We start from the raw sequence: 56,623 nt of genomic DNA, 5'->3' as shown, positions 1-56,623 counted from the left end.
GTCCTGTCACCGTCTCCCACGGTATGTTCGGAACGAGTGGAATCAGAGGTCCGGTTGGCCGAACCGTGACCGCCGAACTCGCCCTTCGAATCGGCCGCGCGGTCGGCTGCGACGCCTGCACCGTCGTCGTCGGCCAGGACGCTCGGCTCAGCGGCGATGTCCTCGCTGACGCCGTGAGCGCCGGGGTCCGCGAGTGCGGCGCGAACGTGGTCCGACTCGGCGTCGCCTCGACTCCGACGGTCGCCCGCGCGGTCGGCTGGGCCGGCGCGGACGCCGGCATCGGAATCACCGCGTCCCACAACCCCGCCGCCGACAACGGCCTGAAGCTCTGGACGCCCAGCGGCCGCGCCTTCGACAAGGCCCAGACGCGCGATATCGTCCATCGACTCAACCGCGACGAGGTGTCGCTCGCCGCGTGGGACGAACACGGCGAAGAGCGCGCGTGGCCCGACGCCGCGACCCGCCACGTGAGCCACCTCGTCTCGTCGTTCGACGACCTCGACGACGTGTCCGTCGCGTTCGACCTCGGCAACGGCACGGGCCGCGTCTCGGTCGACGCGCTCTACGAACTCGGCGCGACGGTCAACACCATCGACGCTCAGCAGGACGGTCGGTTCCCCGCCCGAAAGAGCGAGCCGAACGCCGAGACGCTCACGGCGCTCCGCCGAACCGTCCCCGCGCTCGGCGCGGATGTTGGCCTCGCTCACGACGGCGACGCCGACCGACTCGTCGCGGTCGACGAGACCGGCGCGTACGTCCCCGGCGACGCGTTGCTCGCGCTGTTCGCGCGCGACGCCGTTTCCCCGGGCGACGCCGTCGCCGTCCCCGTCGATACGAGCCTCCTCGTGCAGGACGTGGTCGAGGCCGCCGGCGGGCGCGTCACCTACACCCCGGTCGGTGACGTCCACGTCGCCGAGGCGGTCGCCGAACCCGGCTACGTCTTCGGCGGCGAGCCCTCCGGCGCGTGGATTTGGCCCGACGAGACGCTCGCCCCCGACGGCCACTACGCGGCGCTCACACTCGCTGACCTCGTGGCCCGGGGCGCGCCGCTGTCCGAACAGGTCGCCGACCTCGGCGGCGCGGGGTACGCCACCCGTCGCGCGAGCCTCTCGTTCGACGACAAACACCAGGCGATGGACCGTATCGCTCGCGACATCCACGCGACCTACGACGAGGTCGACACCATCGACGGCATCCGCGTCGACACCGACGACGGCTGGTTCCTCGTCCGCGCCAGCGGGACCGAACCGCTGGTCCGCATCACGGCGGAGGCCCGCGACGAGGACGACGCCGACCGCCTGTTCGAGGACGTTCGCTCGCTCGTCGAGGGCGCGCGCATCGTCGCCTGAAGCCCTCGATTTTGTGACCCGTCCGCCTCCTCGCCCGAGGGTAGTTCAGTTCGCGCACGCGAGCGACCGTTCTCACGGTTTATGTACCGTGACGCCCGACCTCCGCGCAAGCGACGATGCATCACGACTCTCCGCCGCGCGACGGTTCGACGGGTTCGCTCACGCGCCGCGCCGCGACGAAAGCCGTCTCTCTCGGCGCGCTCGCGGCCCTCGCGGGCTGTCTCGGCGGCGGTTCGAACGCGGGGCCGACGCCCGAACCGGTCGACCTCTCGGGCGGGAAGGAAGACGACCAAGGCGGGATGGTCATCGGCCTCCACGCCGGCCCGAACGGACAGATTTTCTACCGCGACAATGCGCCCGAGGGCCACGACGACCCGGCGTGGTTCCACACCCTCAGCATGGGGCTGTTCCCGTACTACTTCGAACACCGGGAGCGGGGTTGGGAGGCGACGGCGGTGTACGTCACGGACTACTCGACGGTCGACTACGAACTCTCGACCGAGGGCGGCGACACGTTCATCTCGACGCCCACCGGCGCGGATACGTTCGGTGACGCCACCGAGATGACCTACGCCGTCGAAAGCGAGGTGCTCGGAGGAATGGGTAAAGACCTGATTCCCTTTTCGTCGGAGTCCGACGCCGACGGGTTCGTCGCCGAACACGGCGGGAAGACCGTGGTGTTCGACGACGTGACGCCCGAGTGGCTCCGCGGCTACATGCGGTCGTAGCGCCTCGCGCCGCCGCTGTCGTCGGGTGAAAACAACGAGCAAGCTCGGCGGCGCTCAGAAGGAGTTGTCGGGGACGCGGACGCCGTCGACGTAGACCGACACCGCGTCGGTCGACCGGAAGTCGGTGATGTCGCCCGCGAACTGGTAGCGCCGCGAGTCGTCGCTGACGGTCCCCTCGGCGGCGGGCCCGACCGTTCCGGTCGTGCTGAGCGCGCCGTTCGACTGGAGCGGTGAGATGGACCCGCTGACCGTCACTTCGAACGACGAGACGGAGCCGGTGCCGGCGACGACGAGCGTGTGCCCGTCGCCGTCGGCGGACTCGCCTGTCTGTTCCGTCGCCGAGCCGAGCCCAGAGAAGCCCGCGAGCGCGCCGGCGGCCGATACCGACCCGCACAGCGCGAGGTATTTGCGTCTACCGACGTCGTCGTCAGTCGTCGTCTCTGGGTCCTGCCCGGTGGACCGTTTTCTTACCATGTCTCAGGGGTTGCGGATTACACCCATAAATGTTGCGATAATTACATTAGTAGGAATACATGAATGTCTATCGATGATATTATTGGCGGTGTTACTGTTCGATTTGACGACAAGTCCTGTCGATTCGTTCGAGGGACGAAAACGCTTGACTGCGCTCTTTTATTCTCGAATTAATCCGTTTCTTATGGCTGCATTAATCCCGGATTCGGGACGCCGATTCGACTATCCGAGTTCTGATATTTTTGGCGCTCCCTGAGTGTACTAACTTCTGATACGAACACTCGGCGCGGTGCGCCGCAGTCCGCTGCCCGCGGATATCACGCCGCGCCACGCCTCGTTCTCCGCTCAGACTCCGGCCGGGTCGGCCGGGGCGGTTCGGCGTCGAGCGTCGTCGGATGCGGTCGCGCTCGGTGTGGGTTCGGTGCGGTCGGACGGAGTCAGCGCTCGGTGCGGTCGCTCGGGTCGAACCGGCGGCGAAAGGAGGAGGGGGCCAAACGAGACCTCGGGGACCGGTGCGGCCACCAGCGACGAGTCGTTCTCGTCTTCGGTTTCTTCCGGGGCGAGCGTCCCACTCGCGCCCGCGGGCGTTCGAACGGACGGTTCTTCTGTCTACGAGCGTGCGCTATCCGAGGAACCCGACGCGTCGGTTTTCCCAGTCTCGGCGTTGGACGATGGACTCGCGTCCTTTCTCGGACATCTCGTAGAAGTTCGTCCGACGGTCGTGTTGTCCCTTGTTGACGTACCCCTGTTCGACGAGGGCGTCGAGGTTCGGGTAGAGCCGACCGTGATTCACCTCCCCGACGTCCTTGCTGATCATCTCTTTAATCTCCTGCCCGGACGGGCGCTCTGCGCCGGCGATCACGTACAGCAGGTCGCGCTGGAAGCCAGTCAGTTCGAACATGTAGTCTCGAATCTAAGTATCGCCGCCATCGGGTATTGTTAGCCACCTCTATACTGGACAATTGGGTTCCTTACCGCCGTTGTCGCGAGTTTGCTCCCGTTTCGGCGCGAGGTTTTTTCTCTGAATCCGCGAGGTGTGTACTCGTCTCTGAGACCGCAATTACTCCCTCTCGCTGACGGTCTGCGCCCCGATAACAATCGCGTGAAGATGAGCTTAATACGCGGGAGGGACCGACTCGGTGCCTCCCGGAAACGTCACGATAACAAAGGTTGGGTGTGGTGTAGTACGACCCAACCGGGTCGGGTCCCCCTTTCGCACCGCGTGCGGGACCACCCCCGCACACGACGATGACAACACTATCAAAAGACGAGCTATTCCGCATCCTCAGCAACTCCCGGCGGAGGCAGATTCTCTACTTCCTCCATCGGGGGGGCGAGGCGATTTCGCTGAAGGAACTCGCAGCGATGGTCGCTGCTCGAGAGAACGGAACGGCGGTCGAAGACGTGACCGACGAAGAGCGACAGCGCGTGTATATCTCGCTGTACCAGACGCATCTCCCGAAACTCGAGAGCGCCGGTCTGGTCGATTACGACGAGGAGGAGCGCTCTGTCGAACTCGTTCCGAACGTCGCCAAGCGGGGGTTCTTCTGGATGCAGCCCGGCGCGAGCGAGTCGTGGAGTCGGTACTACGCGCTGCTCGGCGCGCTCAGCTGGGCGCTCATTCTCGGTCTGTGGGCGGGGCTCCCCGGATTCGCGCTCGTCTCGTGGAGCGCCGTCGCGGTGTTCGTCTCCGCGGCGCTCCTCGTGTTGGTGCTCGCGCAGTATCTCTCGGAACGGAACGGGGGAACTTCGGCCGACGCCTTCGAGGCGCTCGTGGAATAACCGCCGAATAAACCTGTCTTGTCGCGGCTCCCGAGAGGGCCGTCGCCAACCGCACACGTATTCTCAGTCGATGCTACTGCCGAACCGTCGTGCTCGTGTGACTAACTGACAGTACGAATTTATTTCCTCATCTAGAAACGACGCTCGCCAGCCAAAAACGGGATACGCGGTCGTCTTCTGGTCGGATTCTATTACTGTTGGATGTATTGAAAGTCTGAGTTGGTATAGATTGTTACAACCACTTTACTTGCAGATTTTGAGACCCTAACAGTCGGAGAAATCAGAGTGTGGGATTGTCAGACAAGTATATATCCTCGTTTAACCTATTAGTTCACTGACCCTCTGTATCTGGGGCGCGCTTGGTGGGGCGCATCCAAAGGTTGTGGTCTGTGCTAACGTCTCGTGGTCACCCCTCTCGACCGACCACGACACACGGTAGCACCCGACTACACAGTGGGGGAGGAAGGAACAATGGTTACCGATTCACTGCAAGCCGACACCGACGTTGTTGACCAGACGGCGAACGAACGACTCGCGGAGACGACTGGTGGGTCTCACGCGGCCGCAGCACAGCAGCAACAACCCGAAATCGAAGCGCTCTCGAAGGACATCGTCTTCGAGATTCTGAAGAACCAGCGCCGGCGCGACGCGCTCCGGTTCCTCAAGGAGAACGACGGCGAAGCGAAGCTCGGCGACATGGCCGAGTTCATCGCCGCGAAGGAAAACGGCATCGAGATAAAGGCGCTGTCGTCGAGCCAACGCAAGCGCGTGTACATCGGTCTGTACCAGTGCCACCTGCCGAAGATGGACTCGGCGGGCATCGTCGACTTCGAGAAGAACCGCGGTGACATCACGCTTCTCGACACCGCGAAACAGCTCGACCAGTATCTCGACGGCGACATCGTCAGCACCGACGCCGACGACGAGCAGTCGGCGTCGCTCGCCGCGTCGCCCAAGCGGAACCTCGTTATCGCCGCCGGCGTGGCCGCGACCGTCTCCGGCGGACTGCTCGGCGTCCCCGGACTCGAACAGGTCCCGGCCGCCGGCTGGGCCGTGTTGAGCACCGCGACGCTCATGGCCGTCACCGCGATGGAGTCGTACAAGGACCGCCTCGACCTCTGAGTGGGTCAGTCCTCATCGCGTCCGCGACGATACCGATTTCGAACGACTGCACCCGGATTTTACTTCGCTCCGCTTTCGAACAGCCGCGGCGCTCGGCCCGCCTCTTTCCGTTTCCCTCCCCGCTGTCTGCTCTCCTTTTTCCTCCTCCCGCCGAATCAGCTCTCCCCGGCTCCCCCACCGCTGTCAGCTCTCACCCCGCGGGTGTGATTCGCAGTCCATACCACCGACGCGGCGGCTTCGTCGCGCCGCGACACTGTCGGTGGGACACCATCCGATTAGGCGCGTCCGAACCGTCCGCCCTGCCGATTTCGGACTGTGGCCTCCGCTTGCAACAGTCTCACACGCGACCCTAACGCGAGACCGGTTCGGGGAACTCGCTGTATAACAATCCCCGTCGCGGTCCCTGTTGCTTTCATGACTCGCACACCGTCACGGTCACGTTCTGAACGCCCGTCGCTCGCGGGAGGTCACGCATGAACGGCCGTCTCACCGAGGCGGTCGTCCTCGCGGCCGGCGAGGGGCGGCGGCTCCGTCCGCTCACCACCTTCCAGCCGAAGCCGATGCTCCCGGTCGCAAACCGGCCGGTCGTCGAGTACGTCCTCGACGCGCTGTTCGAGTCGGGCATCGAGCGCGTCGTCGTCGTCGTCGGCCACCGCGCCGACCGCATCCAGTCGCACCTCTCTGCGACGTACCCCGACGCGGACATCGAGTTCGTCCACCAGGACACCCGGCTCGGAAGCGGGCATGCGCTCCTCCTCACCGAGGAGCTCGTCACCGGCCCGTTCGTCGTCTGCAACGGCGACAACGTCGTCGACGCCGACATCGTCTTGAAGGCGCTCGAACGCTTCTCGACGACCGACTCGGTGGCGACCATCGCGGTCGCCGAGTCCGACACGCCCGAGGAGTACGGCGTCGTCGTCGAGGACAACGGTCGCATCGCCGACATCGACGAACACGCCGTCGACAGCGAGGGCTATCTCGTCAACGCGGGCGTCTACGTCTTCGACGACGCCGTCTTCGAGGCGCTCCGGCGCACCCCGCCGCACGACGGCGAGACGCGGCTTCCCGACGTGATTCACTACCTCGACGGGCACGTCACGTCCGTCCTCGTCAACGGCGGCTGGCTCGACCCCTCCCACCCGTGGGGGCTCCTCTCCGTGACCGAGACGCTCCTCGCGCGCAGACACGACGACGCGGTCGCCGCGTCGGCGCGGGTCCACGAGCGCGCGCTCCTCGGCGACCACGTCGTCGTCGGCGACGACTGCGACGTGGGGCCGGGCGCGGTCGTCAGCGGTGGCTCGTGCCTCCAGAACAACGTCTCCGTCGGCGCGAACAGCGTCATCGAGCGCTCCATTCTCTCGACCGACGCGCGGGTCGGCGCGGGCGTCGTCCTCCGCGACTCCGTCGTCGGCCCCGGCGCGACCGTCGGCGACGGCGTCGTCTCGCCCGGCGGCCGCGCCGATGTCATCCTCGAAGGCCGGCTCTACACCGACCGCCGCCTCGGGAGTATCATCGGTGACCGCGCCGAGGTCGGCGCGAACGTGACGCTCACGCCCGGGAGTCGCGTCGGTGCTGAGGCCGTCGTCGGCCCCGGCACGGTCTTACACGGCGACGTTCGCGAGCGCGTGGAGGTGACCCACTGATGTGCGGCATCACCGCCTGCATCGGCGCGGACGACTCCGTGGACTCGCTCGTCGACGGCCTCCAGCGACTGGAGTACCGCGGCTACGACTCGGCCGGTATCGCCGTCAAAAACGGCTCGGGCATCTCGCTGACGAAGCGCGTCGGCGAGGTCTCCGAACTCGTCGCGGCCGTCGAGCAGAACCCCATCGCCGGCGACTACGGCATCGGTCACACCCGCTGGGCGACCCACGGCGGCGTCACCGACGGCAACGCCCACCCGCACACCGACGAGTCGGGCCGCATCGCCGTCGTCCACAACGGCATCATCTCGAACTTCCAATCGCTCCGGAGCGACCTCGAAGCCCGCGGCCACGTCTTCAGCAGCGAGACCGACACCGAGGTCGTCCCGCACCTCATCGAGGAGAACCTCCGCGACGGCGCGACTCCCGAGGAGGCCTTCCGCGCCGCGGTCGGCAGCCTCTCGGGAAGCTACGCCCTCGCGGCCATCATCGGCGACGAGGAGGCCATCTTCGCCACTCGCTCGGGGTCGCCGCTCGTCCTCGGCGTCGGCGACGGCGAGTACTACCTCGCCAGCGACGTGCCCGCGTTCATCCAGCACACGGCGCGCGTCATCTACCTCCACGACGGCGACTTCGTCGTCACTCGCTCGGGCGGCTACGAAATCACGGACTCGGCCGGCCGGGCGGTCGACCGCCCCGTCGAACACGTCGAGTGGGACCCCGAGACGGCGACGAAGGGCGGCTACGAGCACTACATGTACAAGGAGATTCACGAACAACCCGGCGCGCTCCGGCGGACCACCCAGAGCCGGCTGAACACCCACGCCGGCGGCGTCGAACTAGAGGAGTTCCCGCCGGAGTCGTTCGCCGACGTGTCGCAGGTCCACCTCCTCGCGATGGGGACCTCGCACCACGCCGGAATGTACGCGGCGTCGCTGCTCAACTCCCGGGGCATCCCCGCCTACGCGTTCATGGCCGGCGAGTACTCGGTCATCAAGCCGCCGGTGACGACAGACACGCTCGTCGTCGCGGTCAGCCAGTCGGGGGAGACCGCAGACACCCTCGACGCCGTGCGCCGCGCCCGCGCGGCCGGCGCGCGGACCCTCGCGGTCACGAACGTCGTCGGCTCGTCGATAACCCGCGAGTGCGACGACGAACTGCTCATCCGCGCCGGCCCGGAAATCGGCGTCGCGGCCACCAAGACGTTCTCGTCGCAGGTGACGGCGCTGACGCTCCTCACCGAGCGCATCGTCGAAGACGTGACCGGCGCGAAGTCGCCCGAAGCGCGCGACCTGATGGAGGCGCTGTCGCGGCTCCCGGGCGACGTACAGGAGGTGCTCGACACCTCGATGGCCCGCGAAATCGCCATCGAGTACGAGGGCAGCGACGCGTACTTCTTCATCGGCCGCGGGGTCGCCCACCCCGTCGCCCTCGAAGGCGCGCTGAAGTTCAAGGAGATATCCTACGAGCACGCCGAGGGGTTCGCCGCCTCCGAACTCAAACACGGCCCGCTGGCGCTCGTCACGCCGCTGTCGCCGGTGTTCGCTATCTTCACGGGCCACGAGGACGAGGCGACGCTGAGCAACGTCAAGGAGGTCCAAGCTCGCGGCGCGCCCGTCATCGCCATCACGAGCGACCGCTCGGGCGAAGTGACCGAGTTCGCGGACCACGTACTCAGAATCCCGGACACGCATCCCGACATCGCCGGCGTCCTCGCCAACGTCCAGCTCCAGCTCGTCGCGTACCACGCCGCTGACCTGCTCGAACGACCCATCGACAAGCCGCGCAACCTCGCCAAGTGCGTCACCGTCGAGTGAGCCGTGAGCGAGCGGTGAGCAGGTGGTGCGGTCGTGGCGGGTCTCACCGCCGCGTTCCGACGTTTCGCACCCATTAATTCGCCGCAGTCGTTCGGTTTCGGTCCCCGACCGCTGTTTTCAGAGATTCGAGACTGTTCGTGGATAAGCGAAGCTTATCTCGATTGTAGGCACCGATTACATATTACCCGCCCGCGTCAGGTAACATGCGATGACCCGACGCGACCTCGTCGACGACGTTCTGTCGGCTTCTGACGAGCCTCCCGGCCCACTGACTGACGAGAGCGACGCCGCGGCGGCGGCCGACGAGACCGATATCACTCCGGAGTCGTCCGACGACGACCTCCTCGACGCGCTCGGAGACGACGTTTCCCGGAGCGTGCTGTTGGCGTGCAACCGCGCGCCGATGACCGCCGAGGAGCTGGCCGAGAGCTGCGAGGTCTCCGAATCGACAATCTACCGCCGGCTGGAGACGCTTTCGAGCCTCGGCTTGGTCGAACGGACTCAGCGAGTCGACGCGCCGAGCAAGACGTGTTACGAGACGGCCGTCGACGGCCTCTCGATTCACCTCGGCGACGGTCTCCGCGTCGAGGCGGGGTCGAGCAACTACGTCGTCGACGCGATGCGCACGCTTCTGGCCGCCATCGACGTCCAGCAGCTCGCGTACGACCGCGAGCAAAACAGCGTTGACGTTCGGTTTCGACTGGCTCCGACCCTGCTCGACTCGCTGGTCGAACTGTACGTCAGAGACACGAATTCGCGCGAGAAGTAGTCCGCCGGCCGCCGAGTCCGCGTCGCTCGCCGCGACGAGCGACCTATCGCCGCCACGACCCGTCGACCTCGCCGAGGACGAGCGCGAGCGCGTCCCTCGCGCGGCCGACCGCGATGAGTTGGCGGGCGGCCGCCGCGGTGACCGGACCGATGGACTGCGAGGCTTCGAGTCCGGCGACGATGTCGGGGACCTCGGCGGCGAACCACGGGCCGTCGCCCGTCCCGCGTTCGTCGTCGACTTCCGCGGGGGTCCGAGAACGGGGCGCGTCGGAAATCATACTGAACGTACACGCTTGTGGGGCATAGTTAGGACGCTGTTCTCTCCCGGTAACGACTTCCTTCCGGGCGAGTCGACCGGTTTCGCGTCCCGACTCGCCGGTCTCGCATACCATATTATTGCAAAGAATGATAACCCGTTGTAGCGTTCTCCCGGTAATGTCTCTCAGCGAACTCATCTCCGGCGTCGCCGCCTCGGAACGAACGCTGACGGTGTTCAATCCGACGCCAGGCGTCGTCGGGCGACTCGCCGAGCATTTCGCGGATCGAAACGTCTCGGTGGTGTCTGCGAGTTCCGACGAGGGTCCGTCGAACTACGCGGTGCTGGGTACCGGCGACGAGTTCCACACGGCCGTCTCGGTCGACGACCTCCTCGCGCACCCCGAGGACGTCGAACCGGGGTTCGAACGCGACTCGTACGCGCCGATTCTCGACCACCTCGACGAGACGCTGTTTACCTCCTACGACCGGCAGCAGATGCTCAACGCCACCCGCGAAATCGAGGACCGCGCGTGGCGCGTCGGCGCGGGCGAACTCCACTCGGGCTTCCAGTCGGGCGGGAACCTCCGCCCGCAACTCGAAACCTACCGCCGCCTCGGCGGCCGCGACGACCTCTCGGTCCACGCGTACATCTACCCGAACGGCGAGGTCCCGCAGGCCGACCAGTTCCAACTCCATCTCGCGCGCTCCGACGAAATTCGGCGCTCCTGGTTCGTCGCCTACGACGGCAACGGCGTCGGTGACTACAAATGCGCGCTCGTCGCCGAGGAGACCGAACCGGGGTTCAGCTTCACCGGCTTCTGGACGTACGACCCCTCGACGGTCGACTACATCGTCAACCACCTCGTCTCGTCGTACTCGATTATCGAATCCGATGGCTCTGGCGACGACGCGGACGACGGCTGCCAGCTGACTGCTTGACTGAGCTCCCGTCGGTAGCCGAGTGCTCCACGGAACCTCGAAAATCAATTCGGAGAACTGGACGCGAATACTTAGGAGCGCCCGCTCGGAATCGGGCGTATGGTTGACGGAATTCTCCTCGACGCCTCGCACCTGAAAGGCAAAGTCAAGGGCGGTCGCGCCGGGGCCGAAATCGCCGGGATGAGCTACGTCGGCTACGAACTCGCGGTCACGGAGCGGAGCATCCACGTCTACGGCGACCACTGTAACGCCGACATCCAAGACGAGGAGTACCGCTACCTCGTCATCCCGCTCGATTCGGTCCGGGGAATCGAGTTGAAGGACCTGTCGGACCGGGGCCGCTGCGTACAGATTCACGGGCCGGACGACGGCGTGACGCTCTACTCGGAGAATCAATCGAGCCTCTCGAAGAACCTCAAGCGCGTGTTTCTCCTCCTCTCGCGGCTGCTCGCCTGAGCGACCCGGTCGGCTGGTCGGCAGCCAGCCGGTCGTCGGTCGGTGATGGGTCAGTCGGAAGCCAGCCGGCCGGTCTGTCGGTCCGGAGCCGAATCAGGTAACGTTTCGAAAGCAGGTGTACTAACCGAACTGCTAAAGAGGGTCGAAGTCGATGTGGGGATATGGCCACGGATATGACCCTCGACGACGCCCCCTGCCCCATCATCGACTCGCTGAAACAAATCGGGTCGCAGTGGCGTCTCATCGTCCTCCACGACCTCCAAGACGGTGAAAAGCGGTTCAACGAGCTGAAGCGTTCGACCGGCGCGAGCTCGCGGACGCTCTCTCGCGTCCTCGACGACTTGCAGGAACACGGCTTCGTCGACCGCCGGATGGAAGAGGACGCGCCGGTGGCGACGTACTACTCGCTGACCGACAAGGGCGTCTCGCTGTGCCCGGTGTTCGACGAGATACAGGAGTGGGCCACCGAGTGGCTCGACGCCGAGCGCGAGGAGTCGGCCGAGGGTGAGACGGTGCAGTCGACGGCCTGAACCGCGCTCCACGCCGCGCTACGCTTCGAGCGGGTCGCCGTCCGCCGTCTCGACGATTTCCGCGTGGACGTCCGCGACGGTGACCGAGTCGAGTTCGTCGAGCATCGCCTGAATCGCCGGTTCGAGCAGTTCCCCGAGCACCGGCTGGATGTGTTCGCCGACGGTGCACTCGTCGTTCGGTTCGTTCGTGTGGAAACAGAACGGCTCGGCGTCCTCCACCGCCTCGTAGATGTCGCGAAGCGTGATGGCGTCCGGCTCGTGGGCCAGCGTGAAGCCGCCGGTCGGGCCGCGCTTGGAATCGACGAGGTCCGCCTCCCGAAGCGAACACAGGAGCTGCCGGATGACCACCGGATTCGTGTTGACGCTCCACGCGAGACGGTCGGAAGACAGCCGCTCGTCGCTCCGCACCGCCAAGTTAGTCAGCACGTGCGTCGCGACGACGAATCGGCTGCTGTTCGACATACACGTTCTTTGGAGCTACGGGCATTTTAGATTTCACGGTGCTGCGCCGATTTCGCCGGATTCGTCGCGGAATCGACGTTTTTCAACCCTCATCTCGACTCGGGGACCCGATATTCGACTTCGACGACGAGAACTGACCGAATGGAGGCTTCGAATCGTCGAAGCGGAGACTCGTGGTGGTGCCGTCGGCCGGTCGCTCGGCGCGACGGCCGATTCAGCCCTCGTCTCGTCCCGGTCGCGTCTCGTCTGTGCCGTCCTCGTCGGCGCTCGTCGGGAGCGCGTCGACGTCGGTCGCTCGCATGAGCGCGATGACCACGTTGTCAGCGACCTCAGCGGCGAACCGCCGCTCGTCGCTCCGCCACCGTCGCGGCTCGCCGACGTGTTCGTGACAGACGACGCCGACGACTTCGCCGCCCGACCTGACCGTCGCGTCGAGCAGCGACGCGATGCCCTTCTGTTCGAGGTAGCCGCCCCGAAGCTCTGCGGTCGCGGGGTCGGTCCGAACGTCGTCGACGCCGAGCGACCGATTCGTCTCCAGCGCCGCGAAGTACGACGGGTAGTTCGAGGCTGTCAGCGTCGTCCCGGCGTTGTGCTCGCCCGACGACCGGTCGTACTGGTCGACACAGCGGAGCGTCTCGGCGTCGTCGAACAGCCAGACGCTCGCGCGCTCGACGTCCAACACCGTCGCCATCGTCTCGGTGATTCGCGGCAGCGCGTCCTCGAACGAGCCCGCGATGACCGTCTCGTCGGTCGCGAGGTCGATGAGCGCCCGCTGTTGGCGCTCCCGTCGCTCCCGCTCGCGGTAGGCCTCGGTCACGTCGCGGAACACGGCGACGACGCCCTCGACCGACCCGTCGTCGGTCCTGATGGGCGACATGCTGTCTTCGATGTAGCGCTCGTCGCCGTCGCTCGTCACGAGTTTCGTCCCCGCGGCGAGTTCGACCGCCCCGTCCGCGTCGGCGACGCGTCGCACCGGGTCGATGCGCTCGCCGGTCGCGCCGTCGACGAGGTGGAGCACGTCCGAAAGCTGCTCGCCGACGGCGGCCTCGGCGTCGTAGCCGGTTATCTCCTCGGCGGTCCGGTTCAGTTGGACGACCGTCCCGTCGGCGTCGGTGGCGACGACGCCCTCGGCGATGGAGTCGAGGGTGACGCGGAGATACGCCTCGCGCTCGCGGAGTCGCCGTTCCGCGCGCCGGTGTTCCGTGATGCGGACGAGCGTCTGCCGGAGGACGCCGTACTGCGCCGTCGGGTCGCCGCCCTTCTGGAGGTAGCTGTCCGCCCCGAGGTTCAGCGCCTCGATGGCGACCTCCTCGCGGCTCCGTCCGGTGAAGATGACGAAGGGAATGCCGGAGTCGCGCCCGTCGCGGAGCTCCGACAGCAGTTCGAGCCCAGACATCTCGGGCATCTGATAGTCGGAGACGACCGCGTCGAACGATTCCGATTCGAGGAGTCGCAGCGCCCGCCGCGGCGAGTCGGTCGTCTCGACCTCGATACCGTCGTCCGACGATTCGAGAAACCGCTTCGTCAGCGCCAACAGCCCCTCGTCGTCATCGACGTAGAGCACGCGTATCGCCGACGACTCCCCCTCGATTACGTCCATGCGCTGTGGCTGTTGTTCGACGGTCTGTCTGATAACTGTTTGGCAGATTAACTGTTATACGATTGTCAAGACGTATCCGACGCGTGTTCGTTCACGCCTCGCTCACTCGTCTCTTCCGTCCGTCTCGTCCGCAGCCTCTCGCTCGTCGATGCGGTCGTAGAGGACGGACTCGCCGGGTTTGACCGTGCCGCCGGTCGGGATTCTGACGCCCGCGTTCAGCGAGGCGTTGATGCCGGTTTTCACCTCGTCGCCGAGGACGACGCCGTACTTCCGGCGACCCGAGGAGACGAGTTCGCCCTTGAGCATCTGCCGGACGGCTTCGCCGTCGTGGCGGAGGTTCGCCACCTTCGTCCCCGCGCCGAAGTTCACGTCGCGGCCGAGGAGGCTGTCACCGACGTATGAGAGGTGGCCGACCGTCGCACCCTCCATCAGAACGCTGTTTTTCACCTCGACCGCGTGGCCGACCTTGGCGCGCTCGCCGACGAGCGTGCGCCCGCGGACGTAGGCGTTCGGCCCGACCGTGGCCCCGCTGCGGACGAGGACGGGTCCCTCGATGACCACGCCCGAGCGGACCGTCGCGCCTGCCTCGACGACGACCGGCCCGTCGAGTTCGGCGCGCTCGGACACGTCGCCGTCGATTCGCGGGTCGAGTTCGTCGAGTTTCCACTCGTTGGCTTCGAGGAGTTCCCACGGCCGCCCCACGTCGAGCCAGCGGTCGAAGGCGACGCCGCGCACGTCGTAGGCCTCGCAGGTCGCCGCGAGCACGTCGGTCAGTTCGAGTTCGCCCCGGTCGCTCTCGGCCACGTCGAGCCAGTCGTGGGCCTCGGCGGGGAAGACGTACGCGCCGGCGTTGACGAGGTCCGACGGCGGGTCGGCGGGCTTCTCGACGACGCCGGTGACGAAGCCCTCGTCGTCGGTGTCGAGGACGCCGTAGGAACTCGGGTCGTCGACGCGGAACGACCCGACCGCGGGCGTCCCCTCGTACAGCGTCGACAGCGACGGCACGTCGTACAGCGCGTCGCCGTTGAGCACGACGAACGGCTCGTCGGGGTCGAGATGGGGGGCCGCGGCGCGGACCGCGTCGGCCGTCCCGCGCTGTTCCGACTGGACGGCGAACTCGACGGGGACGCCCCCGCGCTCGTCACCGAAGTAGTCGCGCACGTCAGCGGCCTCGTAGCCGACGACGAGCGTGATGTCCGTCGCGCCGGCCGCGACGGCGGCGTCGGCGGTGTGCGCGACCAGCGGCCGGTCGGCCACGGGGAGCATGGGCTTGGGTCGGCGGTCCGTGAGCGGACGCATCCGAGTGCCGCGGCCGGCGGCGAGAATGACTGTCTGCATACCCTCCTAAGGGACTGCGCGGAAGAAATGTCTTCGGTCGGAGATGTACTGAGGCGGGGACCAATCGCGACGTTGTGGGTTGCCTCTGATCCACCTACCGATACCGACTCGAGGTGGCACGGCCGGTACGGCAACTATCCGTCAATATCAGCCTACCAAAACGCTTGCGAACTCCGCGCCGGATTCGAGTCCGGTAGCTCGCTCTCGCGCGGTGCGGTCGCTCGCGGACGGTTCGAACCACACGGCCCGCGAACGGCGACTGTGTTGGGGTTACGATGGGTCGGAGATTCGCACGAGCGCGGCGCCGTGTGTTAGTGAACGGACGAACGCCAGCGTGTAATAGTTTCGTTCCGCGGCGACGCGAACCGCGTTCGTCGGCGTTATGACCCTCGCACCCTTCGGCTGTGGAGGGTTACGATGGAGATTCGCACAGGACTCTCTTACGGAGACGTATTGCTGGTTCCGCAGCGCTCCCCGGTCGACAGCCGGAGCGACGTGGACCTCTCGACCAACGTGACGCCCGACTTGCGCCTCGACACGCCGCTCGTTAGCGCGGCCATGGACACCGTCACCGAAGCTGAACTCGCGGGGACGCTCTCGGGCCTCGGCGGCCTCGGCGTCGTCCACCGCTTCCTCGACGTGGACGAGCAGGCCGAACAGGTCCGCCGCGTCGCCGAGGCGGGCGGGACCGTCGCGGGCGCGGTCGGCATCAACGAGGACTACCTCGACCGGACCGAGGCGCTCCTCGACGCCGGCGCGGACGCGATTGTGATGGATATCGCCCACGGCCACATGGAGCGGTGTCTCGACGCCGTCGAACGGATTCGCGACGAGTTCGACCCCGAAATCGTCGCGGGCAACGTCGTCACGCCGGCGGCGGTCGAGGACCTCTGGGAGGCCGGCGCGGGCTGCGTGAAAGTCGGGGTCGGACCGGGGTCGCACTGCACGACCCGCGAGGTCGCGGGCGCGGGCTACCCGCAGCTCACGGCCGTCTCGGAGTGCGCCGAGCGGGCGCACGACCTCGGTATCCACGTCATGGCAGACGGGGGGATTCGGACCTCCGGCGACGCCGCGAAGGCGCTCATGGCCGGCGCGGACACCGTCATGATGGGCAGTTTCTTCGCCGGGACCGACGAGGCACCGGGCCGGGTCGTCGAGGTCGACGGCGAGACGTACAAGCGCTCCCGCGGGATGGCCTCCACGGAGGCCGCCGACGACCGCGAGGACAAACAGAGCGACGTGGACGCCGGCGAGGGCGTCGAGGCGCTCACGCCCTACAAGGGACCGGTCGAACCGCTCGTCGAGGAGTTCCTCGGCGGGATTCGCTCCGGCGTGAGCTACTGCGGCGGTCACACGCTCGCGGACGCTCGCGAGAAGGCCTCCTTCGTCCGCGTCGCGGCGAGCGCGAAGGAGCGCGAGGGCGCACACGGCGTCGTCTTCGCCGAGGGTCCCGTCGAGGTCGACGAGGAGGCCGAACGCGAGTTGCAGGCCCCGATGGCCGACTGACTCCGGCGTCGTCGCGGCCGACCCGCGACGCGATACGACGCGATAGAGCGAGGGTGAAACCGCCACGCCGGCGACCGCGCCCTCGCAGAGCGACGGCGCTCGCCTCGACACGTCGGTCGCGCCGCGCTCGTCCGATTGTCAGATTAACCGCTGTTCCCACGTTCATTTTTGAAAACTGCCACGTACTTCGAGTCGATATATACTCCCGGACCGACTCGAAGCGCTCGACACTCGAACCGAAAACGGGCCGCCCCCACCGAATCACTCGTCACGACGACAACCGACTTTTCGCTCGAATACACCGCGTATAGCATCAAAAACGCATCGTTCGTCCTGTTTGCGTCGCCGCGAGTGGAACTCGCTCCCGGCCGTCGAAACGCTGACCCCGAATCGAGTTTCCTCTCCCCGCGAGAGTCGGTGACGAAAACATATCATACTCGTGTGTGTTCCAATCTTAGTGATATGTCCGCCGACGTGCTCGCTCGATTCCGGCCGTGGCGCGTGACGCCCGTATCCGTGTCACGGGTCGTGCCGAGTCGATTCGTTCACCATTACAGAGCTAACTTTGTAATTCAAATCGGACTTCGTCGGTTCGGTCCGAGCGACGCTGAGTCCGACGCGTCCGTCGTCGACTATCGCTCGCGATACGGCACAGCCGAACAGTTGTTCCTCACGGTAAGACGCTACGAGTACGTCGCGCGGATGCCGATGACGCGGGCGGCCTGCGTCACCATCTCCGGGACCTCCGTGTGGTACCACTCGCCTTTCATCCGGGTGGTCGGGCCGGAGACGCTAATCGCGCCGAGGATGGTTTCGTCGTCGGAGAGAATCGGCGCGCCGACCGCCCGCATGCCGGTGATGCGCTCTTCGTCGTTGAAGGCGTAGCCGCGCTCGCGAATCGTCGCCAACTCGGCTTCGAGGGCGTCGCGGTCGTCTATCGTCTTCGTCGTCAGGCGCGTCAGTTCGCCGTCGAGTATCTCGTTTCGACGCTCCTCGTCGCAGAACGCGAGGTAGGACTTGCCGACCGACGTGGTGTGGAGGTCGACGGTCGTGCCGATGTGCGAGTCGGTCTGGAGGCCCTGTTCGGACTTCACCTGATAGATGTAGACGCCGCGGCCGTTCTCCTCGACCATCACCTGTCCGCGCTCGCCGACGGCCTCGACGAGGTCGTCCATCTCGCCGATAGAGGCGTGGTACAGCGCGTGTCGCGTCCGGGCGTGGTCACCGAGGTCGAGGAACTTCAGGCCCAGCGCGTACTCGTCGCCCTGCCTGACGACGTACCCGAGTTCCGCGAGCGTCTTGAGGTGGTTGTGAGCCGTGCTCTTCGAGATTCCGAGGCCGTTTGCAATCTCCGACACCCCGCTCGCGTCGTGGTCTCTGATGTGTTCGACGATGCCGAACGAGGTTTTCGTAGCGCCGATTGTTCCCGCCGCGTCGTTTCCGTCCGTGTTCATAGTTATCACTAATCGAGTGCGGTAATAATTGTTACCGTCTCGTTCGGACTGAACGAACGAGTGTTCGGTTTATCGCCGCGTCAGCGCGGCGACGGTCTCGCGGACCGGGTTCGCCCCGACCGACGAGAGCGCGTCGAGCGCCGCATCCGCGGCGTCCTCACCGAGACCGAACGCGAGCAACGCGCGGTTGCGCGCGGTGAGGTCGGACTCCGACAGCGGGTCGCGGAAGTCGCCGCGGGGGTACTCGCGCTCGCCGACGTAGCGGCTCCCGTCGCGGGCGGTCACTTCGACGCGCGCGCCCCAGTCGTCGGGGAAGGCCCGCTCGAACGCCTCGTCGGCGTGGAGGTGGACGCGCTCCGAGAGCGCCTGCACGGCCTCGTCGTCGAGCGCGTCGTCGAGGAAGTCGTCGAGTTCGACGCGCCCGTCCGCGACCCAGCGGGCGAGGACGTACGGCGTCGAGAACTTCGCCGCGGTGAGCGTCTCGGGCCGGACGTGGCTCATATCGACGCCGTTGCGGTAGGTGTACACGTCGATTCGGTCCACGTCGTCGGGCGCGAGGTCGTCCGCGCCAGCGTCCCGAAGCGCGTCGAGCGGGGCGTGGGTGTAGCGACACGACGGATACGGCTTCTGGTAGGCCTCGGTGAGCCACCAGTCGTCGCCGAGCGAGTCGAACAGCGCGGCGAACTCGCCGTCCGCGAGGAGCGTCTCGAACGGGTCGTAGACGGCCTCCATCGCCGCGGGCGACCCGCGGAGGCCGACGGCGGTCAGCGTCGCGGCGCTCACGCCGGCCTGCGCGGAGAAGCCGGCGGTGACGTTCCGCGACGGCGCGCCCTCCGCGAAGGGGTCGTGCATGGAGACGACCGCGAGGTTCAGCGCGGTGCGAACCGTCTCGCGCACCTCGTCGGGCGACTGCCCCGCGCAGACGGCGGCGGTCAGCGCCGGGCCGAGCGTCGTCCACGTCGAGTGCGGGTCGCGGACGAGCCACGGTATCGCCTCGTTCATCCGCGCCTTCATGGCGAAGATGGCGTACTCGAAGCGCGCGCAGAGCTCGTACGAGCGGACGCAGGCCTCGACGAACGTCTCGCCGTCGACGTCGTTGGCCTCGGCGACGCCGACCGCGCCCGCGACGATGCTCGCGCCCACGTGGCCGCCGCGGTTGTGGCCCTCCTCTATCTCCTGTGTTATCGCCGCCGTCGCGTTCAACAGCGCCGCCTGCGACGGGTCGACCCGGCGGTCGGTCCCGAGGACGGACGCCGGGCCGTCGGCCAGTTTCGCGTCGCGGAAGACGCCCGCGTGTTGGGGCGCGGCCGCTCCCGCGACGGTCGCCGCGAGTACGTCCGCGACGATTCGCTCGCCGTCCGCGCGCACGTCGTCGGGGAGTTCGTCGGTCAGAAAGCCGTACACCTGTCGTTCCCAGTCTCTGACTGGCTCGTGTGAAATCATGGTCTCAGTGGTCTCAGTGAGTGTCGGGGTGCTCAGGCCCGAGTGAGTGCGCAGAGCACGCGGGGGGCGGCGGGCTCGGTCGCCGCGGTCCAGAGGCCGTCGACGCCGCCGTCACCGATGACGGGCGCGACGAGTCGGTCGAACTTCGCTCGGAGTTCCGATTCGGTGACGGGGTCGTGTTCGCCGCCGCGGGCGGCGCGCACCTCGCGGGCGTACCGCTCGCCATCGGCCGTCTCGACGGTGACGCGCGCGCCGCGCTCGTCTGGTGCGCGGGCCGCGAACTCCTCGGTGGCGACCACGTCCACGCGCCGGGCGAATCCGAGGGCGGTCTTCGTCAGCGCCTCGTCGGTGAACGCCTCCTTGCCGGTCTCGCCGGTCGTCAGCGCCGAGGCGACGGCGAAGGGAACCGAGAACTTCGCCTGCAAGGCGTTCTGTGGTGCCGGCTCCGACAGTGCCGCCGCGGCGGGGTACGTCTCGACGGTGACGGCGTCGATGTCGGCCGCGCCGACGCCCGTCTCCTCGACGAGGAGCGCCACGGCGTCGAGGGCGGCGTGGGTGTAGCGGCAGGCCGCGTGGACCTTGAAGTAGCCGCGCTCGATTTCCCAGCGCTCGCCGAGGCCGTCCGCGAGGGCGCTCCGGTCGGGGCCGTCCGCGGCGACGGGTTCGAGGTGTCGGGCCACGCCGTCGTCGAGGCCGGTGAACCCCGATTCGGCTTGGTCGACCGCGAGCAGCCCCGAGAGGTTGCTCATCCCGACGTAGCCGTTTCTGACGGTCGCGCCCTCGGTGGCCGCCTCGAACCGGGTGTGCTGGGCGTAGTTCGCCGCGATTCGCATCGCGTCGAGCGTCGTCTCGGCGTCGAGGCCGCGGAGTCGGGCGACGGCCGCGGCGGTCCCGACGCCGCCCCACACGCCGTGGGGGTGGAGACCGTCCGCGAGCGGGACCACCGTCTCGGCGGCGCGGACCGCCGCCTCGTAGCCGGCCACGAACGCCGTCAGGAACTCGTCGCCGCTGCGGTAGGCCGATTCGCCGTCCGCGAGGAGCGCGGGCAGGACGTGAATCGCCGGGTGACCGGCCGCGAAGCGGTGGCCCTCGTCGAGTTCGAGGACGCTCCCGGCGGCCGCGTTGACGAACGCGGCGCGGTACGCGGTGGTCCGCTCGCCCGCGGTTCCCATGACGGTCGATTCGCCGCCGTTCTCGTCGGCCCAGCGGCGCGCTAACGCGGCGACCGCGGGGTCCGACGCGCCGCCCAGCACCGCGCCGATGGTGTCGGCGACGACGAGGGACGCGCGCTCGACGACCGACTCGGGAAGGTCGGCCCGGTCGAGGTCGGAGACGAACGACGCGAGCGCTTCGTCGGCCATCTCAGACCCCGAGGTACGCCTCGACGACGCCCTCGTCTTCGAGGAGTTGGTCGCCGTCGGCGGTCATGCTGATACGGCCGTTCTCCATGACGTAGCCGCGGTCGGCCAGCTTGAGCGTCTGCTGGACGTTCTGTTCGACCATGAGCACCGTCATGCCCTGCGCGTGGATGTCCTCGATGACGTCGAACACCTCTTGGACGAGGTGCGGCGCGAGACCGATGGAGGGCTCGTCGAGGATGAGCAGGTCGGGTTCGCCCATGAGCGCGCGAGCGAGGGTCAGCATCTGCTGTTCCCCGCCGGACATGGTGCCGGCGCGCTGGTTTTTGCGCTCCGCGAGCCGGGGGAACAGCTCCAGCATCTCGTCGAGGTTCTCCTCGCGGTGCGCCTTCGCCTCCTCGGTCTGCGCGCCGAGAAGCAGGTTGTCGATGACGGTCATGTTGGTGAACAGGTCGCGATTCTCCGGGACCTGCACGATGCCGCGCTCGACGATTTCGTGGGACGCCTTCGAGTGAATCGCCTCGTCGCGGTAGGTTATCTCGCCGTGACTCGGCGAGAGGATGCCGCAGATGGTGCGCATCGTTGTGGTCTTGCCCGCGCCGTTCGAGCCGATGAGCGCGACGATTTCGCCCTCGTCGACGTGCATGTCGACGCCGTGGAGCACCTCGATGTCGTCGTAGCCGGCGCGGACGCCGCGCAGTTCAAGCATCGACGTCGAACCCCCCGATGTAGGCCTCGATGACGCGGTCGTCTTCGACCACCGTCTCCGGCGCGCCGAAGGCGATGCCCTTCCCTTGGTCAAGCACTTTCACGTAGTCCGAGATGTTCATGATGGCTTTCATGTCGTGTTCGATGACGAGCAGGCTCGTCCCGCGCTCGCGCAGTTGGCGGAACAGGTCGAGCATCTGCTGCGACTCCGACGGGGTGAGCCCCGCCATAATCTCGTCGAGAAGCAGGATTTCCGGCCGCGTCGAGACGGCGCGGGCGAGTTCGAGGCGCTTCTGTGCGCCCACGGTGAGTTCGCCCGCCTCCTCGTCGGCCTTGTCCGCGAGCCCGACGAATTCGAGGTTCTCCATGGCGATTTCGCGCGCCTCGCTCCGGCGGCGCGTGTGGATGTGCGCGCCGACCATCGCGTTTTCGACGACGGTCAGCTCCTCCAGCGGGCGCGTGATTTGGAACGTCCGCGCCAGCCCCGCCCGCGCGATTTTGTGCGCCGGGAGGCCGGAGATGACCTCGCCGTCGAGTCTGACGGTCCCGCTCGTCGGCGGGAACGCCCCGCTGATGCAGTTGAACAGCGTGGTCTTGCCCGCGCCGTTCGGCCCGATGAGGCCGATAATCTCGCCGCGGTTGACGGTCATGTCCACGTCGTCGAGCGCTTGCAGGCCGGAGAAGCGCTTGCCGACGCCCTCGACCGACAGAATCCGCTCGCCGTCGCGGTCGATGTCGGCGTCCGGGTCGTCGACGCTCTGCGCGTTCGTCTCGTCTGCCGACATCACTCGCTCACCTCCTCGTCGCCGCGGACGCGGGTCCAGAGGGCGCGCGCCTGATTCGGCCAGCTCACGACGCCGCGCGGCGAGTAGATGACGATAGCCACGAGGAACGCGCCGTAGATGATGCGGTCGAGGCCGTTGATGTCGGAGAACGTCGTCCGCGCCACCTCGCTGACGGGGGTGACGATGAACGAGCCGACGATGGGGCCCAAAAGCGTTCCCGGGCCGCCGACGACGGCGGGGAGGAGCAGTTCGACGTTCTTGAACAGCGCGAACACGGTGTCGGGGCGGATGGTGTTGAAGTACATCGACCAGTAGGCACCGCCGAGGGCGGTGAAGAAGGCGCTGACGGCGACGCCGATGAGCTTGTACCGGAAGCTCGGCACGCCGACGCTGGCGGCGGCCCGCTCGTCCTCGCGGATGGCGAAGAAGTACAGCCCGACCCACGAGTTCTTGATGACCCACGAGACGAGCGTCACGACGAGCAGGAAGCCGACGATGAGGTAGTAGTACGGCAGGTCGTTCTGGAACTGGAAGGCGACGAGGCCGTACTCCGCGCCGTAGTCACGCGGGAACGGCTTGAAGTAGCCGTTGGCCCCGCGGAGCTCCGACATGTTGGTGACGACGAAGCGGAGCAGTTCCGCGAACGCCAGCGTCGCCAGCGCGAAGTAGTGGCCTTGTAGGTTGAAGCGGAACGACAGCGCGCCGATGACGAGGCCGTACCCCGCCGCGAGCACGCCGCCGACGAGCATGCCGACCCACGGGTTCACCGCGAAATCGACGACGAGCGCCTGCGTGGCGTACGCGCCGACGCCGAAGAACGCCGCGTGCCCGAACGAGAACTGCCCGGTGTAGCCGGACATGATGTTCCACGCCTGCGCCGTGTAGGCGTAGATGACCGTGAGGATGAGCACTTTCAGGCTCAACAGCGCCGCGATTTCCATCCCGGCGACGTCGATTTCGATGAGCGTCGGGAGCGCCGCGAGCAGGCCGAACAGCGCGACGCCCTTGACGAGCGGGGCGTACCGCCGGTCGTCGAACGTCCGGTAGCGGTCGCGGACGGACTCGATTGCGCTCACGCCTCAGCACCTCCGAAGAGTCCCTCGGGCTTGACGAGGAGCGTCCCGATGAAAAGCAGGAAGATGAGCACCTGCGCGGTGGTTCCGGGGAGGTAGTAGCCGCCGAACACCTGAATCAGCCCGACGATGAGGCCGCCCACGAACGCGCCGGGGAACGAGCCGAGGCCGCCGAGGATGACGATGACGAAGGCGTTGATGAGGTACGTCTCGCCCGTGAAGGGGTCGAATCGCTGGAACAGCGCGATAGAGCCGCCGGCGACGCCGGCCAGCGCCGCGCCGATACCGAAGGTGAGGTAGTTGATGCGGCGGACGTTGATGCCGACGTAGCGCGCGCCGTCGCGGTTGTCGGCCGTGCCGCGGATTTTCCGGCCGAGGTCGGTCCGGTTCAGGAACGCCCGCACGGCGAGCATCGTTCCGAGCGCGATGACGAGCGCGTAGAACTGTCCGAGCGGGATGAACACGTCGCCGACCTGCACCGACCCGAGCGACAGTTCGACCTGCTGGGGGTCGGGCGTGAACACGATTTCGATGGCCGACTGGATGATAAAGAGGACGCCCAGCGTGGCGATGAGCTGGTTCTGCTGGGGGGCCTCGATGATGGGTTCGACCGTGAGTATGTGGACGACCACCCCGAGGGCGAACAGCACCGCGGCGGCGATGGGTATGCCGAGAAACGGGCTGATGCCGGCCGTCTCGGAGACCAACCACACCGAGTACATCCCGACGACGAGGAAGATGCCGTGGGCGAAGTTGATGACGTCCATCACGCCGAATATCATCGTCAGCCCCAGCGCCGTCAGCGCGTAGACGCCCCCGAGCAGGAGGCCGAACGCGAGCAGCTGCAGGAGGACGGGCTCCAGATTGGTGATGTCGGTCAGGAACTGTGCGAACGGGTCGATGAATCGGCCGAGGCCACCGCCCTGGAGCGGCAGCGGCGCGACCGATGTGACTAGGTGTCCCATGCGGTTTCTACGCTCGGGAATTGTTGGCAACCCCCATAAAAGGTGGCTATCTTTCGAGACGGTTCGTTGACGTGACGGCGGTCGCGGGTAGCGGTTAGACCTGCGGTTCGGCCTCCGCGTACTCCTCGGGGTAGACCACTCTGACCGAGAGGTCCTGGACCTGGTTCACCGGGCCGAGCGCGTTGACGTTCTCGCCTTGGTCGTCGAACTCGATTGCGCCCATCGCGGAGATGTGGTCCTCGTAGCTGAGCCCCATGAGCGCCTCGTTGATGTCGTCGGGGTCGACGCTGCCGGCTTCTTCGACCGCCTGGATGATGACCTCCGCCGCGGTGTAGGCCATCCCGACCGACGCCGAGAACTCTTGGTCGTAGTTGTCGCGGAACTGCGAGCGCACCTCGGCGGTCTTGTCGACCGTCGGGTTCAGCGCGTAGTTGTTGTCCAGCACGCCGTTCGCGAACTCACCGATGTCGCTGACGGCGTCGTCGTCGGTGAACGTCGCGGACGCCGAGGCGGTCAGGTACGGCGGCCGGTAGTCCTGGTCCTGCAACGCCTGTGCGAGCAGGACGCCGCCGGCGACGTAGGTCGTGGCGATGATGGTGTCGGGGTCGGCGCTCCGGAGCCGCGACACCTGCGTGTTGGCGTTCGACGCGCCGAACTCGATGGCCGTCTCCTCGACGATTTCGACGTTCTGTTCGGGGAGGAACTCGCGGAGGCTGTCCCGAATCGCCTGCCCGTAGCTGTTGTTGATGTAGAACAGCCCCGCCGTGTCGATGGTGCCGCCGCCGTCGCGGATGACCGACGGCACGAGGTCCGCGTAGTCGCTCGCCAATCGGCGCGCCGGGGGTTGGGGCCGGTAGACGTAGTTGAAGTCGCGGCCTTGCAGGATGTTGTCCGCCGCCGCGATTGAGATGACGAAGGGGACGCCCTGTCGCTCCGCGACCTGCGTCGCCGCCGTCGTCACCGGCGAGGAGTAACAGCCGGTGAGGACGTCCGCGCCCTCGCTGAGCAGTTCCTCGCTGACCTGTCCGCCGAGCTCCTGTGCGCCCTGGTTGTCGCCCTCGATGACGGTCACTTCCGCGCCGTCGAGCGACTCGATGCCGCCCTCCTCGTTTTTCCGCATCGCGGCGAGTTTGATGGCGTTGCTCATCCCGACGCCCGTCGCGGCGAGACTGCCCGAAAGCGGGTGGTTCGACCCGATGACGACCTCGTCGACGGACTGTTCGGGCGTCCCCGTCGCGGTGCCCGTCTCGCCGCCGGACCCGCCCGAGTCACCGCCGGAGTCGCCGCCGGACCCGCCGCCGTTTCCGGCGTCGTCGCTCGCACAGCCGGCCAGTGTCAGTGCCGCGACGCTCGCGCCCGTTGCTTTGAGGAAGCGTCGCCTGTTGCTCGTCGAAGACTTGAGAGTCTTACCCATGGCAATCGGTATCGAGGTTAGTGCCTACTGTAATAAATCCTCCCGTACTCGTGTTGTCACGTTCTGTGGATATTCCTGCAACGAATCGAGTACGGGTCGGCAAATTGAGTCGAAAACGAGTCGTTTCGATTGTTCTACTCCGGGGCCGTGACCCCGCCGCGGCGTCAGTCGAGCGATTCGCGGGCGTGAATGCCAGCGAGGCGGCCGTAGCCGAGCGCGGTCGTCAGCCCGTTGCCGGAGAGATAGCCGCCCGCGCCGTGACCGCTGATGCCGCAGGCGGTGCCGCCCCCGGCGTAGAGGTTCTCCACCGTGCTCCCGTCGGTTCGGAGGACGCGCCCGTGTTCGTCGACGACGAGGCCGCCCTGCGTGTGGAAGAGCGCGCCGGTGACTTTGGCCCCGTAGAAGGGCGCTTCCAGCGGGCTCGCGCCGTCGACGCGACCGACTTCGTCCGGCTCGCCCGCCGCGGCCGCCTCGTTGTAGGCGGCGACCGTCTCCGCGGCGGCCTCGCCGTCGGCACCGAGTCGCTCCGCGAGGGCCGCGACCGAGTCGGCGGTGTGGTAGGTCCCCCGCTCGATGGCGTCGTCGAAGTCCTCGAACTGCCCGCGGAGCTTCTCGAAGATGCGTTCGTCGAACAACTGAATCGCCTGCTCGCCGGGCTGTTTGAGCACCGAGATGGCGAACTCGCTGTACCCCGCGGACTCGTCGCCGAAGCGCTCGCCGTCTCGGTTCACGAGGATGCCCCCGTTCATCGTGACCGCGTAGGTCGACAGCACGCCCGTCTGGCTCGCCACCGTCGCGTGGCCCTGATAGGCGTCCATGCAGGCGAGTTCGCCGCCGAGCTCCGCGCCGAAGCGGACGCCGTCGCCGGTGTTGCCGTCAGCGCCGAAGTACAGCGCCCGCTCGACATCCGCCTCGCAGTAGTCGGTGACCATCTCGCGGTTGCCGGCGAAGCCGTCGGTGGCGAGGATGACCCGCTCGGCCTCGATGGCCTCGTCGTGGCCGAGGCCGGCGACGACGCCCCGAACCGCGCCGTCCTCCGCGACCAGTCGCTTCACGGGCGCGTTCGTCAGGAGTTCGATGTTCGGCGTCGACTCGACGCGCTCGACCAGTTCGGCGACGAGGTTCTCGCCGTTTCGGCCCTCCGGGGCGTGCATCCGGTACTCGGAGTGTTTGGGATACTTGAAGTCGTCCACGATGTGGAGCGTGATGTCCCAGTCGTCGACGAGCCAGTGGATGAGGTTCGCGCTCTCCTCGCAGAGGTACTGGACGCGCTCCTCGTCGGCCTCGTAGTCGTTTTTCTCCAAGATGTCTCGGGCCATGTCCGCGGGCGTCTCCTCGATGCCGACCTCGCGCTGGAGGCGCGTCCCCGCCGCGGGGACCATCCCCGTCGACAGCGACGTGTTGCCGCCGCACTCGGGCGCTTTCTCCAGCACCGTCACGCGAACGTCGGGGTTCTCGCTGGCCGCGAGCGCGGCGACGAGGCCGGTTCCCCCGCCGCCTGCGACGAGTACGTCCGTGTCGATGTCCCACTCGATGTCGTCGACCGAGACGACTTCGGTGACGCCGTCGCTCGGCGTCCGCCGGGCTAGTTCGTCCATGCAGTCTGCTAGGTAGACTCTATCGTAAAACTACCGCCTCCGGCGGCGGTGGTGTCGCCGTTTCTCACCCCGCGTCGCCGCCGCATCCGCCGGTTTTCTCGGTCGCGAGCGTGAGAACAATACCCTCGTCTCCTGCGGCGTTTGCCGTCGCGCCGACTCGAACAGTCAGGAACGGCAGACGGTCAGCAATCTCGGGGTGAAAAACTATGTGTGTCGAGAACACCCATACCGCATGGACTCGCCACGAGACATCGTTGAGGAGTTCTTCGACCGCATGGAAGACGACCGCCGGAACACCGTCGGCGACCTGTTCGCCGAGGACGCCGTCATCTCCCTGCCGGGTGCGACGTTCGAGGGACCGACCGCGGCCTACGACTTCCTCGCGCACCTCGACCCGCGGTACGAGTGGGCGGCGAAGGAGTTCGACCGCTGGCTAGAGGCGGGTGACACCGTCGTGAGCGTCGGGTCGCTCTACGGCGTCGCCAACGACGGTTCGGAGTTCTCCGACGTTCGCTACGTCGATATCTACGTCGTCCGCCGGGGTCTCATCGAGCGCCTCGACATCTGGAACGACCTCGCGGTCGACGGCGTCGTTCCGGTCGCGGACGCGGACGCGCCCGCGACCCCGGCGGAGGAATGAGCGACCGAACCGCGGTTCTGTTCGCGCTTCGCGACGACCCCTCGCTCGTCGTGCGCGCCGAGGAACTCGGCTACGAGTCGGCGTGGGCCGCCGAGGGACAGGGCAAGACCGCCTTCGGAAAGCTCGAACGCTGGGCCGTCCACACCGAGGAAATCGGCCTCGCGACCGGCATCGTCAACGTGTTCTCGCGGACGCCCGCGGCGCTCGCGGCGGCCGCGGCGACGCTCGACGACCACTCCGACGGGCGCGCGATTCTCGGCCTCGGCGTCGCCCACCCCGGCGTCGTCGAGGCGTTCCACGGCGTCCCCTTCGACCGCCCGCTGTCGCGCCTCCACGAGTACGTCGAACTCGTCCGGCGCTACCTCCGCGGCGACGCCGACTCCTTCGACGGGGAGTTCTTCTCGCCCGAGCGCACGAGCTTCTGGGACGCCTTCGAACCCGTCCGCGAGGAGATACCCGTCTACAACGGCGCGCTCGGCCCGGCGAACGTCCGACTCACCGGGCAGGTCGCCGACGGCTGGCTCCCGAACCTCTATCCCCGACCGCAGTTCGAGGCGGCGCTGGAATGGCTCGACACCGGGGCCGCCCGCGCCGGGGGCGACCCGAGCGACGTGGACGTGGCGATGTACGTCCTCACGGCCGTCCACGACGACCCCGACGAGGCGCGGCGGGCGGCGGCCGAACACGTCGCCTACTACCTGCGGGACGTGCCGGGCTACTACGACCGCGCGGCCGAGCAGGCCGGCTTTGCCGACGAGGTCGAGGCGGTCCGCGCCGCGCCGACGACCGAGGCCGGGGCGCGCGAACTCTCGGCGGAGTTCCTCGACCTCGTGGCGCTGGTCGGCACGCCCGACGACGTGCGGGGGCGACTCGTCGAACTCCGCGAGATGGGCGTCGACCTCCCGGTCGTCCGCGCGCCCGCCGGCGTCGACCGCGAGTGGGTCGCGCGGACGCTGGAGGTGTTCGCCCCGTAACATGACGCCGGCGGACCGTGCCGTACTTTTATGCTGGATGCCACCGCATCTCAGGCGAAGCGAGTCATGACAGACCGTATCTGGGAGGACCTGCTATCCGAACAGGATAAACAGGTCATCACGAAGGCTGGTTACGACAAGGAGGGCGCCTCGTCGTGGGAGTCCCGCGGCATGGGCGAGAACCCGATGGTTCTCGTCATCGACATGCAGCGGCTCATCGTCGGCGAGAACGCCCCCATCCTCGACGCCGTCGAGGAGTATCGCACCGCGATGGGCGACATCGCGTGGGACGCCATCGAGCACATCGACCCGTTCCTCGACTTCGCGCGGGAGCAGGGGCTTCCGGTGACGTACACGCGGGTCGTCCCGTCGAGCTACGACGACCCCGACCACCCCGACCTCGACATCGTCGACCCGGTCGCGCCCGAGGAGGGCGACACCGTCGTCGACAAATCCTACGCGTCGGCGTTCTACGGGACCGACCTGCTCTCGCGGCTCGTCCGCGGCGGCCACGACTCGGTCATCATCGTCGGCAACTCCACCAGCGGGTGCGTCCGGGCCACCGCGGTGGACGCGAAACAGAACGGCTTCAGCGTCGTCCTGCCGCAGGAGTGCATCTTCGACCGCATCGAGGCGTCGCACAAAATCGGCCTCCTCGACCTGTGGATGAAGTACGCCGAGGTGCTGGAGACCGAGTCGGTCGAGGAGTGGGTCGAGACGCTATGACCCACGACCTCGTCATCTCGAACGGCACCGTCGTCACGCCCGAACACGGCAGCTTCGCGGCCGACGTGGCGGCCGACGGCGAGACAATCTCCGCCGTCGCCGCGCCCGGCACGCTCTCGGGCGAGACGGAAATCGACGCGACGGGCAAGCACGTGCTCCCGGGCGCGATCGACCCGCACACCCACCACGGCATCTACCGCGGACTGGAGGCGGACGCCGAGTCCGAGTCTAAGTCCGACCTCGTCGGCGGCGTGACCACCATCGGGAACTACTTCCGCCGGGCGGGGGCCTACGAGGACATCATGCCGGGCTACTTCGACGAGGCGGAGCCGAACTACTACCACGATTACTTCTTCTCGCTCGGCCTGCTCTCGATGGAACACGTCGAGGAGATCCCGACCATCATCGAGGAGTTCGGCATCACGACGTTCAAGTGGTACATGAACTACAAGGACGCCGCCCGCGAGAAGTTCGGCGTCGACTGCGACATGCACGACGACTTCGGCGACGCCTTCGTGCGGAAACTCGCCGAACAGGACGTGCCGACGACGCTCGGCTACCACTCCGAGAACGTCGAAATCACGAACGCGCTCGCCGGCGGCAACGTCTACGTCACCTCCGAGTCCGACGACACCGACGCCAGCGAGGACGAGGGCTACGAGGTGATGGTCGAGGAGTTCCCCGGCTACGCCGAGACCCAGAGCATGGTCGCCGGGGCCGCGCTCGCCAAGGTTCACGGCTACGACGACCGCTTCTACGCGGTCCACATCTCCGCCGGGGAGACGGCCGACGAGCTCGCCGCGCTCCACGACGCGGGCTACGAGGCGTGGGGCGAGACGTGCATCCACTACCTCGCGCTCACCACCGAGGAGTGCGACGAGCGCATGAAGGTGAACCCGCCGGTCCGGTCGGAAGCCGACCAAGAGACGCTCTGGGAGCGCCTCGCCGACGGCACCATCTCGACTATCGGCACCGACCACTGCGCCAACCTCGCGGAGAACAAGTTCGGCGAGGGTATCCGCGACAGCCTGCTCGGGTTCCCCTCGACGCCCGTGATGCTCCCGCTCATCCTCTCGGAGGGCGTCAACGAGGGCCGCATCTCGCTCGAACGCGCCGTCGAGGTGACGAGCACCAACGCGGCGAAGGCGTTCAATCTCTATCCGAAGAAGGGGACGGTCCGGGTCGGCAGCGACGCCGACCTCGCCGTCGTCGACCTCGACGAGACGAAGACGGTCACGCCGGAACTGTTACACAGCGTCAGCGGTTACTCCCCCTACGAGGGCCGAGCAGTCACCGGCTGGCCGACTCAGACCGTCGTGAAGGGCGAACTCGCCTACGACGACGGCGACATCGTCGGCACGAAAGGGCACGGAACCCACATCGACCGGCCGGTGTGACCCCGTCGGACGGCCGGGGCCACCACCCGACCGGCTCGACCGACTCGACCGACCCGACCGACCCACCCCACCGACGACCCGGACTGACCGGCCACGCGGAACCGGGCACACCGACGACCGGCCGCCCGCGACCGGGCACGCGGACGCGAACACGCACCACCAGACGACCACCACACGCGACACAGAACGAGAAGACACACACGACATGACGAACGACACGAACGGACCACTCGACGGCCTCGTCGTCCTCGAAGCCGGGTCGATGATATCCGGCCCGACCGTCGGCCGCTTCATGGCCGACTTCGGGGCGACGGTCATCAAAATCGAACACCCGGCGTTCGGTGACCACATCCGCCGCTTCGGTCCACAGAAAGACGGCGTCGGCCTCTGGCACAAGTATCTCTCGCGGAACAAGCAGTCTATCACCCTGAACATCTCCACCGACGAGGGCGCGGCGGTGTTCGAGGACCTCGTGAGCGAGGCCGACCTCCTCATCGAGAACTTCCGACCCGGCACGCTCGAGCGCTGGAACGTCGGCTGGGAGCGTCTCTCCGAGGTCAACGACGACCTCGTGATGCTTCGAATGTCCGGCTTCGGCCAGACCGGCCCGTACGCCGAGCGCCCCGGCTTCGGGACGCTCGCGGAGGCCATGTCCGGCTTCGCCTACCTCAACGGCTTCCCCGACTCGCCCCCGTTGCTCCCGCCGACCGGCCTCGCAGACAACATCGCGGCGCTGTTTTCGACGTTCGCGGTGATGTTCGCGCTCTACCACCGCGACGTCCACGGCGGCGGCGGCCAGTACATCGACACGAGCCTCATCGAACCCATCTTCGGCCTGCTCGGGCCGCAACCGCTCCGCTACGACCAACTCGGTGAAATCGAGTCGCGGTCGGGCAACCGCTCGACCTCGTCGGCTCCGCGGAACGTCTACCGGACGGGCGACGACCGCTGGGTCGCCATCTCCGCGAGCGCGCAACCGCTCGCAGAACGGACCTTCGACGCCATCGGCCGCCCCGACCTGAAGGACGACCCGCGGTTCGAGACCAACGAGGACCGACTGGAGCACGTCGACGAACTCGACGCCATCATCCAAGACTGGATGGACGACCACAGCCGCGAGGAGGTGCTCGACGCGTTCGAGGCGGCCGACGCGACGCTCGCGCCCGTCTACAACGTCGAGGACATCCTCAACGACGAGCACTACGCGGCGCGCGAGGCGTTCCTGACGGTCGACGACCCGGACCTCGGCGAGGCGGTCGTCCAGAACGCCTTCCCGAAGTTCTCGGAGACGCCGGGGCGGGTCGACCACCTCGGGCCGTCGCTCGGTGAACACAACGACGCGGTCTACCGCGACCGACTCGGCTACGACGAGTCGGTGCTTTCGGACCTCGAATCGGAGGACGTGATATGAGCCTCCTCGACTCGCTCCCCGAGCGCGTCCACGTCGTCGAGATGCTCCCGCGTGACGGGTTCCAGCGTCTCGACGAGTTCGTCCCGACCGACGAGAAAGTCGAGATAATCGATACCCTCTCGGACACCGGCGTCGACGAAATCGAGCTCTCCTCTTTCACCCACCCGAAGGCCGTCCCGACGCTTCGGGACGCCGACGAGGTGGCGACGCGAATCACCCGCCGCGACGGCGTGACCTACCGGGCGCTCGTCCCCAACCTCCGGGGCATGGAGCGCGCCGTCGAGGCCGAGGTGGACAAGGTGAACGCGCTCGTCACGGTGAGCGAGACCTACACGAGCAAAAACCAGAACCGCACCCGCAAGGAGGTGCTCGCGGAGATGGACGACATCGTCGCCCTCGCCCACGACCACGGCATCGAGGTCGAAGCCGGGATGGGAACGAGCTTCTACTGCCCCTACGAGGGCGCAATCGACCCGGCGGAGACGCTCGCGGTCGTCGACAGCGTCGTCGACTCCGGCGTCGACGAGGTGACGCTGGCGACGACGATGGGCCTCGCCAACCCGGTCGAAATCACGGAGCGCTTCACCGCCGCGTTCGAGGCCCACCCCGGCCTCGACATGGGCCTGCACCTCCACGACACGAACGGGATGAGCCTCGCCAACACGCTGGCCGCGATGGCCGTCGGCGTCGACCGCTTCGACGCCTCGGTCTGCGGACTCGGCGGCGGCGTCGTCCTCCCAGGCGATATGTCCGGCGTCGGCAACACGCCGACCGAGGACCTCGTCCAGATGCTCGACCGCATGGGCGTCGGCCACGGCGTCGACTTCGGCCGCATCGAGGCGGCCGCCCACGACGTGTCCGACCGACTGGGCCTCGGCCTGACGAGTCACGTCCTCGCGGGCGGCACCGTCGAGGGCGTCCTCGACACCGTCGCGGCCGACGGGGAGGGCGACTGAGATGTCCGGCAAGACCCTCGCGGAGAAACTGCTCTCGGAGAAATCGGGCACCGACGCCCGCGCCGGCGACTACGTCGAGGCCGACGTGGACGTGGCGATGGCCCACGACATCACCGGGCCGCTCGCGTTCCAGACGTTCGACGAGGTGACGGGCGACGACGGCGAGCTGTTCGCGCCCGACCGGACCGTCTTCACCATCGACCACCACGCCCCCGCAGACGGGGTGCAGGCCGCGAACAACCACAACGCCGTCCGCGAGTTCGCGGCGAAACACGGCGCACACCAGTTCGACGTGGGCGACGGCATCTGCCACGCCGTCCTCGTCGAGGAGGGCTTCGTCGGCCCCGGCGACCTCGTCATCGGCGCGGACTCCCACTCGACGACCTACGGCGGCATCGGCGCGTTCGGGACCGGCGTCGGCTCGACCGACCTCGGGACCGCGCTCGCGACGGGCGAACTCTGGTTCCGCGTCCCGAAGACGCTCCGCTTCGAGGTCGACGGCGACCTCGGAGACGGCGTCTACGCGAAGGACCTCATCCTTCGGTTCATCGGTGACGTGGGCTTCGACGGCTGTACCTACATGGCCGCCGAGTACGCCGGGAGCACCATCGAGTCGCTCCCGATTCACGAGCGTCTCGTCCTCTCGAACATGGCCATCGAGATGGGCGGCAAGACGGGCATCGTCACGCCCGACGAGCGCACCGAGTCGTACCTCGAACGCCAGACCGGGAACGACATCGACCTCGGGGACGCGTTCGTCTCCGACGACGACGCCTACTACGAGGCGGTCCACACGTACGACGCGACCGCCCTCGCCCCGCAGGTCTCGAAGCCGTCGAACCCCGAGAACGCGGTGGACGTGACCGAGGTCGCGGGCACCGAACTCGACCAGTTGTTCGTCGGCACCTGCACGAACGGCCGGTACGAGGACATCAAGGTCGTCGCCGACATCCTCGACGGCGAGACCATCGCCCCGAACGTCCGGCTAGTCGTCGTCCCCGCCTCGAAGTCCGTCTACCAGCACATGCTCCAGACGGGCGTCTTCCAGACGCTCACCGACGCGGGCGCGGTCATCCAGAGCGCCGGCTGCGGCCCCTGCGCGGGCTACCATCAGGGCGTCCTCGGCGACGGCGACGTCTGTCTCGCCACGGCGAACCGGAACTTCCCCGGCCGCGAGGGGTCGATGGAGTCGTCTGTCTACCTGTCGAGTCCGGCGACCGTCGGCGCGAGCGCGCTGTACGGCGAAATCACCGACCCCCGCGAGGTTGAGACGAAACGCTACGACGACACGGTGTTCGCGGAGGTGCTGCCATGACGGGAGCCTCCGACGGCGCGGACGGCGGCCGTCCCGACCCCGCCGAACCCGGTCGCGCGTGGGTGTTCGGCGACAACATCGACACCGACCAGATAACCCCGTCGCGCTTCATCGTCTCGTCGGACCCCGACGAACTCGCCAGCCACGCCTTCGAGGACCTCAGACCCGAGTTCTCCGGGTCGGTCGAGACCGGCGACTTCGTCGTCGCCGGCGAGAACTTCGGAAGCGGGTCGTCGCGGGAGCACTCGCCGCTGTCGCTCGTCGGCGCGGGCGTCTCGGCGGTCGTCGCGCAGTCGTTCGCGCGCATCTTCTTCCGCAACGCCATCAACCTCGGCCTGCCGGTGCTCATCTGCCCCGGCGCGGACGCCATCGAGGACGGCGACGAGATTCACGTCGACCTCGACGCGGGCGTCGTGACGAACCACACGCGAGACGAAACCTACGAGGCGGAGGCGCTCCCCGAGTTCCTCCAGTCGCTCGTCGAACAAGGGGGATTGAAACCCTACACGAAGGCGAAACTCGACGGCTGAGCGGGCACTCGGCTCACGTCATACCGCTACCGCCACACCCGACGCACCGACCGACGACCGAAACAGAGGCACCCGCGAACGCCATTCCGAGACGACGATTTTTATCTGCTCTCACTACTTTCGCGCGTCCCAGTAGAGCAGCCCGGCGGCGACGACGAGACAGACCGCGAGTCCCGCGAACGCGGCGACGTAGCTCGCGTAGGTGGCGACGATGCCGACGTAGGCCGGCCCCAGCGCGTTCGCGCCGAGGAACAGCGCCCGCGCGGCCCCGAGGTCGGCCCCACGGTCGGCGTCGGGCGCGTTGTCCATGATGATGGCGTCCGCGAGCGGGAACTCCGTCTTGTAGCCGGCCGCGAGCGCGACGACGGAGACGTAGATGAGCGGGCGGGCCGCCACGGCCGAGAGGACGGCGAGCGCACCCGCGGCCGCGAGCATCCCGACGACGGCGATTGATTCGCGTCGGAACCGGTCGCTCAGGCCGCCGGCGACGGGTTTGATGGTGATGCCGACGGCGAAGACGATGGCGAACGTCGCGCTCGCCAACTGCTGGTCGAACCCCTTCGCCTCGATGAGGTAGGTCGGAAAGAAGTTGATGAAGCCGCCGACCATGAAGTAAAACAGCCCGAACGCGAGGAGCGTCCGGCGCTGTTCCGCGCTGGCGAAGAGGCGTCGGAGCGTCCCCGAAACGTGGAGTTCGGGCGACCCCACGGCGTAGCCGTCTCTCGACCAGAGCGCGTAGAGGACGGTGAGTCCCGCGAGGACGACGGCGACCGGCAGGAACGGCGTCCGCCACGTCGCGTAGGTCAACGCGAGGATGGCGAGCCCCGAGGAGACGAGGCCGCCGAGGTCGGTGCCGGCGGCGTAGAGGCCGAGCGCCCGGCCGCGGCGTTCGACGAACAGGTCAGAGAGGAGCGCCCGCGAGGGGATGGCGAACAGCCCCTTCCCGAGTCCCGTGATAACCGCGGCGGCGACGAAGCCCGCGAGGCCGCCGGCGAGACCGAACGTGAGGAAGCCGAGGACGAGGATGCCCAGTCCGGGGACGATGAGCGTCGCCCGCGTCCACCGGTCGGAGTACTCGCCGCCGGGGTACTGAGTGATGGCGTAGACGCCCTGAAACAGCGCCAGCGCGATGCCGGCGGTCGCCTCCGTTATCTGGAGTTCCTCGATGATGGTCGGCAGCAGCGGCGACAAGAGAAACCGACCCGTCTGGAGGACCGCCCACGCCAGCGACACGGTGACTAACATCCGACCCGGGTAGCCCGCAAGCAAGCGCTCGTCGGATGTCGGCTGTTGGTTCACACCCACGGTACACCGACCTGCTACCAATGGGTTACGATTGCGGAACGTCGTTCCGGTCGTCGGCGTCGCGGTTCTGAAGGCCGATTTCAGGAGCAGATAAACTCTATAAAGTTTACTACCGGATTTCGTGGAGACGGAACTATGCTGTGAAATGGCTATAAAACTAATTTAGAAGCTACAATTTTTACAAATTTTACAATTTCTAAAGTTTCCAAATATTTTAAACATAATTTAGTTTATCCAATTCGGTTCGGAGCTCCCTCTGACCTCGATGGCCGCCGCACAAATTTTTACCACCCGCGGCCGCGACGGTGCGGGCATGGACGCGACGGCAATCGACCACGTGAACCTCCGCATCCCCGCCGACGGCCTCGACGCCGCGGTCGGGTTCTACCGCGACGCGCTCGGCTTCGACGTCGAGAACCGCGACCTGTTCGAGTCGGGCGAAAAGCCATTCTTCTCCGTGCGGCTCACCCCGGCGAGCGTCATCCACCTCCGCCCGGCCGAGGACTTCGAACCGCCGGCTGAGACCGCCTTCGACCACGTCGCCATCGAGTTCGCCCACGACATCGACGAGCTTTGCGACCACCTCGAAGCGGCGGGCGTCGAAATCGACCGCCGACTCGAACCCCTCGGGGCGACGGGCGTCGCGCCCGCGGTGTACGTCACCGACCCGTTCGGCTACACGCTGGAACTGAAAGCCGCGCCCGACGCCGACTGAGCCTTACAACACGTACTGCGCGACCGAGTCCATCACTTTCCGCTCCGCCCGACGCAGGTGTTCCTCGGCGGTGCGCCGGGAGACGCCCATCTCGTCGGCGATAGTCGCCGTCTCGATACCGCGCGGGAGGTCGTAGTAGCCGCCGGCGTGGGCCAGTCGGAGCGCCTCGCGCTGGCGGCCGGTGAGCGCGGGCATCGCGTCGGCGGGGGCCAAAAGCGGGCCGCTCCCGCTGGCGAACGACACCGCGCGTTTGGACTCGACGCTCACGTCGAAGCCGCTGTCCACGAGGTCGCGGAAGCACGCCGTCAGGTCGTCGGCCGAGACGGCGAGCAGACGGCACACTTTGGCCCCGCCGCGGTAGCGAAGCGGCGGCACGAGGAGGAGGCCGTGTTTCCGCACGTAGCCCTCGATGTGGTCTATCTCGTGGTCGCGGAGGCAGTCGGCGGTGACGACGACCAACTCGTCGCCGCGCTCGACCGACGCCGCCACGCCGACGGTGTCGCGGACGCGGTCGAGCACGTCGCTGCCGGCCTCGCCGCTGACGTGGAGCATGTCGCAGTGCTCGTTGCACCACAGTTCGACGCTCGCGGCGTTGCCCGCCGTCGCCGCCGCGTAGGCGCTGTCGTCTCTGATTCGGAGGCTCGCCTCGTACATACGCGGACCGTTGGTCCGGCGATAATATATAAATACCACACCGCACGGTGGGTGAATTGCTACCCGTGTCGCGCCCGAACTCTGTGGTATGCACGACCAGCAATCGTCGGCGCGCCGGGACCGACTCGGTGACCCGAGCGACGAGTGGCGCGCGTATCAGGGCGCGCCCACCGGGACGGACATCGAGTGCAAGGGGTGGCGACAGGAGGCGGCGCTCCGGATGCTCAACAACAACCTCGACCCCGAGGTGGCCGAGCGCCCCGAGGACCTCGTCGTTTACGGCGGGACCGGCCGTGCCGCCCGCTCGTGGGACGCCTACGACGCGATTCTCACCGAACTCCGCGACCTCGACGACGACGAGACGCTCCTCGTCCAGTCGGGCAAGCCGGTCGGGACGTTCCCGACCCACGAGCGCGCCCCGCGCGTCCTCATCGCCAACTCCAACCTCGTCGGCCGCTGGGACGACTGGGAGCACTTCCACGAACTGGAGGCCGAGGGCAAAATCATGTACGGCCAGATGACCGCCGGGTCGTGGGCGTACATCGGCACGCAGGGCATCATTCAGGGAACCTACGAGACGCTGGCCGAACTCGCCCGCCAGCACTACGACGCCGACCTCCGGGGGAAGCTCGTCGTCACCGGCGGTCTCGGCGGTATGAGCGGCGCACAGCCCCTCGCGGTGACGATGAACCGCGGGGTCTGTATCGCCGCCGAGGTGCAGGCCGACCGCATCGAGCGCCGGGTCGAGACGGACTACCTGATGGAGTTCGCTGACTCGCTGGACGAGGCGCTCGAAAACGCCAACGCGGCCATCGACGCGGGCGAACCTTACAGCGTCGGCGTCCAGATGAACGCCGCCGACATGCTGGAAGCACTGCTCGCGCGCGACGAGATTCCGGACGTGGTCACCGACCAGACCAGCGCCCACGACGAACTCGAAGGCTACTATCCGAGCGGCTACACCGTCGAGGAAGCCGACCGGCTCCGCGAGGACGACCCCGAAGCCTACGTCGACGCCAGCCTCGACACGATGGAGCGCCACGTCCAGGCCGTCCTCGACTTGCAGGACGCGGGCGCAATCGCCTTCGAGTACGGCAACAACATCCGCGGGCAGGTCCAAGACCACCGCGGGATGACGACCGCCTTCGACTTCCCCGGCTTCGTCCCGGCGTACATCCGCCCGATGTTCTGCCGCGGGCGCGGGCCGTTCCGGTGGGCCGCGCTCTCCGGCGACCCCGCCGACATCCACCGCACCGACGAGGCGATTCGGGAACTGTTCCCCGACCACGAGTCGCTCATGCGCTGGATAGACCTCGCACAGGAGCAGGTGTCGTTTCAGGGGCTCCCCTCGCGCGTCTGCTGGCTCGGCTACGCCACCGACGACGAGGGGCTCACGGAGCGCGCCCGATTCGCCCTGAAAATCAACGACCTCGTCGCGTCGGGCGAGGTGTCCGCGCCGGTCGTCGTCACCCGCGACCACCTCGACGCCGGGTCGGTCGCCAGCCCGTACCGCGAGACCGAGGCGATGCGCGACGGCACCGACGCGGTCGCCGACTGGCCCATCCTGAACGCGCTCCTCAACACCGCCGCGGGCGCGGACATCGTGAGCGTCCACGACGGCGGCGGCGTCGGCATCGGCAACTCGCTCCACGCGAACAACCACGTCGTCCTCGACGGCTCGGACCTCGCGGCGAAGAAGGCCCGCGCCGTCTTCACGACCGACCCCGGCATGGGCGTCATCCGCCACGCCGACGCCGGCTACGAGGACGCGCTGGACGAGGCGACCCGGTCGAACGTCCGCATTCCGATGCGGGACCACGACGCGGCCGAAGACGGCGGCCACGCGACCGAGACCGGCGAATCCGCCGGCCGAGGTGACGAATGACCCGACCCGACCCGCTCGCGTGGGAGGGAACGTCGTCGGACCCGAACGACGAGCAGTTCGGCCACGTCGTCTCCCCGACCGACATCGAGGACGCGGGCGACTTCCGCGCCGTCATCGTGGGCGAACCGTACGACGGGGCCGTCATCGGTCGGCGCGGTGCCCGCGAGGGCCCGGCCGCGATTCGGCGCGCCCTCGCCGGCGTCAAGACCCACCACTTCGACGAGGGGCGGGTCGCCGGCGTCGCCGACCTCGGTGACCTCCCAATCGAGGCGTACAACGACGGGGACGACCCCGAGAACCACGTCGCTGACGTACAGACCGTCGTCACTGACGAGGTCGCGGCCGTCTACGAGCGCGGCGCGCTCCCGGTGTTCCTCGGCGGCGACAACTCCCTGACGGTCGGGAACGTCACGCCGCTTCTCGGCGGCGACGACTCGGTCGGCGTCGTGAGCTTCGACGCCCACCTCGACTGCCGCGACCCCGCCGACGGCCCGACGAGCGGGACGCCCTACCGCCAACTGTTCGACGCCGGACTCGACCGCCTCGCCGTGGTCGGCGCGCGCCACTTCGAGACCTCGACGGCCTACGCCGACTTCCTGCGCGAGTCGGGCGGGACCATCCTCACCGCCGACGAGGTCGGCCGCGGCCCCGTCGAGACGGCCGACTTCGCCCTCGATGCGCTGGCCGCCTGCGACCGCGTCTTCGTCAGCCTCGACGTGGACGTGCTGGACCAGACGGCCGCGCCGGGCGCGAGCGCGCCGACCCCCGGCGGCGTCACCACCCGCGAACTGTTCTCGATGCTCCGCCGCGTCGCGGCCGACCCCCGCGTCGTCGGCTTCGAGGTCGTGGAGTGCGCGCCGCCGCTGGACGACGAGGACGGTCGGACCGTCAGCGCGGCCGCCCGCGCGGTCGCCCACTTCCTCGCGGGGGTGGTGTCTCGTGACTGACGCAGGCTCCACGGCCGGCCTCACGGTCGTCCACGACGCGGCCGAACTGGTCGTCGGCCCCGACGAGGGAACCGGCGTCGTCGTCCTCGAAGACGCCGCGTTCGCCGCGCTCGACGGCGAAGTCGTCGCTGTCGGCCCCACGGCCGAAGTGCTCGCGAACTACCCGGTCGAAGACGCCGAGACGGCCATCGACGCGACCGACAAGACGGTTCTCCCGGGCTTCGTCGACCCGCACACCCACGCGCTCTTTGCGGGCGACCGCTCCGACGAGTTCGTGGCGAAGTTACAGGGCGCGACCTACGAGGACATTCTCGCCGACGGCGGCGGCATCCTCCGCACCGTCGACGCGGTCCGCGAGGCCTCCGACGACGAGTTGGCGGCGACCCTCGCCGACCACCTCGACGCGATGCTCGCCCACGGGACGACGACGGTCGAGGTGAAGACCGGCTACGGCCTCGACACCGAGACCGAACTGCGGATGCTCTCGGCCATCGACGCGGCCGGCTCGGACCACCCGGTGGACGTGATTCCGACGTTCATGGGCGCGCACGCCGTTCCGCGCGGCGCGGACGCCGAGGAGTACACCGAGTCGGTCGTCTCCGACCAACTCCCGGCAGTCGCAGCGCAGGGTATCGCCGAGTTCTGCGACGTATTCTGCGAGCGCGGCGTGTTCACCGCCGAGCAGTCCCGTCGGGTTCTGGACGCGGGCCGCGACCACGGCCTCACGCCGAAGATTCACGCCGACGAGTTCGCCGCCATCGGCGGCACCGACGTGGCGGCCTCGGTCGGCGCGGCCAGCGCGGACCACCTACTCCACACCGACGACGAGGGCCGAGACACGCTCGTCGACGCCGGCGTCACGCCCGTGCTGCTCCCGGGCACGGCGTTCGGTCTCGGAGCCGACTACGCCGACGCCCGCGCCTTCCTCGACGCGGGCCACGAGGTCGCGCTCGCCACCGATTTCAACCCGAACTGCTTCGCTCGAAGCATGAGTTTCGTCGCCACTCTCGCCAGCGTCGGCATGCGAATGACGCCCCACGAGGCGATTCGGGGCGTCACGAGCGCCGCCGCGGGCGCGCTCGACCGAGACGACGGCACGGGCACGCTCCGAGCCGGAGCCCCGGCCGACGCCGTCGTCCTCGACGTGCCGACCGCGTCACATCTCTCGTATCGGTTCGACACGAACCCCGTTTCGACCGTGCTGAAATCGGGGGTGGTCGCCCGTGAGTGACCGCGCACGACTCCCCGATTCGGTCGTCCTCGACGGCGCGTCGCTGACGCCGGAAGACGTGGCGGCCGTTTCCCGCCACGACGCCCCGGTCGAACTCGCCGCCGAGTCGCGCGAGCGGATGCGCGAGTCGCGCGAGCGCGTCGAATCCGTCCTCGACTCCGGCGAACCGGTGTACGGCGTCAACACCGGCTTCGGCCACCTCGTGGAGACGCACATCGACCGCGAGGACATCGAGCGCCTCCAGACGAATCTCGTCCGGAGCCACGCCGCCGGCGCGGGCCGCGAACTCACCCGCGAGGAGGTCCGGTCGATGATGGTCAGCCGGGCTAACACGCTCGCCAAGGGCTTTTCGGGCATCCGACCCTCGGTGGTCGACCTGCTCGTCTCGATGCTCAACGAGGGCGTCCAGCCGGTCGTCCGTTCCCGCGGGAGCCTCGGCGCGAGCGGCGACCTCGCGCCCCTCGCGCACATGGCGCTCGTCCTCATCGGCGAGGGCGAAGCCCGCGTCGGCGGCGAGCGACTGCCGGGCGACGAAGCCCTGCGAGCGGTCGGTTTGGAGCCGGTGACGCTCGCCTCCAAGGAGGGCCTCGCGCTCATCAACGGGACGCAACTGACGGTCGGCCTCGCCGCGCTGTTCGTCGTCGACGCCGAGCGAACAATCGAGGCCGCCGACGCCGCGGGCGCGCTCGCGACCGAAGTCACGATGGGAACCACGGCGAACTGCGACCCCGCCATCCACGAGGTTCGTCCTCACCCCGGCCAGCAAGAGAGCGCGGCCGCGATTCGCCGCCTCACCGCCGGCTCGACCGTCCTCGAATCGCACAAGGACTGCGAGCGCGTGCAGGACGCCTACTCGATTCGCTGTCTCCCGCAGGTCCACGGCGCGGTCAGAGACGCCGTCTCGCACCTCCGCGAGGCCGTCGAGGTCGAACTCAACAGCGTCACCGACAACCCGCTCGTCTTCCCGGCGGGCGCGGTGGACGAGCGCGCGCCCGGCACCGACGTGGCCGCCGTCGTCTCCGCCGGCAACTTCCACGGCGAACCGCTGGCGCTCCGCCTCGACTACGCCGCCGGCGCGCTGACCGAACTCGCGGCCATCTCCGAGCGCCGGACCGACCGGATGCTCAACCCGGACGTACAGGAGTCGTACCTCCCGCCGTTCCTGACCGAACGCAGCGGGCTCCGCTCCGGCTACATGATTGCGCAGTACACCGCCGCGGCGCTCCTCAACGAGTGTCGGTCGCTCGGTCGCCCCTCCATCGACTCGACGCCCGTCAGCGGCGGGCAGGAAGACCACGTGAGCATGAGCGGGCAGAGCGCCCTCAACGCCCGCACGGTCGCTGAGAACGCCGCGACCATCGTCGGCGTCGAACTCCTCTGTGGGTCGCAAGCCGCCGAGTTCCTCGACGAGGGCCTCGAACTCGGGACCGGTACGGGAGCCGTCCGCGACGCGATTCGGTCCGTGGTTCCGCCGCTCGACGAGGACCGCCGCCTCGACGGCGAACTGGAGACCGCGGCCGACCTCGTCCGGTTCGGCGCGATTCGCGCGGCCATCGATGACGCCGGGCTCTCCGGCTGAGCGAGCGCGCCGAGATTGCGGCGACCGCGGTCACTGCCGGCCGCCTCCGACTCAGTGATTTCCGTTGATGACGTCGGCGACGCGCTGTCGGTCGAACAACCGCTCGTCTTCGGGAATCTCGGGGTACGGCCCGTCGCTGTACTGGGGCCACGCGCCGAAGCGGTCGGGGTAGAGCTGCTTGGCGGTCATCTCCAACTGGAACAGATTGAGTATCGGTCCCTGATAGCGGCCGGCCTGCGCGTAGACGCGCTCGTTCTTCACGGCCGAAATCTCGGCTCCGACGGGGTCGTCGCGGAGGCCCGCGCGGATGTCGGACATGCTCGTGTCCGGGTGCATCCCGCCGAGCGTGAGAATCACGTCGGGGTCGGCTTCGAGGAGCGTTTCGAAGTCGACGGTCGACCCGGACTCGACGTCGTCGCCGAACGCGCTGACCGGCTTCAGCGGGCGGGTGTGGGCGGTCAGGAATCCGGGCGTGCTCAGGTTGTAGGCGTAGATGGACTCCAGGTCGCTCGGGCCGAGAAGCACGGCGGTCGGCCGGTCTTCTTCCGCGGGGAGGTCCGCCGCAATCGTCGCGAGCAGCTCCTCGTGGACCGCCGCGAGCGCCTCGTACTTCGCCTCCGCTTGGAGCACCTGTGCGACCTTGGCGAATATCTCCCAGAGGCCGTAGTATTCGTAGGCGTCGACCCACTCGGTCGGCGGCGCTTGGTGCCGCGCGCTGAAGCTGTTGCCGAACCACGGACTGATGTTCTCCTCGATTTCGTCGAGGTCGGCCTGACTCCAACTGCCGAGCGCGGAGACGCTGGCGGGGTCGGCCAGATGCACGTCGCTGTCGAGTTCGTAGAGCCGCTCTTTCGACGGCTCCCACGACGAGTACAGGCCGGTCCAGTCGAGTTCGACGCCGGGGAGACGCGGCGTGAACTGGTTCCACAGCGCGTCGTAGTAGTCGGGGGCGTGCATCGCGTTGACGGCGTCGCCGTGGCCGAGCGCGAACGCCATCCCCGCGTGGTGGGTCAGCCGCGTGAAGATGCTCTCGGGGACGCCCTCGAACGTCACGTCGCCCATCGGTGCCATCGACACCGTGTACGAACTGCCGTCGGCCGTCGACTCCGCGGTCGACTCGCTCGTCGCCGTCGCGTCGGCGGTCGCGGTGGTATCCGTCGCGGCCGCGTCCGTCGCCGTCGCGTCCGACTCGGACGAACCGGTACAGCCGGCGAGCAATCCGCCGGCGGCGACCGAACCGCCGTAGGTCAAGAACTTCCTGCGCGTTGGTCCGTCGCTGTCTGTCATCGTGCTTTTAGGGCGACCTAATACATATAGACGTACCGATTTAGGCACGCCGAAATTCCGAAACGGATTTATCCGTTTAGGATTGCCCAAACGCATGGATCAGGACCTCACCGACCGGGCGACGCCCACGCGCCGCGCGTGCCTCAAGGGCGGCGGCGCGCTGCTCGCGGGCGGTCTGTTAGCCGGCTGTGCCGGACAGAACGACGCGGAGTCGTCGACGGATGCGACCGAGACGGCCGCGACGACGGCCGCGACCGACGCGGAGACGGCCGCCGACGGCGACGCCGCCGGCTACACGGTGTCGATGTCGCCGGCCGGCGACGTGACGTTCGAGTCGGTCCCGGAGAATGTGATGGTGTACAACCTCGTCTACGCCGACGCCGCGGTCGCCTTCGGCCACGGCGACGCGGTGAACTCTCTCGGCTTCGACAGCGACGCCGGCGGCCGGACGCTCGACGCCTACTACGAGCGCCTCGACGGCGTCTCGTTCGACCGGAGCGACCTCGCGCAGCTCAACTCGGGGTCGGGGAGCGTCAACATCGACAAGGAACTCGTCTACGAACTCGACTCCGACCTCCACCTCGTCGACCCGGCGCTCGTGGCCAGCTTCGACGGCTGGGACCAGTCGGACGTCGAGGAGATTCGCGAGCAGGTCGCGCCGTGGTTCGGTAACGCTTACAGCCGTACCCACGCCCGGCCGCCAGAGCCGTACGCCGACGACTACCAGTACTACACGCTCTGGGAAATCGTCGAGAACGTCGGGCAGGTGTTCCGGGAGGAAGACCGCTACGCGGCGCTCGAAGCGGTCCACAGCGACCTCCTCGACACGATTCAGTCGAACCTCCCGCCCGAGTCGGAGCGACCGAGCGTCGGGGTCGTCATCTACATGGACGAGGCGTTCTATCCGACGAAAATCGACGCACCCGGCTTCGCGACCTCACACATCCGCCCGCTCGGCGTCACCGACGCGTTCGCGGCCGGCGACGTGACGTTCGAGACCTCCTACGACTTCGAGGCGATGCTCGAAATCGACCCCGACGTGCTGCTCCACAGCTACGGTATCGACTCGTACTACGACGTGGCGTCGATTCGCGAGACCCTCGAAAACCACCCCGTCGGGGGCGAACTCAGCGCGGTCCGAAACAACCGCGTCTACCCCTCGGGAACCCCGGTGCAGGGGCCGATTATGAACCTGTTCCAGTTGGAGATGACGGCCAAACAGCTCTACCCCGACCGCTTCGGCGCGTGGCCGGCGTACGACGGCGGCGCGTATCCCGTGATTCCCGAGGACGAACAGTTGTTCGACCGCGAGCGCGTCGCCGGCATCGTCACCGGCGACTGAGTCGTCCGTCTTCGCCACCGCTGACGCCGACGGCCGACTCGCTCGACCTCGTTCGAGGCCTTACCAGAGTTGGACCGCGGGCGTGCCGCAGTCGTCGCAGACGATGGCGTCGTTGTCTTTGTAGCTTCCCGTCACGAGGTCGCCGTCGCAGTAGGTGCAGTCTTCTTCGTCGAACGTACCGAGCAGGTGTGCGGATTCGGCCATACACGACGATGCGGCTCCAGTCCCAAGAACATTTCTACGGTTCGATATATCGTCGTCCGTGACACTCACGAGACCTCCGCGGCTCGGGTTGTTTCGTCGTCTCTAGATGCCTTTCGTCGTCTCTCGTTGGCGACAGTCGCCACTCCGGTGTGGGACGCAGGACGCGTAAAACGGTAGATTCCGGGGGAATTGTGGTGGAGTGCCCGGTGTGGTGGTGATGGATTGCCCGGGCGCAGGAAGCTCCCCGGGGGAGCGTGGGAACGTATCGAGGGAACGGCGAGTCGGACTTAGTAGCCCAGTTGCTCGCGGATGAGGACGACGGTGGTGCGGCCCTCCTCGACTTCCTGCCGGAAGATGAGCTGTTTGGCAATCATGGACTCGGCGCCGTAGGCCTCCTTCGCGCGCTCGTTTTCGAGCGGGTACGCGACGGATTCGAGGCGGTCCAGCGCGTCGTCGAGCGTCGGGACGATTTTGTTGATACCGCTGACGATGACGACGTTGCTGGCGGCGAAGGGGTACGCACCGATGCGGCTCCCCGAGAGGTCCGCGGCGACGAGTTCGCCGGTTTGGGCGATGGCGTTGATGCCGCCGAGGAAGTAGTCGGCGGTCTGGGAGTCGCGGCGGGCGGCCTGTCGCTCCGCGTCGTCGTCGATGCCCCAAATCTGGTCCGGCAGGCTCTCCCACTCGTGGTCGCCCTCGCTGAGGTAGTCGTCGAACCCGATTTCTTCGAGGGTGGTCGAGTGGCCGTTCATCACGGAGACGCCGGCGGGGATGTGCGACTGCACGGCTTCGAGCGCCTCGTCGGCCGTGTCGACGACGACGACGTCGAACCCGCTCGCTTCGAGGTTCTCGACGGTCGCTTCGACGGTCTCGTCGTCGGGAAGCTGGTCGAGGTCGGCGTCGATGTCGGCGTCGTCTACGTAGTCGGATTTCTGTTGAGACATGTGTGAGTGTGGTGGTGGAGTCGATGGGTGCTCCGACGACAACGTGTAGCGCCTATCGGATGTTAAACGCTCGCTGACGGCGATGTCAGGTGGTTACGCGCGTGTCACCGGCTGGGACTGACGGCGGTGGCGTCCCGGTTTCGAAGGTGTTCGCCCGTGGCCCTTGGCGACCGTCCGAAACGACGATTACCTGCGCCGACTCCCGGACGCGTCGGTGCTGGTGCGGTCGGTGCTGGTGTGGTCGTCGCTTTTTTCGATTCGACCGAGAGCGCATACGTGTCAGAAATCGTCTCTATCGACTGCTGTGGTTCTTCTCCCGGAGAGTGTTGCCGCAGCGTTTGTGACTGGGATACCACGGTACGAGAGACACACACGTATAATATAGTCGATAGATTAATCCGTCGGCTGACGTTCCGACACGACATGGGTCTTCGTGATTTCCACCCGGCCGTTCTCGCAACGGCACTCGCAACGTTCGTCTCCTTTCTCGGCATCGGCGTCGTCGACCCGATTCTTCCGGGCATCGCCCGCGAACTGGGGGCCTCGCACTTCATGGTCGAACTCCTGTTCACGAGCTATCTGCTCGTCATGGGGCTTGCGAACCTGATTGCGGGCGCGCTCGCCACGCGAATCGGGAGCAAGCGGACGCTCCTCTTGGGTCTCGCCACCGTCGCCGTCTTCGCGGGGGCGTGCGCCCTCGTCTCCACCATCGAATCGCTCGCGGTGCTCCGCGGCTTCTGGGGGCTGGGGAACGCGCTTTTCACCACGACCGCGCTCGCCATCATCGTCGGCGTGGCCGCGAACACCAGAGGCGCGATTACGCTCTACGAGGCCGCCCTCGGCTTCGGTATCGCCTGCGGCCCGCTCCTCGGCGGCGTGCTGGGAGCGCAGTCGTGGCGGATGCCCTTCGCGGGCGCGAGCGCCCTGATGGTCGTCGCGTTCGCCCTCGTCGTCCTCACGGTCGACGAACCGGAAGCAGAGCATAGACAGGGACTCCGCGATGTGCTCGGAACGTACCGACACCCGGGCGTGCTCACGAACGCCGCCGTCGGACTGCTCTACACCTTCGGCTTCTTCACGCTCCTCGCGTACACGCCGCTCGTCCTCGGCCTCGGCGCGTTCCAAATCGGCCTCGTGTTCTTCGGCTGGGGCCTGTTTGTCGTCGTCGGCTCCGCCGTCCTCTCCTCGCGGCTGAACGGGCTGTTCGGGACGCCCGAAGTCACCGTCGGCGCGCTCGTCGCCTTCGCGGCGACGCTGTGTCTGATGTGGCTCTCGAACGGCGACACCGCAGCGCTCGCCGCGCTCGTCGTCGTCGGCGGACTCTTCTGCGGCGTCCTGAACGCGAACCTGACCACGCTGGCGATGGGCATCTCCTCGCACGGCCGGTCGGTCGCCTCGGGCGCGTTCAACAGCCTCCGATTCGTCGGCGGCGCGTTCGCGCCCATCACCGCGGGCTACCTCGGCCCGCAGTACGGCGCGACGGTTCCGTTCCTGCTCGGCGCGCTCACCGTCATCGCCGGAGCGGTCGTCCTCGTGGGTCGGTTCGGGCAGTTCAGGCTCGCCGACGCCGGGTCGGCGGCCGGTCACTAATCGGCTGGCTCGTCGTCTCGACGCTCCCCTACTCTTCTAGTCCGAGCGAGTCACAGAGCGCCGCCACGTCGAGGTTGTCGGCGACGAGCGCGGCGGCGCGGTCGTAGGGGTCGCCGGCACCCGGTTCGTCGGCGTCCGCGTCGGCTCCCGCCGTCCCCGTCGTCGTCGCCGGTCGGTCGCGCCCGGCCGACTCGTAGATGGCGTCCACGAACGCGTTCCGCGGCGCGTCGTTGGCGAACAGGTCGTGGATGTACGTCCCCGCGACGCTCCCGAGCGCCGCGCCGTCGCCCGAAACGGGGGTCGCGCCGCCGACGATGCGGCTGTCGCCCATGTGTATCTCGTAGCCGTCGACGGTCCCCGTCGCGCCGGCCAACGGCCCCGCCCCGTCGAACTCGACGGAGACGGGTTCGACCCGCTTGTCGCGGGAGAATCGCGTGACTATCGGCAGGAGGCCGAGTCCTGCGACCGTCTCGTCGTCTCCCGAGCCCTCGATGTCGGCGTTTTCGATACGCTCGCCGAGCAGTTGGTAGCCGCCGCAGATGCCGACGACCGGGCCGTCGAAGCCGGCGAGTTCGTCGTCGAAGCCGGCGTCGCGGAGTTCGAGCAGGTCGTCGACCGTGTTCTTGCTTCCGGGGAGGACCACCCCGTCGACCCCGTCGAGCGTCGCGTCGAGCGGGAGGTAGGCGACCCGGACGCCCGGCGTCTCGGACAGCGGGCCGAAGTCCGTCGCGTTCGAGATGCGCGGGAGTCGCGGCACGCCGATGGTGACCGCGTGCTCGGCCGCGACGCCGTCGTCGTCGCCGACCGTGGCGCGCTCGCCTGCCGCGGGGAGCGCGAGGCTGTCCTCCTCCGGGAGGCCGGGGTCGTCGTAGGGCAGCACGCCGAGGACGGGCACGCCGGTTCGCTCTTCGATGGCGTCGACCCCCGGTTCGAGGAGGCTCGGGTCGCCGCGGAACTTCGTGATGACCGCGCCGACGACGCGGTCGCGAACGTCCTCGGGGAGGAGTTCGAGCGTCCCCAGCAGGCTGGCGAAGACGCCGCCGCGCTCGATGTCGGCCGCGAGGAGGACGTCGGCGTCGGCGAAGCGGGCGGTTTCGATGTTCGCCAAGTCGCGGTCGTGGAGGTTTATCTCGGCGATGGAGCCGGCCCCCTCGGCGACGACCACGTCCGCCTCGCTCGCCAGCCGACGGTGCGATTCGACCGCCGCCTTGCGGGCGTCCTCCCAGTGGGTCGCGTAGTAGTCGCTCGCGGTGTTGAGGCCGGCCGCCCGGCCGTGGACGACCAGTTGCGACGCCCCGTCGCCGTGGGGCTTGAGCAAGACGGGGTTGTGGTCGGTCGTCGGCGCGACCCGCGCGGCACGGGCCTGCACGTACTGCGAGACGCCGATTTCCCCGAAGCCGTCGCCGTCGGCGGTCGCCACCGCTCGGGCGTTGTTGCTCATGTTCTGGGCCTTGAACGGCGCGACCGACAGGCCGCGGTCGTCGAACAGGCGACAGAGCCCGGCGGCGACGGTGCTCTTGCCAACGTGGCTCGCGGTCCCCGCGACGAGGAGGGTCGGCGTCGTCATCTGCCGGGAGTCAGGGCCGCGCGGTTCAAAGGTGTTCGTTTCGCCGTCGGCTGGGCGCGCCCCCGCCGCGTCCGGGCGGCGCGTTCGACCCCCTCAACGACGTTCCCCGTCATACTGTGGTACTCACGTCGGCCGCGTGAAATGTTGCCGGAAGTGGTGCGTTTAGTTCACTTGCCCGCCCGGTCTATCACGAATGAAGAAACAGTTACTCGTGACGGACTTCCTCGACCGGGCCCGGACGTACTACGGCGATTACGAGGCTGTCGTCGGTATCGACGGCGAGCGCTTCACCTACGCGGAGTTCGGCCAGCGGGTGGACAGATTTTCGGCGGCGCTGCAATCGCGCGGCGTCGAGAAAGGCGACAGAGTCGCGGTGCTCGACCCCAACACGCACTACCACCTCGAAGCGGCCTTCGGCGCGATGCAGTGCGGCGCGCTCCACGTCCCGCTGAACTACCGCCTCACGACCGATGATTACGAGTACCTGCTGTCGGATTCCGGCGCGACCGTGGTCTACGCCGACTACCAGTACGCGGGGAAAATCGAGGCCGTCCGCGACGACGTGCCCGCCGAGGTGTTCGTGACGAACGACCCCGCCGCCGTCGACGGCGACTGGCTCGACTTCGAGGCGTTCCTCGACGAGGCCGACGCCGACGACTACGAGCGCCCCGAGATGTCCGAGGACGAACTCATCACCATCAACTACACCTCGGGGACGACCGGCGACCCGAAGGGCGTCTGCCGCACCCACCGCACCGAGTCGCTCCACGCCCAACTGGTGACGATTCACCACCACATCGCGGACGACGACGTGTATCTCTGGACGCTCCCGATGTTCCACGTCAACGGCTGGGGCCACATCTACGCCGTCACCGGCCGCGGCGCGAAACACGTCTGCACCCGGGGGGTCGACGCCGGGCAGGTGTTCGACGCCATCACCGAGGAAGACGTGTCCTTCTTCTGCTGCGCGCCGACCGTGCTATCCATCCTCCGGGAGTACGCCGAGGAACACGACCCGGCGTACGCCGGCGACAACCCGGTTCGCGTGACCGCCGCCGGGAGCGCCGCCCCGAGCGCGACGATTCGCCACACCGAGTCCGAGTTCGGCTGGGAGTTCACCCAACTGTACGGCGCGACCGAGACCGGCCCGCTCATCGCCACCTCGGACGCGAACCGCCTCATCCCCGACGAGGGCGGCCTGCGCTTCTCGCTCAAACAGCGGCAGGGGGTCGCCCCGCTCGGGACCGACCTGCGCGTCGTCGACGACGACGGCGAACAGGTCCCGCGCGACGACGCCACCATCGGTGAGGTGGTCGTCCGCGGCAATCAGGTGATGGAGAAGTACTGGAACAAGCCCGACGAGACCCACGACGCGTTCAACGACCGCCTCGAAGGCTGGTACCACACCGGCGACCTCGCCGTCGTCAACGAAGACGGCATGATAGCGATTCAGGACCGCAAGAAGGACATCATCATCTCCGGCGGCGAGAACATCTCCTCGGTCGAACTGGAGGACGCGCTGTTCGACCACGACGCCGTCGGTGACGTGGCGGTTATCCCCGCGCCGTCCGAGAAATGGGGCGAGACGCCGAAGGCGTTCGTCGTCCCCGCGAACGGCGACCCCGACGCGCCGGGCGTCACCGCCGAGGAACTGACCGCGTACACCCGCGACCGCCTCGCGGGCTACAAGGCCATCCGCGAGTTCGAGTTCGTTGCGGAGATTCCCAAGACGGCGACCGGCAAGATTCAGAAGTACGAACTCCGCAAGCGCGAGTGGGACGACGAAGAGCGGATGGTCGGGCAGGGATAACTGCTGACGGCGACTCTACGATTCGACGACCCGACGCCCGTCTCGTCCCACCGCCGTCTCCTCCGGCGGTCCGGCCGCTTCGCCCGCAAGATTATTGGCTCTCTGCATATCTCGTCTCTAACATGTTTCCCCCGAGTGCTGGGGGCACCTCCGTCGGCGCGATTCTCTACGTCGCGGCCGACGGCGTTGTCTCCGGTCCGGTCGTCTCGACGCTCCGGGACGCCTTCGAGCGCCCGGTCGAGCGCGCCGAGAGCGCCGCGGCCGCGCGCTCGGCACTCGCTGAGCGCACTGTCTCCTGTCTCGTCGCCGCCGCCGACCTCCCTGACGGTCTCGACCTCGACGCGCTCGTCACCGCCGCCGGCGACGCTCGCGTCGGGCCTCCGGTGGTCGTCTACGCCGCCGCCGGCGACGAGGCGCTCGCCGCCCGCGCCGTCTCGCTCGGTGTCGACGACTACCTGGTCCGCGACGAGACCGACGACTCCCACGCGGCCCTCGTCGAGTCGGTCCGGGGGGTCTTAGACCGGGACGCCGACGACCGCCCCGCCGAGACGCGGAGCTACCGCGTCATCGTCGAGGCGATGGAAGACGGCGCGTTCGTCCTCGACGAGGACTGCCGCGTCGAGTACGTGAACCCCCGAATCGAGGCGATAACGGGGCGCGCGTCCGAGACGCTCCGAGGCGAGCGGTTCGAGTCGCTCGTCGACGCCGGGCTGTTCCCCGCCGACGAGTACGAGCGCTACCGCGACGCCGTCTCGCGAGTCCTCTCGGAGGGCGTCACCGAACGCCTCGACGTTCGATTCGTCGACGCCGACGGCGTCTCGCGGCTGTTCGAACTCTCCCTTTCGCCGGCGGGCGACGGCGAGGCGGTGACCGGCGTCGTCGGCATCCCGCGGGACGTGACCGACCGCGAGGTCGCCACCACCCAGCGCGGCGAACTGCTCGAACGCATGACTGACGCCTTCTTCGCGCTCGACACCGACTGGCGTTTCGTCTACCTCAACGACCGCGCGCGAGACGTCTTCAACGAGGTCAGAGAGCCCGAACTCGGCGAGCGAATCTGGGACCTCGTTCCGTCGCCCGACAGCGCCGAACTGTACGAGAAGTACCACGAGGCGATGCGGACCCAAGAGTCGGTGACGTTCGAGACGTACTCCGAGCCGTACGACGGCTGGTTCGAGGTCCGCGCGTACCCCTCGCCGTCGGGGCTGTCGGTCTACTTCCGCGACGTGACGACGCGGAAGCGCTACTTGCAGGCCCTCGAATCGACCAACCAGCGCCTCGAAACGGTGTTGCAGAACCTCCCGGTCATCCTCTCGGCGTTCGACGCCGAGGGCGTGTTCACCATGTCCGAAGGGGCCGGACTGGAGTCGCTCGGCCGCGAACCCGGCGAGGTCGTCGGTCGCTCCGCGTTCGACCTCTACGACGACACACCCGCGGCCACCGACGCCATCGCCCGCGGCCTGTCGGGCGAGGCGGTCGACACCCGCATCGAGTACCGCGGCGCGGTGTACGACGCGTGGTACCGGCCCGTCTTCGACGACGGCGAGGTGTCGAAGCTCCTCGGCGTCGCCATCGACGTCACAAACCGCGCGCGACTCGAAGACGGCCTCCGGACCCTGCAAGCGGTCACGCAGGACCTCATCCTCACCGAGAGCGTCGAGGAGGTCGCGGCGCTCGCGGTCGATATCGTCCCCGAACTCGTGCCCGACGCCGCGGCCGCCGTCTGGCTCGCCGACGACCGCGGAGCCCTGTCGCCGGCCGCCTCGACCGCGGAGCAGTTCGACTCGGAGACGCCAATCGAGACCGCCCCCGGCGGCTTCGAGTCCGACGCCGTTAGCCGGGTCGACGCGGCCGACGTCGACGACCGGCTTCTCCCCCCCGAGTCGGACGGGAAGTCGGTCCTGCGCGTCCCGCTCGGGAGCCACGGCCTGCTCGTCGTTTCGACCGACGACGACGGCGCGTTCCTCGACGTCGACGAGGACCTGCTCGAACTCCTCGGTTCGACGGTCACCTCCGCGCTCTCGGGGACCGTCCGCGAACAGGAGCTTCGGAACCGCGAGGCCGACCTCGCGGCGGCCAACGAGCGGCTCGACGACTTCGTCTCCATCGTCGCCCACGACCTCCGTAACCCCCTCGCGGTCGCCACCGGCTACCTCGACCTCGGGATGGAGTCGGGCGAGCGGGCGCACCTCGAACGCGCCGCCAACGCGGTCGACCGTATGTCCGAACTGGTCGAGGAGGTCCTCGACCTCGCCCGGCAGCGGACGCCCGTCGTCGACGCCAAACCCGTCGACCTCGCGCGCGTCGTCGACCACGCGTGGCGCTTCGTCGACACCGGTGACGCGACGCTCGTCCGCGAGGAACTGTTCGTCGTCGAGGGCGACGACGGCCGCCTGCTCAGGCTCTTCGAGAACCTGTTTCGGAATGCTGTGGAACACGGCTCGACGAGCCGTCGGGATACCCCCGACGACCCCGCGGATGGTGACACGCCGCCCGACGACCCGCTCGCCGTCCGCGTCGGCGCGCTCGACGACCGCGCCGGCTTCTACGTCGCGGACAACGGCGTCGGTGTCCCCGAGACGCGCCGCGAGCAGGTCTTCGACCACGGCTACACCACGATGCCGCGGGGAACCGGCTACGGTCTCGCAATCGTCCGCGACATCGCCGATGCGCACGGCTGGTCCGTCTCGCTCACCGAGTCGGCCGAGGGCGGCGCGCGGTTCGAGTTCGTGACGCGGTCGACGGACCGAACGACGACCGATTCGGCGGGCTCCGACTGACGCACGCGCGACGCGTCGCCGGGGGCGCGGACCGCGGACCCCGTGGCGACTGTGCCGAGCCACGGCGTCCTCGACTCGGACGGAACGTGACGGGCTGACCACACGTCCGGCGCTTGGTTCGTTTTCCGCACCAATCACCATTTGAGCACCCCCCAACTAGCTTGGCGTATGTGCCACGACTGCGACCGAACCGTCGCTCGTCGAACCGTGTTGTCTGCCGTCGGTGTCGCGGGCGTCGCCGCCACCGCAGGGTGTCTGGGCGGTCTCGGAACCGACGGCGGTGGCGACGCTCCCGAGGCAGTCGCACTGACCGGCGGCGAGCAGTGCGACGCCTGCGGGATGGTCATCGACCAGCACCCCGGCCCCGCCGGGCAACTGTTCTACGCAGACCACAGCCCCGAGGGTCACGACAACCCGGCGCGGTTTTGTAGCGCCTGGGAGACGTTCTCCTACGCGCTCGACCGCGAGGACGACGGGTGGAATCGCGCCGGCGGCTACCTCACGGATTACAGCACTGTCGAGTACGACCTGTTCGACGACGGCGGCCAGACGTTCATCTCCGCGCACCTCGACGCCGACGCGTTCGCGCCGATGGACGACCTCGTCTACGTCGTCGGAACCGATGTCAACGGGTCGATGGGTCCCGACTTCGTCCCCTTTTCCGACGACGGCGACGCCGAGGCGTTCGCCGACGCGCAGGACGGAGCCGTCTACGAGCGCGCCGACATCTCGCGCGACCTCATCGCCCGGCGCTGAGTGTTAGGCGCTCTCTTTCGGTCGTTCTCGATTCCTTAGATTCGGAAATCACGACCCCTTTATATGCTCTCGGCGGCCGTTCGTTCACCTGTTAGGTGAAAGACAATGGCCGCTAACGCACAAATCGAGATGCTGGGGAACAGAATCGACTTCGACTACTCGCAGGGCGTCACGGGCTACGTGCTCGTGCTGACTCGCCTCATCACCGGCTACTGGTTCCTCCACGCCGGTGTGACGAAAATCGTCGGCGAGCCGTTCAGCGCCGCGGGCTACCTCGCGAACGCCCCCGCAGCCTCGCCGCTCCAAGGCTTCTTCGCGTGGGCCGCCGCGACCCCGTGGCTCCTCGACTTCACGAACTTCATGATTCCGTGGGGTGAGGCTCTCATCGGTCTCGGGCTCATCGTGGGTGCACTCGTCCGGCTCGCCGCCTTCTTCGGCGGCGTCCTGATGGTGTTCTTCTACCTGGGGAACGCCGAGTGGGGCCACGGCGTGGTCAACGGCGACCTGT

The 56,623-nt window shown here is 67.9% G+C and carries 51 protein-coding genes; 30 read left to right on the top strand and 21 right to left on the bottom strand.

Annotated features, from left to right (window positions below):
- Positions 1-23: 23 nt before the first annotated feature.
- Positions 24-1,349 (top strand): phosphoglucosamine mutase, encoded by a 1,326-nt coding sequence (gene glmM, locus DVK03_RS16575; RefSeq protein WP_049922091.1) that lies wholly within the window; start codon positions 24-26, stop codon positions 1,347-1,349.
- A gap of 116 nt (positions 1,350-1,465) precedes the next feature.
- Entirely contained in the window at positions 1,466-2,077 is a 612-nt protein-coding gene (locus DVK03_RS16570) for a nitrous oxide reductase accessory protein NosL (RefSeq protein WP_004064784.1), read from the top strand.
- Between the two features lie 54 nt (positions 2,078-2,131).
- On the opposite strand, the gene DVK03_RS16565 is transcribed toward DVK03_RS16570, so the two are convergent.
- Both DVK03_RS16565 and DVK03_RS16555 read right to left on the bottom strand, forming a co-directional pair.
- The gene (locus DVK03_RS16565) at positions 2,132-2,551 is read right to left on the bottom strand and encodes a hypothetical protein (RefSeq protein WP_115803794.1); all 420 of its coding nucleotides are present in this window, start codon (positions 2,549-2,551) and stop codon (positions 2,132-2,134) included.
- 622 nt (positions 2,552-3,173) lie between these two features.
- Entirely contained in the window at positions 3,174-3,452 is a 279-nt protein-coding gene (locus DVK03_RS16555; RefSeq protein ID WP_004040955.1) for a PadR family transcriptional regulator, read from the bottom strand.
- 347 nt (positions 3,453-3,799) lie between these two features.
- Between DVK03_RS16555 and DVK03_RS16550 the strand changes: the two genes are divergently transcribed.
- From DVK03_RS16550 to DVK03_RS16530, 5 genes are all read left to right on the top strand, one after another.
- The gene (locus DVK03_RS16550; protein WP_049896204.1) at positions 3,800-4,333 is read left to right on the top strand and encodes a hypothetical protein; all 534 of its coding nucleotides are present in this window, start codon (positions 3,800-3,802) and stop codon (positions 4,331-4,333) included.
- Between the two features lie 471 nt (positions 4,334-4,804).
- Positions 4,805-5,455 carry a hypothetical protein gene (locus DVK03_RS16545; RefSeq protein ID WP_115803792.1) on the top strand — a complete coding sequence of 217 codons (651 nt, stop codon included), beginning with the start codon at positions 4,805-4,807 and terminating at the stop codon, positions 5,453-5,455.
- 473 nt (positions 5,456-5,928) lie between these two features.
- Complete coding sequence (locus tag DVK03_RS16540) at positions 5,929-7,098, top strand: sugar phosphate nucleotidyltransferase (RefSeq protein WP_115803791.1); 1,170 nt, start codon at positions 5,929-5,931, stop codon at positions 7,096-7,098.
- On the top strand, positions 7,098-8,915 hold the full coding sequence (glmS, locus tag DVK03_RS16535; RefSeq protein ID WP_115803790.1) for a glutamine--fructose-6-phosphate transaminase (isomerizing): 1,818 nt from the start codon (positions 7,098-7,100) through the stop codon (positions 8,913-8,915). The genes DVK03_RS16540 and glmS overlap by 1 nt, the downstream gene beginning before the upstream one ends.
- A 208-nt stretch (positions 8,916-9,123) precedes the next feature.
- Positions 9,124-9,684 carry a helix-turn-helix domain-containing protein gene (locus DVK03_RS16530; RefSeq protein WP_004064794.1) on the top strand — a complete coding sequence of 187 codons (561 nt, stop codon included), beginning with the start codon at positions 9,124-9,126 and terminating at the stop codon, positions 9,682-9,684.
- 43 nt (positions 9,685-9,727) lie between these two features.
- On the opposite strand, the gene DVK03_RS16525 is transcribed toward DVK03_RS16530, so the two are convergent.
- Positions 9,728-9,961 (bottom strand): hypothetical protein, encoded by a 234-nt coding sequence (locus tag DVK03_RS16525; RefSeq protein WP_004040949.1) that lies wholly within the window; start codon positions 9,959-9,961, stop codon positions 9,728-9,730.
- A gap of 157 nt (positions 9,962-10,118) precedes the next feature.
- Here DVK03_RS16525 and DVK03_RS16520 point away from each other — a divergent pair, with 157 nt between their 5' ends.
- The 3 genes from DVK03_RS16520 (at position 10,119) to DVK03_RS16510 (ending at position 11,866) form a co-directional block, all read left to right on the top strand.
- The gene (locus DVK03_RS16520; protein WP_115803789.1) at positions 10,119-10,880 is read left to right on the top strand and encodes a DICT sensory domain-containing protein; all 762 of its coding nucleotides are present in this window, start codon (positions 10,119-10,121) and stop codon (positions 10,878-10,880) included.
- Between the two features lie 99 nt (positions 10,881-10,979).
- On the top strand, positions 10,980-11,336 hold the full coding sequence (locus DVK03_RS16515) for a hypothetical protein (protein ID WP_004040947.1): 357 nt from the start codon (positions 10,980-10,982) through the stop codon (positions 11,334-11,336).
- Between the two features lie 161 nt (positions 11,337-11,497).
- Positions 11,498-11,866: a helix-turn-helix domain-containing protein gene (locus DVK03_RS16510; RefSeq protein ID WP_004040946.1), complete on the top strand. Its 369-nt coding sequence runs from the start codon at positions 11,498-11,500 to the stop codon at positions 11,864-11,866.
- Between the two features lie 18 nt (positions 11,867-11,884).
- Here the strand turns inward: DVK03_RS16510 and DVK03_RS16505 are convergent, their stop codons facing one another.
- The 3 genes from DVK03_RS16505 to glmU form a co-directional block, all read right to left on the bottom strand.
- The gene (locus DVK03_RS16505) at positions 11,885-12,328 is read right to left on the bottom strand and encodes an Rrf2 family transcriptional regulator (protein ID WP_004040945.1); all 444 of its coding nucleotides are present in this window, start codon (positions 12,326-12,328) and stop codon (positions 11,885-11,887) included.
- Positions 12,329-12,542: 214 nt separating this feature from the next.
- Positions 12,543-13,928 carry a response regulator gene (locus tag DVK03_RS16500; protein ID WP_115803788.1) on the bottom strand — a complete coding sequence of 462 codons (1,386 nt, stop codon included), beginning with the start codon at positions 13,926-13,928 and terminating at the stop codon, positions 12,543-12,545.
- A gap of 102 nt (positions 13,929-14,030) precedes the next feature.
- Positions 14,031-15,266 carry a bifunctional sugar-1-phosphate nucleotidylyltransferase/acetyltransferase gene (glmU, locus tag DVK03_RS16495; RefSeq protein ID WP_115803787.1) on the bottom strand — a complete coding sequence of 412 codons (1,236 nt, stop codon included), beginning with the start codon at positions 15,264-15,266 and terminating at the stop codon, positions 14,031-14,033.
- A 417-nt stretch (positions 15,267-15,683) separates the two neighbouring features.
- On the opposite strand from glmU, the gene DVK03_RS16490 reads away from it, so the two are divergent.
- Positions 15,684-16,772 carry a guanosine monophosphate reductase gene (locus DVK03_RS16490; RefSeq protein ID WP_115803786.1) on the top strand — a complete coding sequence of 363 codons (1,089 nt, stop codon included), beginning with the start codon at positions 15,684-15,686 and terminating at the stop codon, positions 16,770-16,772.
- 683 nt (positions 16,773-17,455) lie between these two features.
- Here the strand turns inward: DVK03_RS16490 and DVK03_RS16485 are convergent.
- The 9 genes from DVK03_RS16485 to DVK03_RS16445 form a co-directional block, all read right to left on the bottom strand.
- Positions 17,456-18,226, bottom strand: a complete 771-nt coding sequence (locus DVK03_RS16485) for an IclR family transcriptional regulator (RefSeq protein WP_004040941.1) — start codon at positions 18,224-18,226, stop codon at positions 17,456-17,458.
- A 69-nt stretch (positions 18,227-18,295) separates the two neighbouring features.
- Complete coding sequence (locus DVK03_RS16480) at positions 18,296-19,669, bottom strand: MmgE/PrpD family protein (RefSeq protein ID WP_115803785.1); 1,374 nt, start codon at positions 19,667-19,669, stop codon at positions 18,296-18,298.
- 32 nt (positions 19,670-19,701) lie between these two features.
- Positions 19,702-21,030, bottom strand: coding sequence for an MmgE/PrpD family protein (locus DVK03_RS16475; protein WP_115803784.1), 1,329 nt, complete (start codon positions 21,028-21,030; stop codon positions 19,702-19,704).
- A 1-nt stretch (position 21,031) separates the two neighbouring features.
- Positions 21,032-21,736 (bottom strand): ABC transporter ATP-binding protein, encoded by a 705-nt coding sequence (locus DVK03_RS16470; RefSeq protein ID WP_004040938.1) that lies wholly within the window; start codon positions 21,734-21,736, stop codon positions 21,032-21,034.
- On the bottom strand, positions 21,729-22,520 hold the full coding sequence (locus DVK03_RS16465) for an ABC transporter ATP-binding protein (protein ID WP_115803783.1): 792 nt from the start codon (positions 22,518-22,520) through the stop codon (positions 21,729-21,731). The genes DVK03_RS16470 and DVK03_RS16465 overlap by 8 nt, the downstream gene beginning before the upstream one ends.
- Entirely contained in the window at positions 22,520-23,596 is a 1,077-nt protein-coding gene (locus DVK03_RS16460) for a branched-chain amino acid ABC transporter permease (protein WP_115803782.1), read from the bottom strand. Before DVK03_RS16460 ends, DVK03_RS16465 begins: the two co-directional genes overlap by 1 nt.
- Positions 23,593-24,558, bottom strand: coding sequence for a branched-chain amino acid ABC transporter permease (locus DVK03_RS16455; protein ID WP_006600998.1), 966 nt, complete (start codon positions 24,556-24,558; stop codon positions 23,593-23,595). The genes DVK03_RS16460 and DVK03_RS16455 overlap by 4 nt, the downstream gene beginning before the upstream one ends.
- A gap of 94 nt (positions 24,559-24,652) precedes the next feature.
- Positions 24,653-25,972, bottom strand: a complete 1,320-nt coding sequence (locus DVK03_RS16450; RefSeq protein ID WP_115803781.1) for an ABC transporter substrate-binding protein — start codon at positions 25,970-25,972, stop codon at positions 24,653-24,655.
- A gap of 164 nt (positions 25,973-26,136) precedes the next feature.
- Complete coding sequence (locus tag DVK03_RS16445; protein ID WP_004064814.1) at positions 26,137-27,570, bottom strand: FAD-dependent oxidoreductase; 1,434 nt, start codon at positions 27,568-27,570, stop codon at positions 26,137-26,139.
- A gap of 232 nt (positions 27,571-27,802) precedes the next feature.
- Here DVK03_RS16445 and DVK03_RS16440 point away from each other — a divergent pair, with 232 nt between their 5' ends.
- The 8 genes from DVK03_RS16440 to DVK03_RS16405 all read left to right on the top strand — a co-directional run bounded on the left by DVK03_RS16440 (position 27,803) and on the right by DVK03_RS16405 (position 35,519).
- Positions 27,803-28,210, top strand: a complete 408-nt coding sequence (locus DVK03_RS16440; RefSeq protein WP_115803780.1) for a nuclear transport factor 2 family protein — start codon at positions 27,803-27,805, stop codon at positions 28,208-28,210.
- On the top strand, positions 28,207-29,184 hold the full coding sequence (locus tag DVK03_RS16435) for an LLM class flavin-dependent oxidoreductase (protein ID WP_115803779.1): 978 nt from the start codon (positions 28,207-28,209) through the stop codon (positions 29,182-29,184). The genes DVK03_RS16440 and DVK03_RS16435 overlap by 4 nt, the downstream gene beginning before the upstream one ends.
- A gap of 66 nt (positions 29,185-29,250) precedes the next feature.
- Positions 29,251-29,910 carry an isochorismatase family protein gene (locus tag DVK03_RS16430; RefSeq protein ID WP_115803778.1) on the top strand — a complete coding sequence of 220 codons (660 nt, stop codon included), beginning with the start codon at positions 29,251-29,253 and terminating at the stop codon, positions 29,908-29,910.
- The gene (locus DVK03_RS16425; RefSeq protein ID WP_115803777.1) at positions 29,907-31,307 is read left to right on the top strand and encodes a dihydroorotase family protein; all 1,401 of its coding nucleotides are present in this window, start codon (positions 29,907-29,909) and stop codon (positions 31,305-31,307) included. The genes DVK03_RS16430 and DVK03_RS16425 overlap by 4 nt, the downstream gene beginning before the upstream one ends.
- A 205-nt stretch (positions 31,308-31,512) precedes the next feature.
- Positions 31,513-32,718: a CaiB/BaiF CoA-transferase family protein gene (locus DVK03_RS16420; RefSeq protein ID WP_008611451.1), complete on the top strand. Its 1,206-nt coding sequence runs from the start codon at positions 31,513-31,515 to the stop codon at positions 32,716-32,718.
- Entirely contained in the window at positions 32,715-33,674 is a 960-nt protein-coding gene (locus DVK03_RS16415) for a hydroxymethylglutaryl-CoA lyase (protein ID WP_004064824.1), read from the top strand. Before DVK03_RS16420 ends, DVK03_RS16415 begins: the two co-directional genes overlap by 4 nt.
- A gap of 1 nt (position 33,675) precedes the next feature.
- A complete protein-coding gene (locus tag DVK03_RS16410) occupies positions 33,676-34,989 on the top strand; it encodes a 3-isopropylmalate dehydratase large subunit (protein WP_115803776.1) in 1,314 nt (437 codons plus the stop codon).
- Positions 34,986-35,519, top strand: a complete 534-nt coding sequence (locus DVK03_RS16405) for a 3-isopropylmalate dehydratase small subunit (protein ID WP_004064828.1) — start codon at positions 34,986-34,988, stop codon at positions 35,517-35,519. The genes DVK03_RS16410 and DVK03_RS16405 overlap by 4 nt, the downstream gene beginning before the upstream one ends.
- 114 nt (positions 35,520-35,633) lie before the next feature.
- Here DVK03_RS16405 and DVK03_RS16400 read toward each other — a convergent pair whose 3' ends face one another.
- Positions 35,634-36,764 (bottom strand): MFS transporter, encoded by a 1,131-nt coding sequence (locus DVK03_RS16400; RefSeq protein WP_049896210.1) that lies wholly within the window; start codon positions 36,762-36,764, stop codon positions 35,634-35,636.
- 373 nt (positions 36,765-37,137) lie between these two features.
- Between DVK03_RS16400 and DVK03_RS16395 the strand changes: the two genes are divergently transcribed.
- Complete coding sequence (locus DVK03_RS16395) at positions 37,138-37,539, top strand: VOC family protein (protein ID WP_115803775.1); 402 nt, start codon at positions 37,138-37,140, stop codon at positions 37,537-37,539.
- 3 nt (positions 37,540-37,542) lie between these two features.
- On the opposite strand, the gene DVK03_RS16390 is transcribed toward DVK03_RS16395, so the two are convergent.
- A complete protein-coding gene (locus DVK03_RS16390) occupies positions 37,543-38,193 on the bottom strand; it encodes a helix-turn-helix domain-containing protein (protein ID WP_004040922.1) in 651 nt (216 codons plus the stop codon).
- Between the two features lie 88 nt (positions 38,194-38,281).
- Here DVK03_RS16390 and hutU point away from each other — a divergent pair, with 88 nt between their 5' ends.
- The 4 genes from hutU to hutH are packed head-to-tail and all read left to right on the top strand — an operon-like array spanning position 38,282 to position 43,835.
- Positions 38,282-40,078 carry a urocanate hydratase gene (hutU, locus tag DVK03_RS16385; RefSeq protein WP_004064834.1) on the top strand — a complete coding sequence of 599 codons (1,797 nt, stop codon included), beginning with the start codon at positions 38,282-38,284 and terminating at the stop codon, positions 40,076-40,078.
- Positions 40,075-41,025, top strand: a complete 951-nt coding sequence (gene hutG, locus DVK03_RS16380) for a formimidoylglutamase (protein WP_115803774.1) — start codon at positions 40,075-40,077, stop codon at positions 41,023-41,025. The genes hutU and hutG overlap by 4 nt, the downstream gene beginning before the upstream one ends.
- Positions 41,018-42,256, top strand: a complete 1,239-nt coding sequence (gene hutI / locus DVK03_RS16375) for an imidazolonepropionase (RefSeq protein WP_115803773.1) — start codon at positions 41,018-41,020, stop codon at positions 42,254-42,256. The genes hutG and hutI overlap by 8 nt, the downstream gene beginning before the upstream one ends.
- Positions 42,249-43,835, top strand: coding sequence for a histidine ammonia-lyase (gene hutH / locus DVK03_RS16370; protein WP_115803772.1), 1,587 nt, complete (start codon positions 42,249-42,251; stop codon positions 43,833-43,835). Before hutI ends, hutH begins: the two co-directional genes overlap by 8 nt.
- A 51-nt stretch (positions 43,836-43,886) precedes the next feature.
- Here hutH and DVK03_RS16365 read toward each other — a convergent pair whose 3' ends face one another.
- On the bottom strand, positions 43,887-45,122 hold the full coding sequence (locus DVK03_RS16365; RefSeq protein WP_115803771.1) for an ABC transporter substrate-binding protein: 1,236 nt from the start codon (positions 45,120-45,122) through the stop codon (positions 43,887-43,889).
- A 94-nt stretch (positions 45,123-45,216) separates the two neighbouring features.
- Here DVK03_RS16365 and DVK03_RS16360 point away from each other — a divergent pair, with 94 nt between their 5' ends.
- Positions 45,217-46,464, top strand: a complete 1,248-nt coding sequence (locus DVK03_RS16360; RefSeq protein ID WP_115803770.1) for an ABC transporter substrate-binding protein — start codon at positions 45,217-45,219, stop codon at positions 46,462-46,464.
- 60 nt (positions 46,465-46,524) lie between these two features.
- On the opposite strand, the gene DVK03_RS20145 is transcribed toward DVK03_RS16360, so the two are convergent.
- Together DVK03_RS20145 and DVK03_RS16355 are read right to left on the bottom strand one after the other, a co-directional pair.
- Positions 46,525-46,668 carry an HVO_A0556 family zinc finger protein gene (locus DVK03_RS20145; protein WP_004040914.1) on the bottom strand — a complete coding sequence of 48 codons (144 nt, stop codon included), beginning with the start codon at positions 46,666-46,668 and terminating at the stop codon, positions 46,525-46,527.
- A gap of 287 nt (positions 46,669-46,955) precedes the next feature.
- Positions 46,956-47,612 carry a lactate utilization protein gene (locus tag DVK03_RS16355; protein WP_004040913.1) on the bottom strand — a complete coding sequence of 219 codons (657 nt, stop codon included), beginning with the start codon at positions 47,610-47,612 and terminating at the stop codon, positions 46,956-46,958.
- A gap of 423 nt (positions 47,613-48,035) precedes the next feature.
- Here DVK03_RS16355 and DVK03_RS16350 point away from each other — a divergent pair, with 423 nt between their 5' ends.
- Entirely contained in the window at positions 48,036-49,202 is a 1,167-nt protein-coding gene (locus DVK03_RS16350) for an MFS transporter (RefSeq protein ID WP_004040912.1), read from the top strand.
- A 28-nt stretch (positions 49,203-49,230) separates the two neighbouring features.
- Here the strand turns inward: DVK03_RS16350 and DVK03_RS16345 are convergent, their stop codons facing one another.
- A complete protein-coding gene (locus DVK03_RS16345) occupies positions 49,231-50,769 on the bottom strand; it encodes a cobyric acid synthase (RefSeq protein ID WP_115803769.1) in 1,539 nt (512 codons plus the stop codon).
- 193 nt (positions 50,770-50,962) lie between these two features.
- Between DVK03_RS16345 and DVK03_RS16340 the strand changes: the two genes are divergently transcribed.
- The 4 genes from DVK03_RS16340 to DVK03_RS16325 all read left to right on the top strand — a co-directional run.
- Positions 50,963-52,579 carry a long-chain-fatty-acid--CoA ligase gene (locus DVK03_RS16340; protein ID WP_115803768.1) on the top strand — a complete coding sequence of 539 codons (1,617 nt, stop codon included), beginning with the start codon at positions 50,963-50,965 and terminating at the stop codon, positions 52,577-52,579.
- A gap of 122 nt (positions 52,580-52,701) precedes the next feature.
- Complete coding sequence (locus tag DVK03_RS16335; RefSeq protein ID WP_115803767.1) at positions 52,702-55,359, top strand: PAS domain-containing sensor histidine kinase; 2,658 nt, start codon at positions 52,702-52,704, stop codon at positions 55,357-55,359.
- A 168-nt stretch (positions 55,360-55,527) separates the two neighbouring features.
- Positions 55,528-56,115 carry a nitrous oxide reductase accessory protein NosL gene (locus DVK03_RS16330; RefSeq protein WP_115803766.1) on the top strand — a complete coding sequence of 196 codons (588 nt, stop codon included), beginning with the start codon at positions 55,528-55,530 and terminating at the stop codon, positions 56,113-56,115.
- 144 nt (positions 56,116-56,259) lie between these two features.
- Positions 56,260-56,623 (top strand): DoxX family membrane protein (locus tag DVK03_RS16325; protein WP_147438234.1); only part of this gene is annotated, 364 nt, incomplete at its 3' end.

Origin of the sequence: Haloferax sp. Atlit-109R (genome assembly GCF_003665865.1) — an archaeon.
In the GTDB taxonomy this organism is placed as follows: Archaea; Halobacteriota; Halobacteria; order Halobacteriales; family Haloferacaceae; genus Haloferax; species Haloferax volcanii.
Note: the sequence above shows the minus strand (reverse complement) of the source record. Positions and strands in the feature narration are given on the sequence as shown.

What these genes read in the sequence shown, in the direction of transcription:
- glmM (WP_049922091.1), top strand. Translation starts at nt 24, where the DNA reads ATGTTCGGAACGAGTGGAATCAGAGGTCCGGTTGGCCGAACCGTGACC.
- DVK03_RS16570 (WP_004064784.1), top strand. Translation starts at nt 1,466, where the DNA reads ATGCATCACGACTCTCCGCCGCGCGACGGTTCGACGGGTTCGCTCACG.
- DVK03_RS16565 (WP_115803794.1), bottom strand. Translation starts at nt 2,551, where the DNA reads ATGGTAAGAAAACGGTCCACCGGGCAGGACCCAGAGACGACGACTGAC.
- DVK03_RS16555 (WP_004040955.1), bottom strand. Translation starts at nt 3,452, where the DNA reads ATGTTCGAACTGACTGGCTTCCAGCGCGACCTGCTGTACGTGATCGCC.
- DVK03_RS16550 (WP_049896204.1), top strand. Translation starts at nt 3,800, where the DNA reads ATGACAACACTATCAAAAGACGAGCTATTCCGCATCCTCAGCAACTCC.
- DVK03_RS16545 (WP_115803792.1), top strand. Translation starts at nt 4,805, where the DNA reads ATGGTTACCGATTCACTGCAAGCCGACACCGACGTTGTTGACCAGACG.
- DVK03_RS16540 (WP_115803791.1), top strand. Translation starts at nt 5,929, where the DNA reads ATGAACGGCCGTCTCACCGAGGCGGTCGTCCTCGCGGCCGGCGAGGGG.
- glmS (WP_115803790.1), top strand. Translation starts at nt 7,098, where the DNA reads ATGTGCGGCATCACCGCCTGCATCGGCGCGGACGACTCCGTGGACTCG.
- DVK03_RS16530 (WP_004064794.1), top strand. Translation starts at nt 9,124, where the DNA reads ATGACCCGACGCGACCTCGTCGACGACGTTCTGTCGGCTTCTGACGAG.
- DVK03_RS16525 (WP_004040949.1), bottom strand. Translation starts at nt 9,961, where the DNA reads ATGATTTCCGACGCGCCCCGTTCTCGGACCCCCGCGGAAGTCGACGAC.
- DVK03_RS16520 (WP_115803789.1), top strand. Translation starts at nt 10,119, where the DNA reads ATGTCTCTCAGCGAACTCATCTCCGGCGTCGCCGCCTCGGAACGAACG.
- DVK03_RS16515 (WP_004040947.1), top strand. Translation starts at nt 10,980, where the DNA reads ATGGTTGACGGAATTCTCCTCGACGCCTCGCACCTGAAAGGCAAAGTC.
- DVK03_RS16510 (WP_004040946.1), top strand. Translation starts at nt 11,498, where the DNA reads ATGGCCACGGATATGACCCTCGACGACGCCCCCTGCCCCATCATCGAC.
- DVK03_RS16505 (WP_004040945.1), bottom strand. Translation starts at nt 12,328, where the DNA reads ATGTCGAACAGCAGCCGATTCGTCGTCGCGACGCACGTGCTGACTAAC.
- DVK03_RS16500 (WP_115803788.1), bottom strand. Translation starts at nt 13,928, where the DNA reads ATGGACGTAATCGAGGGGGAGTCGTCGGCGATACGCGTGCTCTACGTC.
- glmU (WP_115803787.1), bottom strand. Translation starts at nt 15,266, where the DNA reads ATGCAGACAGTCATTCTCGCCGCCGGCCGCGGCACTCGGATGCGTCCG.
- DVK03_RS16490 (WP_115803786.1), top strand. Translation starts at nt 15,684, where the DNA reads ATGGAGATTCGCACAGGACTCTCTTACGGAGACGTATTGCTGGTTCCG.
- DVK03_RS16485 (WP_004040941.1), bottom strand. Translation starts at nt 18,226, where the DNA reads ATGAACACGGACGGAAACGACGCGGCGGGAACAATCGGCGCTACGAAA.
- DVK03_RS16480 (WP_115803785.1), bottom strand. Translation starts at nt 19,669, where the DNA reads ATGATTTCACACGAGCCAGTCAGAGACTGGGAACGACAGGTGTACGGC.
- DVK03_RS16475 (WP_115803784.1), bottom strand. Translation starts at nt 21,030, where the DNA reads ATGGCCGACGAAGCGCTCGCGTCGTTCGTCTCCGACCTCGACCGGGCC.
- DVK03_RS16470 (WP_004040938.1), bottom strand. Translation starts at nt 21,736, where the DNA reads ATGCTTGAACTGCGCGGCGTCCGCGCCGGCTACGACGACATCGAGGTG.
- DVK03_RS16465 (WP_115803783.1), bottom strand. Translation starts at nt 22,520, where the DNA reads ATGTCGGCAGACGAGACGAACGCGCAGAGCGTCGACGACCCGGACGCC.
- DVK03_RS16455 (WP_006600998.1), bottom strand. Translation starts at nt 24,558, where the DNA reads ATGGGACACCTAGTCACATCGGTCGCGCCGCTGCCGCTCCAGGGCGGT.
- DVK03_RS16450 (WP_115803781.1), bottom strand. Translation starts at nt 25,972, where the DNA reads ATGGGTAAGACTCTCAAGTCTTCGACGAGCAACAGGCGACGCTTCCTC.
- DVK03_RS16445 (WP_004064814.1), bottom strand. Translation starts at nt 27,570, where the DNA reads ATGGACGAACTAGCCCGGCGGACGCCGAGCGACGGCGTCACCGAAGTC.
- DVK03_RS16440 (WP_115803780.1), top strand. Translation starts at nt 27,803, where the DNA reads ATGGACTCGCCACGAGACATCGTTGAGGAGTTCTTCGACCGCATGGAA.
- DVK03_RS16435 (WP_115803779.1), top strand. Translation starts at nt 28,207, where the DNA reads ATGAGCGACCGAACCGCGGTTCTGTTCGCGCTTCGCGACGACCCCTCG.
- DVK03_RS16430 (WP_115803778.1), top strand. Translation starts at nt 29,251, where the DNA reads ATGACAGACCGTATCTGGGAGGACCTGCTATCCGAACAGGATAAACAG.
- DVK03_RS16425 (WP_115803777.1), top strand. Translation starts at nt 29,907, where the DNA reads ATGACCCACGACCTCGTCATCTCGAACGGCACCGTCGTCACGCCCGAA.
- DVK03_RS16420 (WP_008611451.1), top strand. Translation starts at nt 31,513, where the DNA reads ATGACGAACGACACGAACGGACCACTCGACGGCCTCGTCGTCCTCGAA.
- DVK03_RS16415 (WP_004064824.1), top strand. Translation starts at nt 32,715, where the DNA reads ATGAGCCTCCTCGACTCGCTCCCCGAGCGCGTCCACGTCGTCGAGATG.
- DVK03_RS16410 (WP_115803776.1), top strand. Translation starts at nt 33,676, where the DNA reads ATGTCCGGCAAGACCCTCGCGGAGAAACTGCTCTCGGAGAAATCGGGC.
- DVK03_RS16405 (WP_004064828.1), top strand. Translation starts at nt 34,986, where the DNA reads ATGACGGGAGCCTCCGACGGCGCGGACGGCGGCCGTCCCGACCCCGCC.
- DVK03_RS16400 (WP_049896210.1), bottom strand. Translation starts at nt 36,764, where the DNA reads ATGTTAGTCACCGTGTCGCTGGCGTGGGCGGTCCTCCAGACGGGTCGG.
- DVK03_RS16395 (WP_115803775.1), top strand. Translation starts at nt 37,138, where the DNA reads ATGGACGCGACGGCAATCGACCACGTGAACCTCCGCATCCCCGCCGAC.
- DVK03_RS16390 (WP_004040922.1), bottom strand. Translation starts at nt 38,193, where the DNA reads ATGTACGAGGCGAGCCTCCGAATCAGAGACGACAGCGCCTACGCGGCG.
- hutU (WP_004064834.1), top strand. Translation starts at nt 38,282, where the DNA reads ATGCACGACCAGCAATCGTCGGCGCGCCGGGACCGACTCGGTGACCCG.
- hutG (WP_115803774.1), top strand. Translation starts at nt 40,075, where the DNA reads ATGACCCGACCCGACCCGCTCGCGTGGGAGGGAACGTCGTCGGACCCG.
- DVK03_RS16365 (WP_115803771.1), bottom strand. Translation starts at nt 45,122, where the DNA reads ATGACAGACAGCGACGGACCAACGCGCAGGAAGTTCTTGACCTACGGC.
- DVK03_RS16360 (WP_115803770.1), top strand. Translation starts at nt 45,217, where the DNA reads ATGGATCAGGACCTCACCGACCGGGCGACGCCCACGCGCCGCGCGTGC.
- DVK03_RS20145 (WP_004040914.1), bottom strand. Translation starts at nt 46,668, where the DNA reads ATGGCCGAATCCGCACACCTGCTCGGTACGTTCGACGAAGAAGACTGC.
- DVK03_RS16355 (WP_004040913.1), bottom strand. Translation starts at nt 47,612, where the DNA reads ATGTCTCAACAGAAATCCGACTACGTAGACGACGCCGACATCGACGCC.
- DVK03_RS16350 (WP_004040912.1), top strand. Translation starts at nt 48,036, where the DNA reads ATGGGTCTTCGTGATTTCCACCCGGCCGTTCTCGCAACGGCACTCGCA.
- DVK03_RS16345 (WP_115803769.1), bottom strand. Translation starts at nt 50,769, where the DNA reads ATGACGACGCCGACCCTCCTCGTCGCGGGGACCGCGAGCCACGTTGGC.
- DVK03_RS16340 (WP_115803768.1), top strand. Translation starts at nt 50,963, where the DNA reads ATGAAGAAACAGTTACTCGTGACGGACTTCCTCGACCGGGCCCGGACG.
- DVK03_RS16335 (WP_115803767.1), top strand. Translation starts at nt 52,702, where the DNA reads ATGTTTCCCCCGAGTGCTGGGGGCACCTCCGTCGGCGCGATTCTCTAC.
- DVK03_RS16330 (WP_115803766.1), top strand. Translation starts at nt 55,528, where the DNA reads ATGTGCCACGACTGCGACCGAACCGTCGCTCGTCGAACCGTGTTGTCT.